The sequence below is a fragment of the Bacillus sp. JCM 19034 genome, from assembly GCF_001310635.1.
GTDB lineage: Bacteria > Bacillota > Bacilli > Bacillales > Bacillaceae_D > Halalkalibacter.
The window spans coordinates 1-45,767 of sequence record NZ_BAXR01000023.1 but is presented as its reverse complement, the minus strand read 5'-3'; the positions used below and the strand labels follow the sequence as shown (position 1 = coordinate 45,767).

At 39.9% G+C, this 45,767-nt stretch carries 46 protein-coding genes and 5 pseudogenes; 7 read left to right on the top strand and 44 right to left on the bottom strand.

Features of this window, described 5'->3' with window-relative positions; translation table 11 throughout:
• Nucleotides 1-208: 208 nt before the first annotated feature.
• From spoIID to JCM19034_RS18250, 35 genes and pseudogenes are all read right to left on the bottom strand, one after another.
• The gene (gene spoIID / locus JCM19034_RS18410; protein WP_062052067.1) at nt 209-1,222 is read right to left on the bottom strand and encodes a stage II sporulation protein D; all 1,014 of its coding nucleotides are present in this window, start codon (nt 1,220-1,222) and stop codon (nt 209-211) included.
• A gap of 140 nt (nt 1,223-1,362) precedes the next feature.
• Nucleotides 1,363-2,688: a UDP-N-acetylglucosamine 1-carboxyvinyltransferase gene (gene murA / locus JCM19034_RS18405; RefSeq protein ID WP_062052065.1), complete on the bottom strand. Its 1,326-nt coding sequence runs from the start codon at nt 2,686-2,688 to the stop codon at nt 1,363-1,365.
• Between the two features lie 44 nt (nt 2,689-2,732).
• On the bottom strand, nt 2,733-3,506 hold the full coding sequence (locus JCM19034_RS18400; protein WP_062052063.1) for a YwmB family TATA-box binding protein: 774 nt from the start codon (nt 3,504-3,506) through the stop codon (nt 2,733-2,735).
• 96 nt (nt 3,507-3,602) lie between these two features.
• Entirely contained in the window at nt 3,603-3,839 is a 237-nt protein-coding gene (locus tag JCM19034_RS18395) for a DUF1146 family protein (RefSeq protein ID WP_062052061.1), read from the bottom strand.
• Between the two features lie 387 nt (nt 3,840-4,226).
• Complete coding sequence (locus tag JCM19034_RS18390) at nt 4,227-4,628, bottom strand: F0F1 ATP synthase subunit epsilon (protein WP_062052059.1); 402 nt, start codon at nt 4,626-4,628, stop codon at nt 4,227-4,229.
• Nucleotides 4,629-4,679: 51 nt separating this feature from the next.
• Nucleotides 4,680-6,092: a F0F1 ATP synthase subunit beta gene (gene atpD / locus JCM19034_RS18385; RefSeq protein ID WP_062052074.1), complete on the bottom strand. Its 1,413-nt coding sequence runs from the start codon at nt 6,090-6,092 to the stop codon at nt 4,680-4,682.
• A gap of 149 nt (nt 6,093-6,241) precedes the next feature.
• Nucleotides 6,242-7,108, bottom strand: a complete 867-nt coding sequence (locus JCM19034_RS18380; RefSeq protein WP_062052057.1) for a F0F1 ATP synthase subunit gamma — start codon at nt 7,106-7,108, stop codon at nt 6,242-6,244.
• A gap of 37 nt (nt 7,109-7,145) precedes the next feature.
• Entirely contained in the window at nt 7,146-8,654 is a 1,509-nt protein-coding gene (gene atpA, locus JCM19034_RS18375) for a F0F1 ATP synthase subunit alpha (RefSeq protein ID WP_062052055.1), read from the bottom strand.
• Between the two features lie 21 nt (nt 8,655-8,675).
• Nucleotides 8,676-9,224 carry a F0F1 ATP synthase subunit delta gene (locus tag JCM19034_RS18370; protein WP_062052053.1) on the bottom strand — a complete coding sequence of 183 codons (549 nt, stop codon included), beginning with the start codon at nt 9,222-9,224 and terminating at the stop codon, nt 8,676-8,678.
• Entirely contained in the window at nt 9,221-9,706 is a 486-nt protein-coding gene (gene atpF / locus JCM19034_RS18365) for a F0F1 ATP synthase subunit B (RefSeq protein WP_062052051.1), read from the bottom strand. Before atpF ends, JCM19034_RS18370 begins: the two co-directional genes overlap by 4 nt.
• 165 nt (nt 9,707-9,871) lie before the next feature.
• Entirely contained in the window at nt 9,872-10,087 is a 216-nt protein-coding gene (atpE, locus tag JCM19034_RS18360) for a F0F1 ATP synthase subunit C (protein WP_062052049.1), read from the bottom strand.
• Between the two features lie 71 nt (nt 10,088-10,158).
• Nucleotides 10,159-10,872 carry a F0F1 ATP synthase subunit A gene (gene atpB / locus JCM19034_RS18355; protein WP_062052047.1) on the bottom strand — a complete coding sequence of 238 codons (714 nt, stop codon included), beginning with the start codon at nt 10,870-10,872 and terminating at the stop codon, nt 10,159-10,161.
• Between the two features lie 60 nt (nt 10,873-10,932).
• Complete coding sequence (locus JCM19034_RS18350) at nt 10,933-11,271, bottom strand: ATP synthase subunit I (RefSeq protein ID WP_062052045.1); 339 nt, start codon at nt 11,269-11,271, stop codon at nt 10,933-10,935.
• Nucleotides 11,268-11,501 carry an AtpZ/AtpI family protein gene (locus JCM19034_RS18345; RefSeq protein WP_062052043.1) on the bottom strand — a complete coding sequence of 78 codons (234 nt, stop codon included), beginning with the start codon at nt 11,499-11,501 and terminating at the stop codon, nt 11,268-11,270. Before JCM19034_RS18345 ends, JCM19034_RS18350 begins: the two co-directional genes overlap by 4 nt.
• Nucleotides 11,502-11,833: 332 nt before the next feature.
• The gene (locus tag JCM19034_RS25350) at nt 11,834-11,971 is read right to left on the bottom strand and encodes a hypothetical protein (protein WP_156324055.1); all 138 of its coding nucleotides are present in this window, start codon (nt 11,969-11,971) and stop codon (nt 11,834-11,836) included.
• Between the two features lie 20 nt (nt 11,972-11,991).
• Nucleotides 11,992-12,246 carry a hypothetical protein gene (locus JCM19034_RS25345; protein WP_156324054.1) on the bottom strand — a complete coding sequence of 85 codons (255 nt, stop codon included), beginning with the start codon at nt 12,244-12,246 and terminating at the stop codon, nt 11,992-11,994.
• A gap of 38 nt (nt 12,247-12,284) precedes the next feature.
• Complete coding sequence (locus tag JCM19034_RS24310; protein ID WP_370622213.1) at nt 12,285-14,078, bottom strand: S8 family serine peptidase; 1,794 nt, start codon at nt 14,076-14,078, stop codon at nt 12,285-12,287.
• A 141-nt stretch (nt 14,079-14,219) separates the two neighbouring features.
• Nucleotides 14,220-14,848 (bottom strand): annotated as a pseudogene (gene upp, locus JCM19034_RS18335) (uracil phosphoribosyltransferase).
• Nucleotides 14,849-15,467: 619 nt separating this feature from the next.
• Nucleotides 15,468-16,720: pseudogene (gene glyA, locus JCM19034_RS18330) on the bottom strand (serine hydroxymethyltransferase).
• A 111-nt stretch (nt 16,721-16,831) separates the two neighbouring features.
• The gene (locus JCM19034_RS18325; protein WP_062052041.1) at nt 16,832-17,392 is read right to left on the bottom strand and encodes a TIGR01440 family protein; all 561 of its coding nucleotides are present in this window, start codon (nt 17,390-17,392) and stop codon (nt 16,832-16,834) included.
• Between the two features lie 34 nt (nt 17,393-17,426).
• A pseudogene (locus JCM19034_RS18320) lies at nt 17,427-18,727 on the bottom strand (methyl-accepting chemotaxis protein).
• 12 nt (nt 18,728-18,739) lie between these two features.
• Nucleotides 18,740-19,189 carry a low molecular weight protein arginine phosphatase gene (locus JCM19034_RS18315; protein ID WP_062052039.1) on the bottom strand — a complete coding sequence of 150 codons (450 nt, stop codon included), beginning with the start codon at nt 19,187-19,189 and terminating at the stop codon, nt 18,740-18,742.
• A gap of 124 nt (nt 19,190-19,313) precedes the next feature.
• Nucleotides 19,314-19,853 carry a manganese efflux pump MntP family protein gene (locus tag JCM19034_RS18310; RefSeq protein WP_062052037.1) on the bottom strand — a complete coding sequence of 180 codons (540 nt, stop codon included), beginning with the start codon at nt 19,851-19,853 and terminating at the stop codon, nt 19,314-19,316.
• Nucleotides 19,854-19,955: 102 nt separating this feature from the next.
• Entirely contained in the window at nt 19,956-20,993 is a 1,038-nt protein-coding gene (locus JCM19034_RS18305; RefSeq protein ID WP_082394217.1) for an L-threonylcarbamoyladenylate synthase, read from the bottom strand.
• A 206-nt stretch (nt 20,994-21,199) separates the two neighbouring features.
• Nucleotides 21,200-21,637, bottom strand: a complete 438-nt coding sequence (locus JCM19034_RS18300) for a hypothetical protein (protein WP_062052035.1) — start codon at nt 21,635-21,637, stop codon at nt 21,200-21,202.
• 64 nt (nt 21,638-21,701) lie between these two features.
• On the bottom strand, nt 21,702-22,322 hold the full coding sequence (gene spoIIR, locus JCM19034_RS18295; protein WP_062052033.1) for a stage II sporulation protein R: 621 nt from the start codon (nt 22,320-22,322) through the stop codon (nt 21,702-21,704).
• Between the two features lie 91 nt (nt 22,323-22,413).
• Complete coding sequence (gene prmC / locus JCM19034_RS18290) at nt 22,414-23,298, bottom strand: peptide chain release factor N(5)-glutamine methyltransferase (RefSeq protein WP_062052031.1); 885 nt, start codon at nt 23,296-23,298, stop codon at nt 22,414-22,416.
• Nucleotides 23,282-24,355: a peptide chain release factor 1 gene (gene prfA, locus JCM19034_RS18285; RefSeq protein WP_062052029.1), complete on the bottom strand. Its 1,074-nt coding sequence runs from the start codon at nt 24,353-24,355 to the stop codon at nt 23,282-23,284. Before prfA ends, prmC begins: the two co-directional genes overlap by 17 nt.
• A 315-nt stretch (nt 24,356-24,670) precedes the next feature.
• The gene (locus tag JCM19034_RS18280; protein ID WP_062052027.1) at nt 24,671-25,105 is read right to left on the bottom strand and encodes a hypothetical protein; all 435 of its coding nucleotides are present in this window, start codon (nt 25,103-25,105) and stop codon (nt 24,671-24,673) included.
• A gap of 135 nt (nt 25,106-25,240) precedes the next feature.
• A complete protein-coding gene (locus JCM19034_RS18275) occupies nt 25,241-25,837 on the bottom strand; it encodes a thymidine kinase (protein WP_062052026.1) in 597 nt (198 codons plus the stop codon).
• Between the two features lie 160 nt (nt 25,838-25,997).
• Nucleotides 25,998-26,243 (bottom strand): type B 50S ribosomal protein L31, encoded by a 246-nt coding sequence (locus tag JCM19034_RS18270; RefSeq protein WP_062052024.1) that lies wholly within the window; start codon nt 26,241-26,243, stop codon nt 25,998-26,000.
• 113 nt (nt 26,244-26,356) lie between these two features.
• Complete coding sequence (gene rho / locus JCM19034_RS18265; RefSeq protein ID WP_062052022.1) at nt 26,357-27,625, bottom strand: transcription termination factor Rho; 1,269 nt, start codon at nt 27,623-27,625, stop codon at nt 26,357-26,359.
• 274 nt (nt 27,626-27,899) lie between these two features.
• Nucleotides 27,900-29,182, bottom strand: a pseudogene (locus JCM19034_RS18260) (UDP-N-acetylglucosamine 1-carboxyvinyltransferase).
• Nucleotides 29,183-29,352: 170 nt separating this feature from the next.
• Nucleotides 29,353-30,216 carry a class II fructose-1,6-bisphosphate aldolase gene (gene fba / locus JCM19034_RS18255; protein ID WP_062052021.1) on the bottom strand — a complete coding sequence of 288 codons (864 nt, stop codon included), beginning with the start codon at nt 30,214-30,216 and terminating at the stop codon, nt 29,353-29,355.
• A gap of 231 nt (nt 30,217-30,447) precedes the next feature.
• Nucleotides 30,448-30,822, bottom strand: a complete 375-nt coding sequence (locus JCM19034_RS18250; RefSeq protein ID WP_062052019.1) for a response regulator — start codon at nt 30,820-30,822, stop codon at nt 30,448-30,450.
• A 409-nt stretch (nt 30,823-31,231) separates the two neighbouring features.
• Between JCM19034_RS18250 and JCM19034_RS18245 the strand changes: the two genes are divergently transcribed.
• Nucleotides 31,232-31,750, top strand: a complete 519-nt coding sequence (locus JCM19034_RS18245; RefSeq protein ID WP_062052017.1) for a DUF2529 family protein — start codon at nt 31,232-31,234, stop codon at nt 31,748-31,750.
• Between the two features lie 232 nt (nt 31,751-31,982).
• Here JCM19034_RS18245 and JCM19034_RS18240 read toward each other — a convergent pair whose 3' ends face one another.
• From JCM19034_RS18240 to JCM19034_RS18230, 3 genes are all read right to left on the bottom strand, one after another.
• On the bottom strand, nt 31,983-33,587 hold the full coding sequence (locus JCM19034_RS18240; protein WP_062052015.1) for a CTP synthase: 1,605 nt from the start codon (nt 33,585-33,587) through the stop codon (nt 31,983-31,985).
• A 397-nt stretch (nt 33,588-33,984) separates the two neighbouring features.
• Nucleotides 33,985-34,296 carry a DNA-directed RNA polymerase subunit delta gene (rpoE, locus tag JCM19034_RS23585; RefSeq protein ID WP_231687033.1) on the bottom strand — a complete coding sequence of 104 codons (312 nt, stop codon included), beginning with the start codon at nt 34,294-34,296 and terminating at the stop codon, nt 33,985-33,987.
• Nucleotides 34,297-34,360: 64 nt separating this feature from the next.
• Nucleotides 34,361-34,996 (bottom strand): TetR/AcrR family transcriptional regulator, encoded by a 636-nt coding sequence (locus tag JCM19034_RS18230; RefSeq protein ID WP_062052070.1) that lies wholly within the window; start codon nt 34,994-34,996, stop codon nt 34,361-34,363.
• Between the two features lie 203 nt (nt 34,997-35,199).
• Between JCM19034_RS18230 and JCM19034_RS23580 the strand changes: the two genes are divergently transcribed.
• The 4 genes from JCM19034_RS23580 (at nt 35,200) to JCM19034_RS18215 (ending at nt 38,636) form a co-directional block, all read left to right on the top strand.
• The gene (locus JCM19034_RS23580) at nt 35,200-35,466 is read left to right on the top strand and encodes a hypothetical protein (protein WP_231687032.1); all 267 of its coding nucleotides are present in this window, start codon (nt 35,200-35,202) and stop codon (nt 35,464-35,466) included.
• A 20-nt stretch (nt 35,467-35,486) separates the two neighbouring features.
• The gene (gene cls, locus JCM19034_RS18225; protein WP_231687031.1) at nt 35,487-36,395 is read left to right on the top strand and encodes a cardiolipin synthase; all 909 of its coding nucleotides are present in this window, start codon (nt 35,487-35,489) and stop codon (nt 36,393-36,395) included.
• A 707-nt stretch (nt 36,396-37,102) separates the two neighbouring features.
• Nucleotides 37,103-37,468 (top strand): MerR family transcriptional regulator, encoded by a 366-nt coding sequence (locus JCM19034_RS18220; protein WP_062052014.1) that lies wholly within the window; start codon nt 37,103-37,105, stop codon nt 37,466-37,468.
• Between the two features lie 49 nt (nt 37,469-37,517).
• A complete protein-coding gene (locus JCM19034_RS18215) occupies nt 37,518-38,636 on the top strand; it encodes an NADH:flavin oxidoreductase (RefSeq protein ID WP_062052012.1) in 1,119 nt (372 codons plus the stop codon).
• 226 nt (nt 38,637-38,862) lie between these two features.
• Here the strand turns inward: JCM19034_RS18215 and JCM19034_RS18210 are convergent, their stop codons facing one another.
• From JCM19034_RS18210 to speE, 6 genes and pseudogenes are all read right to left on the bottom strand, one after another.
• Nucleotides 38,863-39,657: an alpha/beta fold hydrolase gene (locus tag JCM19034_RS18210; RefSeq protein ID WP_062052010.1), complete on the bottom strand. Its 795-nt coding sequence runs from the start codon at nt 39,655-39,657 to the stop codon at nt 38,863-38,865.
• A gap of 11 nt (nt 39,658-39,668) precedes the next feature.
• The gene (locus JCM19034_RS18205; protein ID WP_062052008.1) at nt 39,669-39,839 is read right to left on the bottom strand and encodes a XapX domain-containing protein; all 171 of its coding nucleotides are present in this window, start codon (nt 39,837-39,839) and stop codon (nt 39,669-39,671) included.
• A 124-nt stretch (nt 39,840-39,963) separates the two neighbouring features.
• Nucleotides 39,964-41,632, bottom strand: a pseudogene (gene argS / locus JCM19034_RS18200) (arginine--tRNA ligase).
• Nucleotides 41,629-42,069, bottom strand: coding sequence for a DUF1934 domain-containing protein (locus JCM19034_RS18195; RefSeq protein ID WP_062052006.1), 441 nt, complete (start codon nt 42,067-42,069; stop codon nt 41,629-41,631). Before JCM19034_RS18195 ends, argS begins: the two are co-directional and overlap by 4 nt.
• Before the next feature lie 32 nt (nt 42,070-42,101).
• On the bottom strand, nt 42,102-42,284 hold the full coding sequence (locus JCM19034_RS18190) for a hypothetical protein (RefSeq protein WP_062052004.1): 183 nt from the start codon (nt 42,282-42,284) through the stop codon (nt 42,102-42,104).
• Between the two features lie 71 nt (nt 42,285-42,355).
• Nucleotides 42,356-43,186 (bottom strand): spermidine synthase, encoded by an 831-nt coding sequence (gene speE, locus JCM19034_RS18185; protein ID WP_062052002.1) that lies wholly within the window; start codon nt 43,184-43,186, stop codon nt 42,356-42,358.
• Nucleotides 43,187-43,418: 232 nt separating this feature from the next.
• Between speE and JCM19034_RS18180 the strand changes: the two genes are divergently transcribed.
• Both JCM19034_RS18180 and JCM19034_RS25340 read left to right on the top strand, forming a co-directional pair.
• On the top strand, nt 43,419-45,017 hold the full coding sequence (locus tag JCM19034_RS18180; RefSeq protein ID WP_370622208.1) for a transglycosylase domain-containing protein: 1,599 nt from the start codon (nt 43,419-43,421) through the stop codon (nt 45,015-45,017).
• A gap of 38 nt (nt 45,018-45,055) precedes the next feature.
• Nucleotides 45,056-45,478, top strand: a complete 423-nt coding sequence (locus JCM19034_RS25340; RefSeq protein ID WP_370622206.1) for a hypothetical protein — start codon at nt 45,056-45,058, stop codon at nt 45,476-45,478.
• The last annotated feature ends 289 nt before the right edge of the window (nt 45,479-45,767 follow it).

Genomic DNA, 45,767 nt, shown 5'->3' with positions numbered 1-45,767 from the left:
GTTCCGAACGTTTTCTGCTTATCTCTGCACCTATTTGCCGGTAGGTGCAGAGTTCCGAACGTTTTCTGCTCATCTCTGCACCTATTTGTTTTCATACAGCACATACATGCACAAAACGGATCATTTCAAACAAAAAGACCTAAGTCCGATTAGTATCGAACTCAAGTCCTTGAAGTTGTATTGGCTCAGGATCATGGCGATTAGGCCATCATTCTGCTTTTGCCGTTAATTCCTGAACATAAGGATCTACTTGTTCAATCGATATACCTTGATAATAATGGTTCACGATCTCCTCGTAGTCTCGTCCTTCCTTTGCCATCCCGTCTGCTCCGTATTGGCTCATTCCAACACCATGTCCCCAGCCACGTGTTTGTACTATGATCTCATTTCCTTCTCGTCGCCACTGGAAATCAGAGGAGTCTAGATCAAGCTTTTCTCTAACTTCTTTTCCAGTCTTCTCGGTGCCGTTAATATTCACCTTAGCTACACGACCTCCTGTTGTCCGTTCGGAAATGACTCCAACCGTTTGATCATCAGGTAATGTCACACCAAGCTTCTGTTCAAATTCCTCTAACGAAAATACTGTTTCCGACGTAAAACGTGGTGATTGTTGATCCCAAGGACTTTCGACACTACGTAAGTATGGGATTTCATTTTCCCAGTAGTCTTCAGAGTTTTCAGTATAGCCATTACTTGTTGAGAAAAACATCGCATCAATTGGCTCACCGTCATATGTTAACACTTGCCCTTGTGTCGCAAGTACCGCTTCTTCAATTCGCTTCATATAATATTCATATTCGCTTCCCCATTTTTCTCTTAATTCTTCTTCATCTGTATAAACTTGATGCATGATCGTATCTGTTACCATCGCACCTTCTGGCAAATCTACATCCTGCGGTGCGAGCATATGTCTAACCATATAAGTTCTTGCAGCTAGTGCTTGTGCCTTTAATGCTTCCATTTCAAAGCTAGCGTTCATTTCTGAAGCGACAACACCCATTACATACATTTCAAGTGGTAGCGTATCAATCACTTCTTGTTGACTTCGAAAAACGGAAATGGATACGTCTTGAGTGGGGTCATAATCCCACTGGTTTTCTTCTATTGGGGCTGATTGAACCGCAGCCTTTTCTTGGGATGACGATACAATCACAACGAGCATCGTTGGAATTACGAGGATAACTGTGCAGAGAATAATGGCTACAATGAGAATTCGTTTCATATTTAGTCCCCCAATTTGAAATTGTTCTAGGAGAGTATATGATTTGGGATCTCTATTTAGAACTCAAAATAAAACGAAGCAAAGGATTTCCTTTGCTTCGTTTGATCGTATGTAAGGCTCCACGAAATGGAGCCATTGGTTTACACCATATTCGTATTAAGCTGTAAAGAAGCTGGTACTTCAACAGACTCATCTTCCGTTTCGACAGCTTCTGTTACTCGCTCCACGTCTGCTCCAAGCTCGATTAGCTTACCTGTTAAATTCACATAACCACGGTCAATATGTTTCAACTCTGTTACACGCGTCACACCATCTGCTACAAGTCCTGCTAATATAAGTGCTGCTCCTGCACGTAAATCGGTTGCAGCGACTTCAGCTCCTTGTAGCTCGTTTGGACCACTCATGATAGCTGATCGACCTTCAATTTTGATATTGGCATTCATTCGACGGAATTCTTCGACATGCATAAAGCGATTTTCAAAAACGGTTTCCGTAATAACGCCAGTACCGTTTGCTTGTAGCATTAACGCCATCATCTGTGCTTGCATATCTGTTGGAAACCCTGGGTGAGGCATCGTTTTAATATCAACTGGTTTAAGCGTTTTTGGACCAATGACTCGTAAGCCTTTTTCTTCTTCATTAATCTCAACACCCATTTCCTTCATTTTTGCAATAAGTGGGCGTAAATGCTCAGATACAGCATTTTCAATTAATACATTTCCTTTTGTTATAGCAGCCGCTACCATGAACGTTCCTGCTTCAATTCGATCTGGTATGACCGTGTGCTCACAAGCAACCAATTCATCGACACCTTCAATACGGATTTCATTTGTACCTGCTCCACGAACTTTAGCACCCATCGCATTTAAATAGTTCGATAAGCATACAATTTCAGGTTCTTCGGCTGCATTTTCAATTAATGTAACACCTTCGGCCAATACAGCAGCCATCATAATGTTTTCCGTTGCACCAACACTCGGGAAGTCTAAATAAATGTTAGCCCCTTGTAGTCTTCTATCGATCGAAGCCTCTATAAAGCCATTGCCGATTTCAACAGTTGCTCCCATTGCTTCAAAACCTTTAAGATGTTGATCAATCGGTCTTGATCCAATTGCACAACCACCAGGCAGAGCAATTCTTGCCTTACCAACACGTGCAAGTAACGGTCCCATTACTAGGAAAGACGCTCTCATTTTACGAACATATTCAAAAGGTGCTTCAGTCTTTAATGGTTTTTCAGCATTAACGGAAAAAACACCATTTTTATATTGAACGTCTATATTTAAATTACTTAAAACTTCTTTCATCGTGTATACATCTGCCAGTTCTGGCGCATCATATATGTGGCTTGTGCCGCGGCCTGCTAAGATAGATGCAGCAATGACAGGTAAAACAGCATTTTTTGCTCCCTCTATCTTCACTGTACCGCGTAGCTCGTTGCCACCCCGGACAATAATTTTTTCCAACGTATTCCCCTCCGCGTCTCTAAATTATAGTCTCTTCTCTATCATCAATATTCAGTCGTAATAATAGGCGTGCCAATTGTCACCGTTGTCCTTGTGCCCAATCCTTCTACATCTCGGAGAGCCATCTGGACATTCATTATTTTATCTCCAGTCACTAACCTATAATCCCAATCCGGCTGATACGCAGAGAAAGAGATTAAATGATCTTCAACTAACTCTTCCACTTTATCGGCTTGCAATTGCATTAGCCAATCTTCCGCTTTTGTTTTTATACTGTTATTATTCATATCATTTTGCACTTCGTTAGCACGTACTTGAACATAGGAATCCCCATTGTCTAATCCTAGCTCTTCAATACGTTTTTCCACAGTCTTGTTTAATTCGGCTTCAGTAACCAGATCATTTGCATTCACTTGATACGTTATGATATGATTACTTTCCTTATTAATTGACGATGTTGGTTGTACAAAAAAACGAACAGATTCGACTATTGGTAGCTCTTCATTAACATATGTATATGAAGCACTCCATTGTGTATCTGCAACCTCAAAATCTTCTTCTGACCACCCTTTATTTACCAATTCCAATTCATTGATATGATGTATAAAATCTTCCTCAGATGTAAAAAGTAACAATCGTTGATCCCTAATACGAATTTGCCACTCTTCAACTTCAAGATCAGCATCATGAACAAACTGATAAAACTGTGATAACGGTTGTTGATAAGCAAGTACATCTTTACTTGCACCATATGCATGGATACACCCAATTAATAATAAAAGCAAACCTGCTACGACCACCATTCGCCAATAAGCCATTTTGTTCTCCTCCCCAAGAAAACATGATTTATTATCATTTTTACCAGGTGAGAACAATCAATACATGGAAGTTGTAGTCATCTCTCGACAAAATACTTATTCCCATATATACCTCAGCATTTGAGATGAATACAGGTAATCTAAAAAGAACTGACTAACTAAATGAGCAATGGCAATCGTTACGATTATCATTAAAACTTTTGCCCTCGGTCCATCTGGATCCTTCATAAACAGATCAAATCGAAAAGATTGTAATGCCCACCATGTAACGGCTATAAAAAATACATTGATCACGATCGCTAGCATCGCTTGCTGACCAAATCCTCCAAGCATAGACAATACGACCCCTTTTCTTTGATCTCTCTCTATCCCATTTATTTAAGGATACTTGTCAATATGACACAACCTTCTCCATCTTAACGGAAACTAAAAAAAAAATCCATAGGTATATAAAGCTAAATTATACTTGGCCACATACCTTTTAAACGCTTACAGCATAAAGGATTGAGCTGTTTTCTGCTTCAAATGGCTTTAGAACCCGTTGCAAATAGTGACATTTTTAGCTATTATTCTTATTTTCAATCCTCCATTGTTAATTTATTGTAAATATAATTAGAAAAATGTTTTTTCATCGTTTTCAGCCTATATGATCACAAATGCAGATGTTAGAGACAAAATTTAACATACAAAAAAAGACGCCCACATAGGCGTCTTTTTCTCTTACTTATTTGCAGCGACATCTAAACGATTTGTTGCTCGACGTAGTGCAAGCTCAGCACGTTTGAAGTCAATTTCATCTTTTTTATTCGATTCAATTCGTTGACGGGCACGCTTTTCTGCTTCCTGCGCACGGTCAACATCAATCCCTGAAGGCAACTCAGCTGCCTCTGCCAAAATCGTGACCTGATCGGGACGAACTTCTACAAATCCGCCACTCACAGCTACTTTTTCTACAGTGGTGCCTTTTTTCAAGCGCACTGCCCCAATTGTTAAAGGAGCAACCAACGGAATGTGACGCGGTAAAATACCAAGCTCACCTTCAATCGTGCGAACACTTACCATATCAACATCTCCGTCATACACTTTGCCATCAGGAGTAACAACACTAACATGAATTTGCATGCGGAACCCTCCTTACTAGCATAGAAGAGGAGTGTGCCCCCTCTTTTAGTGTTACGCCATTTCCTTCGCTTTTTCAATTACTTCTTCAATTCGACCGACAAGACGGAATGCATCTTCAGGAAGATCGTCATACTTACCTGCTAAGATTTCCTTAAAGCCTTTAATTGTTTCCTTAACCGGAACGTATGAACCTGGCTGTCCAGTAAACTGCTCCGCTACGTGGAAGTTTTGAGACAGGAAGAACTGAACACGACGTGCACGGTGTACTAGAAGCTTATCTTCTTCAGAAAGCTCATCCATACCGAGAATCGCGATAATATCTTGTAATTCTTTATACTTTTGTAATGTTGATTGTACTTGACGTGCAACTTCATAATGCTCTTCACCAACAATTTCTGGTGATAGGGCACGTGAAGTAGATGCTAATGGATCAACGGCAGGGTAAATACCCATCTCAGAAAGCTTACGCTCAAGGTTTGTTGTCGCATCTAAGTGAGCAAATGTCGTTGCAGGTGCTGGATCTGTATAGTCATCGGCTGGTACATAGATCGCTTGGATCGATGTTACAGAACCAACCTTCGTTGACGTGATACGTTCTTGAAGTTGACCCATTTCCGTCGCTAACGTTGGCTGATAACCAACAGCAGAAGGCATACGACCTAATAGTGCCGATACTTCCGAACCTGCTTGTGTGAAACGGAAAATGTTATCAATGAACAATAGTACGTCTTGTCCGTCTTGATCACGGAAATGCTCAGCCATTGTCAATCCAGAAAGAGCAACACGCATACGTGCACCCGGAGGCTCGTTCATTTGTCCGAAGACCATTGCTGTTTTATTAATTACACCAGAATCCGTCATTTCATGGTAAAGGTCGTTCCCTTCACGAGTACGTTCCCCTACACCGGCAAATACAGAAATACCACCGTGCTCTTGGGCAATGTTATTAATAAGCTCTTGGATTAAAACCGTTTTACCAACACCGGCTCCTCCAAATAACCCAATCTTACCACCTTTAATATAAGGAGCAAGAAGGTCAACAACCTTAATTCCTGTTTCTAGAATTTCTTTGTTTGTTGACAATTGTTCAAAATTAGGTGCTTCACGGTGAATTGGATCACGCTTCACATTAGCTGGAATTGGCTCATTCAAGTCAATGGCTTCCCCTAAGACGTTAAACACACGCCCTAATGTTGCTTCTCCAACTGGTACGGAAATTGGAGCACCTGTATCAACTACCTCTGTACCACGGACAAGTCCATCTGTTGAATCCATTGCTACAGTACGAACAGAATTATCGCCTAGATGAATGGCAACTTCTAATGTTAAGTTTACATCAACCGCATTCGCTTCCGAACCTTTTTGTTCAATGCGCAAAGCATTATAAATTTCAGGTAAATGGCCGTCATCAAACTTTACGTCGACAACCGGACCCATTACTTGTGTAATGCGACCTTTATTCATAGTTTTTTCCATTCCCTCCTAATGGTTGTTACACCATGTTTTTAGGATAAACTGTATCCTGTTTTGGTTGAGGATCTTCTTAAAAAAGACCACCCTCACTTATTTATGGGATGGAGTTAGACGTTTGCACTCCATCCTTAATGGAATTTTTATTCTAACGCGGCAGCCCCACCGACGATCTCGGTGATCTCTTGGGTGATTGCTGCTTGGCGTGCTCGGTTATAGACTAACGTTAAATCATCGATGAGAGCCGTTGCATTGTCTGTTGCAGCATTCATTGCCGTCATACGAGCACCAAATTCACTTGCTTTTGCATCAAGCAAAGCACCGAAAATAAGGCTTTCAGCATATTGTGGCAATAACTGCTCTAAAATGACTTGCTCAGATGGCTCATATTCATAAGCTCCAGCATTACCTGTTTGTGTCTCCTCCGCTAGATCCGTTAAAGGTAACAGTTTTGTTTCCGTTACTTCCTGTGTAATTGGGCTAACAAAGTGGTTGTACCAAATGTATAGCTCATCAAACAAGCCGTCTGCAAACATGTCAACTGTTGTCTTTGCCAAGTTTTTAATTTCATTAAACTCAGGCTGATCGGAGAGACCAATAATTTCTTGTATAATCGGTAAGTTGCGCTTTCTGAATAAATCGCGTCCGATGCGACCCATTACGACAATACCGTACTCATCAGGTGATTTATGACGTTCCTCTATTTTTTGGAGAAGGGCACGTGTCAATGAAGCATTATAGCCTCCAGCTAAACCACGGTCAGACGTGATCACAACGTAGCCTGTCTTCTTCACAGGTCTCTCTTCAAGCATTGGATGTGATATTTCTGTTTCAGAAGACGCAATGCTAGCTACTACTTCACGAATTTTTTCCGTGTAAGGCTGGAACGCCTGGGCATTATGCTGAGCACGGTTAAGCTTAGCAGCTGATACCATTTGCATTGCCTTTGTAATTTGCTTCGTCTTTTTTGTTGACGTTATTCGTGCTTTTATATCTCGCATTGAAGCCATTTCACTCACCACCTTTTTGAAAAATCAAGCTCTTTGATTATTTGCTCACAGAGAATGTCTTTTTGAATTCCTCAATTGCAGCGTTAAACTCACCTGCTTCAGGAAGATTTCCAGTCGTACGAATGTGCTCAAGCAGCTCTTTTTTAGTGTGGTCAAAGTAAGCAAATAGCTCTGACTCAAAGCGTAGAACGTCTTCTACTGGAATATCATCGAGGAACCCATTGATAAGCGAATAAATAATCGTAACTTGCTTCTCAACAGGAAGCGGCTCATGTAAGCCTTGCTTTAATACTTCAACCGTACGTTGACCACGGTTAAGCTTCGCTTGTGTAGCACTATCAAGATCTGAACCGAATTGAGCAAATGCTTCTAGCTCACGGTATGCGGCTAAATCAAGGCGTAGTGAACCAGCAACCTTCTTCATAGCCTTAATCTGAGCAGATCCCCCTACACGAGATACCGATAAACCAGCGTTAACGGCTGGACGAACCCCAGAGTAGAACAAGTCTGATTGTAAGAAGATTTGTCCATCTGTAATTGAAATAACGTTTGTAGGAATGTATGCTGATACGTCTCCAGCTTGAGTTTCAATGAAAGGAAGAGCTGTAATTGAACCGCCACCCTTTGCATCACTTAACTTCGCTGCACGCTCTAATAAACGTGAATGAATATAGAATACATCCCCTGGGAATGCCTCACGACCTGGAGGACGACGTAATAATAGTGAAAGCTCACGATACGCAGATGCTTGTTTTGTTAAATCATCATAGATAACAAGTACGTGCTTACCGTTATACATGAACTCCTCACCCATTGAAACGCCTGCATATGGTGCTAAGTATAATAATGGTGCCGGATCAGACGCACTTGCTGATACGACAATCGTATAATCTAATGCACCTTTTTGACGAAGAGTATCTACAACACCTGCAACCGTTGATTCTTTTTGTCCGATTGCAACATAAATACAAATCATATCTTGATCTTTTTGATTAATGATTGTATCAATAGCAATTGATGTTTTACCTGTTTGACGGTCACCGATAATTAACTCACGTTGACCACGGCCGATTGGTACCATTGAATCAATTGATTTGATACCTGTTTGTAATGGTTCATGAACTGACTTACGATCCATTACCCCTGGTGCTTTGCTTTCGATTGGACGTGTTTTAGATGTAGCAACTGGACCAAGTCCATCAATAGGTTGTCCTAATGGATTTACTACACGACCTAGAAGTTCTTCACCTACAGGTACTTCCATAATACGTCCTGTTCGTTTAACCTCATCACCTTCACGAATTTCTGTGTAAGGCCCAAGGATAATAATCCCGATATTATTCTCCTCAAGGTTCTGAGCCATCCCCATAACCCCGTTTGAGAACTCAAGAAGCTCACCGGCCATAACATTTTCAAGACCATGAGCAAGTGCGATACCGTCACCGACACGGATTACTGTACCGACATCTTGTACTTGTACATCAGACTGAAAGTTTTCAATCTGCTGCTTTATAAGAGAGCTAATTTCCTCTGGTTTGATGCTCATTTCATTCACCCCTATCTTCTTCTATCGTGTTCCGGCAATTAGTTGACGCTGCATGCGGTCAAGCTGCGCCTTTACACTACCGTCATAAATGCGATCGCCAATCCGAATTTTTAATCCACCGATTAGCTCCGGATCTACCACATTTTTCACTTCAAGCTCTTTTTTACCGATCTTTTTTGCGAAAAGTTCAGAAATTTGCTTTGCATCTTCGTTTGTTAACGCTTTTGCTGAATAAACAAGTGCTTCCGCTTTATTCTGTGCTTCTAATGCAAGCTTTTTAAAAGTTTGAATGAGCGGTATAAGTACATCTATACGCTTACGTTCAATAAGAAGGTTCAATAGACTAATGTTAGATTCACTTAACGCTTGTCCAAATGTCTCTTTAATAAACGCCTGCTTCTGTTCTTTATTTACCTTTGGATGATTAACATACTGAATAAATTCAGGAGTTGATTCAATCACTTGTTTTACTACCTGTAGCTCTTGATTTATTTCGTTTATGATGTTCTTTTCGCTTGCCACTTTAAAAATGGCATCAGCATAACGATTCGCTACTGTGAGATTACTCATAGCTTCTCGCCTACTTCTTTAAGATAATCAGTAACCAATTTCTCCTGTTCTTTCGGATCCAATTCTTTTGAAATCACTTTTTGGGCGATTTGAACAGAAAGATTCGCTACTTCTGCACGTAATGAAGCAACAGCCTGCTCCTTCTCACGTTGGATTTCTGCCAATGCTGCTTCTTTGATGCGTTCTGCATTTTCACGTGCTTCGGCAATGATGTCTTGTCCTTGTTGTTCACCAAGCTTTTTCGCATTTTGAATTATTTCTTGTGCGTCTGCTTTCGCTTTTTCTAACTCTTTCGTTTGATTTGCGATTAACTCTTCTGCTTCTTTACGAGTTTTCTCTGCTGAATCAAGATTTTCATTTACAATTTGCTCACGCTTCTCCATTACACCAAGTAGTGGCTTCAACGCAAATTTCTTCAATAGAAATAAAAGCGCTAAAAATGCGAATACTTGGTATAATATCGATCCCCAAGGTATTATCAATTGGATTCACTCCTTTCGTGGATGTGAAGAATACTTTTATCAAATTTATTGGATGCTGACGATAACCGTCATAATTAGTCTTACAAAATGAATGGCGAAGGTTCATAAATGAACACTGTCGCCATTTCCTTTGATTCAAGCGATGCATTGCTGCATGCTAATAGATTAATAAATGAATAGTAATAGGAATGAGATAACGATTGCGATAATCGGAACCGCCTCAGCAAGTGGTACACCGATAAACATAAGAGTTTGTAATGTACCTTTTAATTCTGGTTGACGAGTTGTTCCTTCAATCGTTGCCTTTACGATAATACTAACTGCGAACGCACCACCGATCGCTGCTAAACCTGCTACAATTGCAATTGCTAATGCTGTCATAATTATAAGTCCTCCTTAAGGATAATATATTTTTATTATTTAAACACTCATTATAAATGAATGAGCAGTGTTTAATGATCTTCCACTTTGTGTGACATATAAACCATCGCAAGCATCGCAAAGATAAATGCCTGCAAAGAGCCAATAAACATTCCAAATGCTTGCCAAACCATTGTTGGCAAAAATGCGGCAAACGTCCAGAAGCCCCAGGTTGTTCCGAGACCTACTAATAGCACCATTAATATTTCTTTTGCATAGACGTTACCAAACAGACGCATTCCTAAAGTCAATGTGTTGGCAAATTCCTCAATAATCTTAAATGGTAATAGGAACGGTACAGGTTTAACATAACCTTTAAAGTATTCCTTTGTACCATTAATTTTAATTCCATAATAATGCGTCATAATAATAACTAGTGCAGCAAGTGTTAGCGTTAATGCCGCATCAGATGTTGGTGATTTCCACCAAGTTTCATGGGTCTCCTTATTATAAATTTCAAAAGGGATCCCAAGCATATTTGCTACAAATACATAAAATAGTAGCGTGAAGGCTAATGCTGTAAATTGTCCTCCAACCTTCCAACTCATGTTCGATTTAATAATACCTTGAACAAAGTCTACTACCCATTCGAGAAAGTTTTGCATACCTGAGGGTCTCATTGACAGATTGCGCGTCCCAATAAAACAGATAAGGAAAACGATTACACATGTGACAGTCGTCATTAGAACTGTCGACATATTAAACGTCAATCCAAGAAAATCCCTCATAGGTGTTATATGATCCATTCATTCCTCACCTCTTTCTAGCGAATTCTATCAGCATATCTGCCATAATAATGAAATACATCAGGCAAAGCCTGTAATGACTGAAATTAAATCTAAATGATCTGGATTAGCGATTGCTAACCATACTCCTAATAGTGCTAAAGCGATTCGTATTACAAATCCAAATCCTGCTGCAACGTAGGAAAATGTCGTATGGTTTTTCATACCGGAGGCGGTTTCCCCAATCAATATGGATTTCCGATAGGTTGTCCATAGACTGAGAAGGCTCAATAGGAGCCCAACCATAAAGCCGAGGAACTGCGACTGAAATGGGCTTGTTAAATAACCTACGATACATAATAACACAAAACCAGACACGATTAAGCAATAATTCTTCATTTTTTTTTGAATCGTTGTCACTTTTGACCTTCCCCTAGAAAAGGCTCAACGGCTTTATAAACTCCGTAAAAACCTGTACCAAGTCCCAGCAATAAAAATGTAATGATGAAAAACGGCTTTGCACCAAATTGATTCCCTAACCATAAGCCGATGAACACTCCACCGACCGTTCCACCCACAATATAGGATGAGATCGTCGAAACAAGCCCCATTGTTCGCCATATACGGTTGCCTTTTTGGTCGTCGGTCATCGTTTCACCTCAACAGTTATTTTGCTGAGCATTATTAAATATGTAGAGTTTTTCCTTCATACCCTTTGTAATCGTACAATAGCATAACCCTTGTGTCAATGCGTTTTCACACAGATTTACACACACTTTTTCTAATTCGTTCACATTACTGTCAAAAAAATCTGATGATTGCATTTAAAACAAAGGAAGCGTTTTTCTATGTATTGCTAATCGGTGAAGTTTCTGCATAAATATAGCTCAATGTCCCCCTCTTCGTATAATTAGCATGTTGTTTAATCGTACAAAAAAGCGTCTGCCCTATAAGGATAACCTCATTAGGACAAACACTTTTTTCACCGACGCGGTCTGAGGACATCGCCAATTGTAATCATCTCTTCAATCGTATCCTCTTTCCCGTCCTTCCTTGCATAAACAAGCACTTTGTATGTTCCTTCTTCAACAGCTGGTTTTGTCCATGTACCACTTAACATCCCACGACCAACGTTATGCTTCACATCAATATATTGAATGAACTCAAACGTATCGGATCATACAAAGCTATCCCAACTTCCTCTGCTCCACCTGGCAAATATAATTCATACCGATAATCACCTGGATGGTCTCCAACACCAAAATTAAAAGCCATCACCCGTGGGTAATTTGGTTCCTCAATAAAAAAGACATAAGGAATGGCTATTTGCTCTTTTCCACCTTCTATCACAATATCTCCATAATGAATCCCTTCTTTTAGCACAGCAGGAAACAAATCAAGTTCAATCTCAACTTCTTGCTTTTCTCCTGGCTTTAGTTCAGTGGCAAATGGGACTTTCCATTGTAAGCATCTGGTGCTTCAAAAGGAGGTTTGATGTGGAACGTTCTCGTTACATCATCATGGTTTTCAATCGTAAACGTTGCCTTTCTTTTTTCTCTTGGATCATCCTTAGACCATTTTCCAAATGTTAATGATGCTGGATAAGCTAACGTCTTCGCTTCAAGAGCTTTATCAACCTGAATCCGTCCAGCACCTTGTTCATATGGTAAATAGTTCTCGCCATCTTCATTCACTAATTTCTTCGCCGTATTCATTAATGCGGCTTTTATTTGTTCTGGAGTCCAATCTGGATGAGCTTGCTTTACTAACGCCGCTGCACCAGCAACATGCGGAGCAGACATACTCGTACCATTTAGCCCGAGATACCCGTTAGGAACGGTGCTGTCAATTGACACACCTGGTGCGACAATATCTGGTTTTACTTCCCATGTTTGAGTTACTGGACCCCTTGAACTAAATGGTGCAATAAAATCTTCTTCATGACGATAAACGGTGCGTATATGTGGTGTTTTCTTCACCTTCTTCATATTTTCTACTAACCACTCACCATCTTCTTTTGTAAGACTGACAACAGGTATTCCCTGTGCAGGCTCAACCATTCCAACAAATGCACCTGAAAGGTTATTATAAATAACGAGTGCTTTCGCTCCGGACTTCTGTGCAAGCTCCGCTTTTTCAGAGAACGGAATCATTCCTCGTTTCACGAGAACAACTTTCCCCTTTACATCAGCATGTTCAAAGTCATCCTCTAAACCATATTCTAAATGAACGAGCTCGCGGTCTCTTCTTAAATCCCACGGTAATGCTCCTCCCATCGGAAATACAGTTAATTCTTTATCTTCACCTACCAATGTTAAATAGGGGGTTTTTATCGGAGGAGCAGAAGCCCCAACCGAGATCGCTTTCGTTGATGTCCCTGGAGAGCCAACCGTCCACATTTTTGGACCACTATTTCCATTAGAGGTAACAGCAACTATCCCCGCTTCAACTGCTTTGTCTAGGGCCACGCTCGTAGGCCAGTCTGGCCCATTCACCGTATTTCCTAACGACAAATTTATGACATCAACTTCATCAGCAACTGCTTTTTCAATCGCCTCAATCACTTGCTCCGTCGTTCCTGATCCACCCGGACCTAAAGCACGGTAAGCATAAATTTCAGCTTCAGGTGCTACTCCCTTCACTCGTCCATTAGCTGCTATGATTCCTGCTACATGTGTCCCATGAAGGGTTGGTTGCCCTTGTTGTGATTTTGTTTCCATTGGATCATCATCATAATCAACAACATCATATCCACCACGATAATTTGCTTTTAAATCAGGGTGGGTGTAATCAATCCCTGTATCAATGACGGCTACTTTAATCCCTTTTCCTGTTAGACGTTCCCCGTCTTCATCAAGCATCCCTCGACTAACTTCTCCACCAATAAACGGAACACTATCATCAATATCAACTGAATATTCTACAACGCGATCAATACTCTCAATTGACTCAATATCATATAATAAATCAAGTTGTCCCTCTTTCAATTCGAGTGAGAATCCGTTCAACACCGTATTGAACATTTTGCGAATGTCACTATCCGGGATGTGTGCCATTACTTCTTGAGCAACTTCCTCAACATCCTCTGATGTCGTTATAATCACAACAACATCCTCATCGCTACCCTTTTCAAGCATTGGTACTTCACTTAAGGCTGATGCACTTACGCTATTGATTAAAACAAACGTTATAATAAGTAGCCATAATGCAATTTTTTTTACCAACATCTACACTCCCCCACCGAAATCGAGATAGAAGTAGTATGATGCAGAATAACCACTTTTATGTATGAGGTCACACGAACAAGCTTTCGAAAAAGAAAGAAGCTCGAGTATGATAGGCATCATAATCGGGCTTCTAAATTTAAATTACTTTGTTCCAAATAGGCGATCTCCTGCATCACCTAAGCCAGGAACAATATAGCCTTTTTCGTTTAGTTTTTCATCCATAGCAGCAAGAAAGATATCAACATCAGGATGAGCCATTTGTACAGCCGCAACCCCTTCAGGAGCAGCAACTAAACACATTAATTTAATCGATGTTGCACCGCGTTTTTTTATACTTGTGATCGCATCAATGGCTGAACCACCAGTTGCTAGCATCGGATCAATCACGATTAACTCACGTTCATGAACATCCTTTGGTAACTTCACATAATATTCAACTGGCTTTAACGTTTCTGGGTCACGATACAATCCGACATGACCAACCTTAGCAGCTGGGATCATACGTAAAATACCATCAACCATCCCTAGACCCGCACGGAGGATTGGTACGAGACCAAGCTTTTTACCAGCTATTTTCTTAGACGTTGCCTCACCTACTGGTGTCTCAATAGTTACGTCTTGTGTGGATAAATCACGAGTAATTTCAAACGCCATTAGGCAGATACTTCATCAACGAGCTCACGAAATTCCTTCGTACCTGTCGATTTATCGCGGATATACGTCAATTTATGTTGGATCAATGGATGATCAAATACAAACACTTTACTCATATTATGGCTCCTTTTTATTCGGACTTCATTACACTCTTTGAAATTCTACAAAAAAAGACAAACTCATTCAACCTATATGAACGATTTTCTTTCATGAAGTTTATAGTTCTAATGTTCTGAATTAAATAACTCTTAAGATCAACACTCTTTCAAGTAAAAAAAACCAGGCAAGATTGCCTGCATTCTGTCTACAAAGTCTCGCAAAAGCGAGACTGCCAGGAAATCGTCCTTCGACCACGCTACCGGGACGGGGGGCACGATTCCTCAGGAGGGCGTTGAACTAACAGGCACGCCGGTGGATTTCAACCTGCCCTTTCCTCCTGCAGGAGTCGGCCCTCCCATCCCGTCCGCTTTGTCTAGTGCCAAAAAGGAAATTGGCTTCTCTTAAATAAGTTCCAGAAGACCATCTTGTTCGTAAATTAGATCAGGCGATGAAGTTTGTGTAAAAGAACTTTATTCTTCTGACTAGGACGTCCAAGTATCGATCCAGTTGTCTTAGTGAAAATGGTGTTTATTCAATATACCTAAGTATACAACAAAAATAGACGAATTAACGTAATAACGCCTTTGAGAATCAACTTCTCAAAGGCGTTTTATCTACGGTCTTCCGACTATGAATTTATACTAATTCTCCAAGACCAGGATACATTGGGAATTTCGCAGTAAGAGCTGCTATTCGTTCACGAATTTCAACCTTCTTCTGTTGATTATCGACGTTCTTCAACGTTAATGCGATTAACTCACCTAATTCATCCATCGCCTCTAAATCTAGCCCACGAGACGTAACAGCCGCTGTACCGATTCGAATTCCACTTGTCACGAAAGGACTCTCTGGATCAAATGGAATCGTATTTTTATTCGTTGTAATACCAACATCATCCAACGCTTCTTCAGCTACTTTCCCTGTTAACCCTAGAGTACGTAGGTCAAGGAGAAGTAAATGGTTATCAGAACCACCAGAAACAAGATTAACTCCTTCACTTACTAGCTTTTCACCTAAACGTTTCGCGTTGTCAATAACCGCTTGTGCATATTGCTTAAATTCAGGAGACAATACTTCACCAAACGAAACAGCCTTCGCTGAAATAACGTGCATAAGAGGTCCACCTTGAATTCCAGGGAAAATTGACTTATCGATTTTCTTACCAAATTCCTCACGACACAAAATCATTCCACCACGAGGACCGCGTAGTGTCTTGTGAGTAGTTGTTGTAACAAAATGAGCATGTTCTACAGGGTTTTGATGCAAACCTGCCGCAACAAGTCCGGCAATATGAGCCATATCAACCATCAAGTATGCACCAACTTCATCAGCGATTTCACGGAATTTCGCAAAATCAATTGCACGAGGATACGCACTTGCACCTGCTACAATCAGCTTTGGCTTATTCTCTAATGCTAATTGGCGAACGTTGTCATAATCAATACGGTGTGTTTCTTTATCAACTCCATACTCGACAAAGTTGTATAATACTCCACTGAAGTTAACTGGACTTCCATGTGTTAAATGACCACCATGTGATAAGTTCATCCCTAAAACTGTATCACCCGGTTCTAAAATCGTGAAATAAACAGCCATATTTGCTTGTGCACCAGAATGCGGCTGAACATTAACATATTCTGCACCGAAGATTTCTTTCGCACGATCACGAGCAATATCCTCAACAATATCAACATATTCACAACCACCATAATAACGGCGGCCAGGATAGCCTTCTGCGTACTTATTTGTTAAAACAGAGCCTTGAGCTCCATAACTGCTTCACTTACGAAGTTCTCTGATGCAATGAGTTCGATTTTATCTCTTTGTCGACCTAACTCTTGTTGAATCGCCGCAAATACTTTCGGATCTTGTTTTGGTAATGATTTCATCTCCATACCCTTCCCTTCATCTTTCGGAATTTGAACGAAACCGTCCTATCTCAGAATCCATTCTAACATAAGATGACATCAAATCCGTACATTATTTTAAAAAACTATTTTTTATTCAGATTCAGAATGATAAATCGCTCGAACGCCACCGATTAGCTTTGGTCTCGTATAAGCCATTGTTAGATGAGCATGGCCAATTTGAGTAACCGAGCTACGAAACGGTACAGCAACAGGGCGTAGGTGCATGCCGATCAACGTATCACCAATATCAATCCCAGCTTCTGCTTGAATCGTTTCAACTAACACTGGATCTTCCATATTCGCAAACGCATAGGTCGCCATTGCACCGCCTGCTTTGCGAATAGGAACCGCACTTACAACCTCAAGTCGACGATTTCGTGCCACATGGCGTTCAACGACGAGTGCACGATTTAAATGTTCACAACACTGAAAGGCAAGCTGAATCTTCGTTTGTTTCTGAACTTTTATAAGTTCATGAAAAATCGCTTCAGCTACTAGTTCAGAACCGCTTGTGCCAATTTGCTCCCCTACAACTTCACTCGTACTCGTACCAATAACGAGTATCGCCTCTTCTGAAAAAGGAATAATCTTTTGTAGATCTGTTAGAGCTTGCTTGAGATCTGATGACACTTGCTTAATAAACTGTTCCACCTTGCACGTCCTCCTTAGTATGACATGGAACTTATCATGTCGTAAATCGTTCAATTGTCACTTTCAGTTTATTGGCTTGGTCAGATAAAAGGCGAACTGTTTCGGTCATTTGCTCAATCATATCAGCTTGCTCAGACGTAATAGAGGCAACCTTTTCTGTGCTAGCTGTCGTCGTTTCCGCAATTGTGACAGCCACTTCCTTCGATTGACCGCTTGACCGCTTGATGACATCCATTTGTCGGTGAATAATTTCAGAAATATCGTCAATAATTCCTGCAACCTCTAAGACCGATTTTTCGACATTAGCGATCGCTTCATTTGTTGATGTTACTTTGGCAGATTGTTCTTTAGCAAACGTTACTTGATCACCAATTTGCTTCACGACATTCTGTACTTCAGACTGCATGCTATGAATTAACTCTGTAATATTTTGAACTGCTTGTCCACTTTCATCAGCTAAATTCCGTACCTCATCAGCAACAACAGCGAACCCTTTTCCTTGTTCACCAGCTCGAGCTGCTTCATTGATGCGTTTAATGCTAGCAGATTTGTTTGCCCGGCAATGTCTCCGACTAGTGAAATAATATCTCCAACTTGCTTCGCTTGGTTTTCTAGCTTACTAACTGCTTGTAGTGATTGTTGATTATCAGTCGCTAATTGCTTAATCCCGTCAACTAATGAATCAATAATTTCACTACTGCCCTTTAACGTATGTACCATTTCGTCTGATGAATCTTTCGACGATTGTGCTCGTGACTGAACTTCTTCAGCAATTTCCGTTAGCTCTTCCATTAGGCCAACTGTCCCATTTAAGGCAACTGCTGATTGTTTTGCACCTTCTGTAATCTCTCGAACCGTCATACTAATTTCATCGGCTTTTTTCTGTGCTAGTTGCGAGGAATGCTCCATTTCAGTTACCTTTTCATTCGTTTGTTCAAAATTCCGGTCAATGTCCTTAACCATAACTCGTAAGTTTGCGAGCATTTCGTTGTAAGCTAATCCAAGTGCACGAATTTCGTCATCCGATTTTGTCACGATGACGTCTTGGTTGATATCACCTGCGGCTGCCCTTCTTGCTGATTGTTCTAACTCACGAATTGGTTTCGTAATGTAAGGTGCCACTAAATACCCTAGAATCGAGCTCCAAAGGATCCCTTTTAACAAAACTAGCAACGTTAGAGTTTGCATGCTAATACTTAAAAAATTCAACAAGAAGTCACCAAAAATAAAGATAAAAATAGCACTCGTTCCAAATGTAACAAATGACACAGCACTCACACCGAGCACTAACTTTTTTCGAATACTAGCACGATATTTCTTCTTCACCGCAGCCATATTTGCCACCTCTTAGTCTTTTTTTAATTTACTAATTAGATGCTCTATACACAATTCTATTTCATGGGCTACTTGATGGTATTGCTCAAGTGTCCCTCCATATGGGTCGGCAACATCACGATCATCGACCTCTTTTCCATATGTAAACTCTTTTAACGTAAATACCTTTTCTTTTACCTCTGGATAAAAGACTATGATTGACTGCTTATGTGCTTCTGTCATCGTTAGCATAAGGTCCGCCCAATCAATCAAGTCTTCCGTTAATTCCTGAACGGTATGCTTTGGAAAGATGCCCCGTTCTTCTAGTACCTTTCTCGTCCCCTCTGACAGAATTGACATAGATGATGCTTGTAATCCTGCTGATTTCACTTCTATATCTTCGCCTACCCTCTCGCGAAGCAGTGCTTCAGCCATAGGACTTCTGCACGTATTTCCTGTACAAATAAATAGGATACGCTTCACATTCGAACCTCCTTCAAGCCAGTATATAGTGGATATCCATTAGTATATCCTTCATTTTACCATATCCATCAAAAAAAACCTATCACCTTTGAGGTGAGTCTTTTGTCATAGTATTACTACATCTTTAAATAAATAAGATCTTCCCACCGAAGCCAAGTAAAATAAAGCCACCTAATAATTCGCTATACGATCCGATAAAGCGTTGGAATTTGACTCCAATTAGAAGTCCGACCCAAGCTAATACCATACTCATAAATCCAATCATTGCAACCGTAACGATTGTCTTCGCCCCTAATATACCTAAACTTAAGCCCGCCGAAAAGCTATCTACACTCACACTTAGTGCAAATAGAAAGAGTCCGAAGCCAACTGGTTGGAGTAATGATTCCTCTTCCTTTCTAAAAGCACTAACGACCATTTGAGTACCAATGACTAAAAGTAGCCCACCGCCTACGTAGTGAGCTATCATTCCAACATATTGGGCAAGCCATTTTCCCGTTACGATACCAAGTAATGGCATAATAACATGAAAGGCTCCGATCACTAGGCCGATACGAAAGATTTGCATTAACCGCAAACCTGCCATCCCCATCCCAAGGGAAACCGAAAAAGCATCCATTCCTAATGCACATGCCATAATCATTAACGTGACCCATTCCTCCATTGCTCTCACTCCTCGTCCATGCTAGTCCATTTCTATGCACGAACGAGGAAAAAAAGACGAAGAATTCATCTGAATTTGATGAGTGTTGCACTAGTTAAATGTTTACAAAACCGCTTCTGCCGCCTTCTCTAATCGATTCATAATGGCGATGCCAATTCCCTCTTTCGGAAACGACTCTGCATAAATCACCTCGGCTTTTTGTTGATCAAATTCCCGTAAGCTGTCATATAAGTTTTGGGCAACAGTAGACAACCTCTCACTACTTCCACAGGCGATGACGATGTCTGCTTCATATTGTGCGGCATTTTCTTCTGTCGTTAATACACCTACGCGAAGTCCGTTTTGTTTCGCCGCTTCAATATAGGCACGAATTTGTCCTCTATCCTCTACAACAAATAGCTTCCCTTCAGGAGCATAGTGGGTATATTTCATCCCAGGTGACTTTGGAACAACAGTTTCCTTTTTTAAAGAGGGATCAACTTCAATTGTACCTATAACTGATTCAATTTCTTCTTTCGTTACCCCACCTGGTCGATATAAAATCGGTCTATTTGTTGAACAGTCAATCACTGTTGATTCGACTCCGAGACCTGTTATACCGCCATCAACAACTCCAGCAATACGGCCATCTAAATCATGAAGGACATGACTTGCATTCGTTGGACTAGGCTTACCTGAACGATTAGCACTCGGTGCCGCAATCGGAACATCAGCTTCTTCAATTAATTTCAAGGCTACTGGATGCGAAGGCATTCGAATTCCTACCGTATCTAGACCTGCCGTAACACTGTTGGCAATACCATTCGTACGTTTCATAATGATTGTTAATGCACCTGGCCAAAAAGCACTGATTAACTTTTTTGCAACAGGAGGAATTTCAGTCACTAATTCCTCTAATTGTTCGACCTTCGCAATGTGGACAATTAACGGATTATCACTTGGTCTTCCTTTTGCTTTAAATATTTTCTGAATAGCTGTGTCGTCAAAAGCATTGGCACCAAGGCCATAGACCGTTTCAGTTGGAAAAGCGACAACCTCCCCCTTTTTTATCCACAGAGCCGCCTCCTTTATTTCACTACTATTATGTAAATATACGTTACTTTTATCCACAATCCATCGTTTTGTCTGTTCATAACTCACTTTGACATCGCTCCTAACTTCTCCATTTTGCAAGGGATGTCATACGATGTCAACTTCTCATTTATTTTTCGACGTATACAAAGGATCTCCAAGCAAAATTAAGTCATTACGACATCCTCTATATCACGATTCGACCATGCTTTTTGACAGTATAAAAATAGAGGTTATCCACACTTGTGGATAACCTGTAGATAAGTTTTTAACAATTACCCTAATTTACAACATAATACCTTTGCCGTTTCGTCTTGGTTTTGGAAATGTGCTGACTCTCGAATGACTTCCGGGACATCCTTTCTAGCTACTTCCCTAAACCCAATCTGGTGAAATAACGCACTCGTTGATTTAGCACATAAATAAACGGCATGTAGTTTCCTTTCTTCAGCATACCTCAACGTTAATTGCAAAAAATCAAAACTTAATTTTGCATCCCACTCCGCTGATTGTAATACGAGCGATCGTAATAAACCTACTTCCTTATACACTTCTATTCCCACAGTTCCTATTAGTTGCTTAGATTCATTTTCAACAACTAAAAAGTGTTCAATTATATGTTCAATTCCTTCATCTCGTAATCCCGCTTTCGCTACTAAGCGTTGTACTTGAAGTAAATCCTCTTGCTTTGCCTTACGGACAATCATTGCCATCGTAAGCCACTTCCTTTCTGATAGCTTACTAGTATATATGCAAGGCTTGTCTCATATATGCTTATTAACCAAATAGATTCTCAAATAACCCACTGAACCAATCTACGAAGAAAAAAGAAACTTCAATTTCATCTTCTAATTCGCCTTCTTCATTTTGAATGCTATCATCCGTTGTTTCCTCTACTGCATCACCATTGGCCATATCAAGGAAACATAATGGTGGAAACAGAACACACCACCAGTTTTCCCCCTTTCCTTCACCTAGCGTAATTAACACGGCATCATATGTACCTGCAGGATAAACAAGATGACCATAAAGCTTTGTCGGGAAATCCACTGCATTGAATTCAACATCATAGCTTTGGTCTAAACCATAACGTTCTAACTCTTCTTCGACAATTGCTTCAATGACCGCGAGATTGGCTTGAATAGTCGCTTTTGCTTGTTCCATATCATCTATATCTAATACCCACTCGGTAATCACTTCATTCACTCGGTCACGAATATCACGCTTGAGTGCCTGGTCGGCAATAGAATCACTGTTCGCTAAAATCCGTAGACGTATCGCCTCTTCTTCATTAACCTCTTGATGAAATTCTGCTACAGCAAGATTGTGCTGAGCTTCCCAATTAACAACTATCACAAATAAAGAGAATAATAGATAAATAACAACATGTGGTTTCATTATAAAAACACCGCCCCTTCACGAATCATTCTCGTCAAGAAAGGCGGTGTTTAAACCTATTACTTTTAAAATCGTGCTATTTTTTTATCAATCACATCTTTTCGGTTGTCATGGCCCCATATGCAAGTACTATACGCTCTTTTTTGTTAATATCGGTTTTAACCTTCGTATTCGCTTGAGGAAATGTCGTTGATAGCATGCTACAAACAGCTTGAGCCTGCCCATCACCTACTTCAAATGCGATGATTCCTCGCTTCTTTATCACTTTCGGTAATTCGATGATAAAGCGCCGATATAAATCTAAACCGTCCTCACCACCAAATAGTGCTAAATGCGGTTCATGTTCCTTCACATGAACGGCTAAATCGGCTTTATCTCTAAGCGGAATGTACGGCGGATTTGATACAATGATATCTACTTTCCTCTTTTCAGCTATAAAAGGTGTCAGCAAATCACCGTGAATAAACTCTACATTCGCCCGTAACGAATCGGCATTTGCCTCAGCTACCTTTAGAGCATCACGTGAAATATCAATCGCTGTCACATTCATATTCGGATTTTCAAGTGCTAGCGTTACCGCTATAGCCCCACTTCCAGTACCAACATCAACAACATCAACTTCTTGATTTCCAACTATCTCTTTTGCCCATTCACTTACTGTCATAACAAGCTCTTCCGTTTCCGGACGTGGAATAAGTACATGACGATTAACATGAAACCGCCTTCCATAAAACGATTCATATCCAATCAAATACTGTATCGGAATCCCACTTGCATGGCGTTCTAAATCTTTCTGAAGCTGCTCCCACCATTTAGTTGCTAATGGTTCTTGTAGCATCATCAAAAAATGAGTACGATCTACTTGTAAATAATGACGGAGTAATAATTCACCAATTGGCTCTTCGAGGTTCTTTTCTGCTAAAAAAGAAGAAGCCCACAAATGAGCCTCTTGTACCGTTCTATTGTTGATCTGCATTTTGCATCGCTTCCGCTTGCTCCTCAACGATCAGTGCATCGATGATTTCATCAAGCTTTCCTTGTAATATTTGCTCAAGCTTTTGCAAAGTCAAGCCGATCCGATGATCCGTCACACGACTTTGCGGAAAATTATATGTGCGAATCCGTTCAGAGCGATCCCCAGTCCCAACCGCTAACTTACGGTTCGAATCGTACTCCGCTTGTACTTCGCGTTGAAACTTATCATATACACGAGCACGTAAAACCTTCATCGCTTTTTCCTTGTTTTTAATTTGCGATTTTTCATCTTGACACGAAACAACGGTTCCTGTTGGCAGATGCGTTAAACGAACAGCTGACATCGTCGTATTAACACTTTGCCCACCAGGGCCACTTGAAGCAAACGTATCCACACGAATATCCTTTTCGTGGATTTCAACTTCAACCTCTTCTGCCTCAGGCAATACGGCAACTGTAGCCGTTGACGTATGAATGCGGCCACCTGATTCTGTTGTCGGTACACGTTGTACACGATGTGCACCATTTTCATACTTCAGTTTTGAATAAGCCCCACTACCATTGACATTAAATATGATTTCTTTAAATCCACCAAGCTCCGTTGCTGTTGATTCAATAACATCAACCTTCCAGCCTTGTGATTCTGCATAACGAGTGTACATTTTGTATAAATCACCGGCAAATAATTGAGCTTCATCGCCACCAGCTGCACCACGAATTTCTACGATAACGTTTTTATCATCATTCGGGTCTTTAGGAAGTAATAAAATCTTCAAACGCGCTTCCAACTCTTCGGTCGTGGTTGAAAGCTCATCGATCTCCTCTTTCACCATTGCATACATCTCATTATCGAGCTTTTCCTCAAGCATCGCCTTAGCATCCTTCAGCTGCGAGCTCGCTTCTTTATATTCACGATATACCTGAACAGTCTCTTCTAAATCAGATTGTTCCTTGGAATATTCGCGTAATTTTGTTGAGTCACTAATAACATCTGGGTCACTTAACAACTCATTTAATCGTTCATAACGGTCTTCTAATGATTGTAAACGATCTAACACGGATTTTTCACCTCATCACATTCAATCGTATAACAGAACTATTATAGTACATTGAATAGCAAGGGTCAACTAACAGTAAGGAAAAGGGGAAGATGCTTGTTAATAAGCCCCACTAGATTACTATTTGAACTTACCAGGAACGTATGTTCTATAATAAATAAGGAAAATACATGTCATACTTAGAATAGGGTAATCACATTAGAAATGCTTATATAACCTCAAAAGAACTCAAATAGGATTCGCATTTTCCTGTTTGAGTTCTTTGTTCTTACTCTTTTTCACGGATATGAACATTATATCTCGGGATTTCCCGTTCTAGTTGTTCTCGTAAGTGCTTGAAGTCTCTTTCTTCTCTTTCTCTTCCATATCTTCCGGAGGTTTCACATTAACAAATGCATGATTTCCGGCAATTAATACCCTGCCCGATTCAAGCCCGAAGTCCTTTTGAATAATTTCCGCAATCAATTCCTGGTCATTACCTAAATGACGCCTATCAACATCCATTGAGCGGAAGCTCGTACCAATGTTAGGCAGCTCATTTCTGTCATATCGACCTGATTGTTGTCTGTGAATTTGGTCATAATTAAGAGGCCCAGGACCGAATAAGCCATACAGGACACGATTCGTACCAGGCTCTTTTGAAGCACTTTGTACTCCTTGACTGTCTTCAGTATCGTAATGCGTTCTTTGTTCTTGACAGCCAACTGTAACAAATAATGCGATAACAAGGACAAAAAGTACTTTCTTCATTTTTAGCTCCCCCTCTACACTTAGCCTCACTTATAGTGTGTCCGCTATTTGAAAAAAAGGAGCATAACAATTATAACCATATCTCTAATCATACAGCTGAAAAAAGCTTCGAAAAGGGCACCCTTTCAAAGCTATTTACACCTCTAGAACATTGTTTCCTACACCACTTACTTCATGACAGCTACGACAACGCGGTTCATATGTTTCTGACGCTCCAACTAAAACAATTGGATCATCATAAGAAGCAGGTTTGCCATTAATTAGCCGTTGAGTACGACTTGCTGGTGCACCGCACTTCAGACATATCGCTTGTAGCTTCGTTACCTCTTCAGCAATTGCTAATAAAGGTTGAATCGGGCCAAAAGGTTCCCCACGGAAATCACGATCAAGACCAGCACAGATCACTCGCTTTCCTTTATCAGCTAATTTCTCCACGACTTGAACTATCATCTCATCAAAAAATTGAACCTCATCAATCGCCACAACGTCGGTATTTTCTTCAACTTGATCCAAAATATCAGATGCGCACTCTACTGGTGTAGCACATACTTTTGTTCCGTTATGAGAGACGACCTCTTCCTCGCTATAACGATTATCTATCATCGGCTTAAACACCTGAACAAGTTGCTTTCCATAACTAACCCGTCGGACGCGACGAATAAGCTCTTCCGATTTCCCTGAAAACATACTACCACAAATGATTTCAATTGAGCCTAACTTATCCCCATACATGCCTTACACCTCATCTATATCCTATGTAAGAAAAAATATGCCGTGCAGAAATTGGCATATATTTTAAGACAACGCTTTTCTTAAATAACTAGAGCCTTTAGCCAAGTTAACACTATGAAAAAACAGGCAAAGAAATGCTTTGCCTGTTTTATAATGCGGTTTATTTCAAGTTGTATTTCTTCTTGAAACGGTCTACACGTCCGCCTAAGTCGTTTAGCTTCTGCTTACCAGTATAGAATGGATGTGAATCCGCACTTACTTCCACTTTAAGAAGTGGGTATGTGTTACCGTCTTCCCATTCAATTGTTTCAGAAGAGCCCTTTGTAGAACCACTTAGAAACTTAAAGCCCGTGCTTGTATCCATAAATACAACCTTTTGATAATCAGGATGAATACCTTGTTTCATTACTTTCAACTCCTTTTGCCCTGAATCTCTTCGAAACAGAGTTATCTCAATCACACATGACGAAATTATATCAAGTCAAGGGCGAAAAAGCAACTCCATTTTCATCCATATTGTTACCTTTTCCGTTTAGAGTTCATTTCCTCTTCCATAGAGGCAAAAAAGTCAACATTCGTTTTTGTTTCCTTGACACGTTTTATAAAATGATCAATAAAGTCAGGTGAGTCGCTCATCGTCTTACGAATAGCCCAAAGCTTATCTAACTGGCTTTTTGGCATAAGCATTTCTTCCTTACGAGTACCAGAGCGGCGAATATCAATGGCTGGAAAGATTCGACGTTCCGCCAGCTTACGATCAAGATGAAGCTCCATATTTCCAGTTCCTTTAAATTCCTCATAAATAACGTCATCCATACGTGAACCTGTTTCAACAAGAGCTGTCGCCAAAATCGTTAAGCTCCCACCCTCTTCAATATTTCGAGCTGCACCGAAGAATCGCTTCGGACGGTGGAAGGCAGCAGGGTCAATACCACCGGATAACGTACGTCCACTTGGTGGAATGACTAAGTTATAAGCACGTGCTAATCGCGTAATACTATCCATTAAAATAACAACATCTTTGCGGTGCTCGACTAAACGCATCGCACGCTCAAGAACAAGTTCCGCCACCTTAATATGGTTTTCTGGTACTTCGTCAAACGTCGAGCTTACTACCTCCGCCTTAACAGAACGTTCGATATCGGTTACTTCTTCTGGTCGTTCATCAATTAATAATACAATTAACTCCACATCAGGATGGTTTTCCGCAATACTATTGGCGACTTCCTTCATCAACGACGTCTTACCTGCTTTGGGTGGTGCCACAATGAGACCACGCTGACCAAACCCTACAGGTGAAATCATATCAATTATTCTTGAAGATACACGACCAGGTGCCGTTTCTAATTCAATCTTTTGTTCCGGATATAAAGGCGTAAGTGCTGGAAAGTGAGGTCTTTCTCTTGAAGTTTCTGGGGCGTCGCCATTCACCGCTTCAACATGTAGTAAGCCATGATAACGCTCATTCTCTTTTGGCGGCCTTACTTTACCTGATACCTTATCTCCGTTTCGTAAATCAAAACGGCGAATTTGTGATGCTGAAATATAAATATCCTCAGAGCTCGGCATATAATTTATCGGACGTAAAAAGCCAAACCCTTCAGACTGGATTATTTCCAGCACTCCTTCCATAAACATTAGACCATCTTGTTCTGCTTGTCCTTTTAAAATGGCAAATACAAGCTCTTTTTTTGTTAACTTGCTATAATAGGATACTTTATATTCTCTAGCAAGTTCATAAAGCTCTTTAAGCTTCATATTTTCTAATTCTGAAATATGCACACCCATTCTAACACACCACGTTTCTCATAATTAATAGCTCCATTGGAAAAATAGTCCAATGGTTCGATACACATTTATCCATCCCTTCATTTAATGACAACATATCCACTTATACTAAGGAAATCTCTTTTTATTTTTGTAATAAGGTAATAATTGGAGTTATTGCGGAGAAAATAAAGAAGGCTTCACTGGTATCTACTTATAAAAACATTTTAACCATAATTACTATAAATATTCAAGAAGGGCTTTTCAATATTAGCCCTTCTTTGAATAATCTTTTTTAGTTTTTCACCTGTTCTAATTCTTCTTCTGTCATCGTTTCTCGCCAAACTTTGGCACCTAAACCAATTAATTTCTCTTCTAAAAATGCATAGCCTCGATCAATGTGTTCAACACCCGAAATTTCCGTTATGCCTTCTGCTAATAAACCAGCGACGACAAGAGCGGCTCCTGCTCGCAAATCTGATGCCCTTACCTTTGCTCCTTGAAGCTTTGTAGCTCCATTAATAATCGCTGAACGTCCTTCTACCTTTACACTCGCTCCCATACGCCTTAGCTCATCAATATGCTTAAAACGAGCATTATATATAGTATCGGTCACGATGCTAGTTCCTTCAGCTTGTGTCAGCAATGTTGAAAAAGGTTGCTGGAGATCGGTCGGAAAACCTGGATATACTAGAGTTTTAACGTCTACACCCTTTTTCGGTTTATGGTTATGTATCAATAACTGGTCGTCATTCACATCAATCGATACACCCATCTCACGTAATTTTGCAATGAGTGATTCGACATGATATGGAATAATGTTATCAATGATCACTCGTTGACCCATTGCCGCAGCCAATATCATATACGTTCCAGCTTCAATTCTATCAGGAATAATCGAATGTCGACAGCCTTTTAATGAATCGACACCATCTATTCGAATGACATTCGTACCTGCACCCTTAATCTTAGCCCCATGCTTGTAAGCAGAGTCGCAACGTCGATAATTTCCGGCTCCTTTGCCGCGTTTTCGATAATCGTCTGTCCTTTCGCTCGAACAGCGGCTAACATAATATTAATGGTTGCTCCAACGCTAACGACATCTAAATAAATCGTTGCTCCGCGAAGCTCATCTGCACGTAAATAAATCGCACCTTGCTCATTCGTCACCGAGGCCCCTAATGCTTCAAAGCCTTTTATATGTTGATCAATTGGCCTTGGACCTAAGTTACATCCACCTGGCAAGCCAATAACAGCTTTTTTAAATTTCCCGAGCATAGCCCCCATTAAGTAATAAGATGCTCTTAATTTTTTCACGCGCCCATTAGGAAGAGGCATAGCAATCATATTTTCAGGATTAATTTTAATTTCATCAGACGTTAATTCAACTTCTCCACCAATTTCTCGAAGGAGCTCTGCGAGAAGTTGTACGTCTGATATTTCAGGTAGATTATCAATCGTTACTTCTGTATCAGCTAAAATAGCAGCTGGAATTAACGCAACAGCACTATTTTTTGCCCCACTTATTTGCACTGTCCCCTCTAATGGATACCCGCCTTCAATCAATAATTTATCCATAACCGCATCCCTTCCATTGGTGCTTGTATTTCTATCTTCCATTATAACCATTTCAACAAAAAAGTAACGAGTCATTTTTGTCGAAGTTTAAACAAGTTTATTCATAACTTCTATGAATGGACAAAAAGCAGTTCGATTGAACTGCTTTTTGTCTATACATAGCTTGAGTGTTACGCTTTATTTGAAGAACCAAATTCACGCATTTTTCCTTTAACTGTATCCTTGATCGCATCACGAGCAGGCCCTAAATACTTACGTGGATCGTACATATCAGGGTTTGCATCAAGCGTTTCACGAACAGCTTTAGCAGACGAAATTTGGTTTTCTGTATTTACATTAATTTTCGCATGTCCAAATTTAATCGCTTTTTGAACATCTCCAACAGGAATACCTGTACCACCGTGAAGAACAAGTGGAATACCTACTAAGTCATCAATTTCCTTCATGCGGTCAAAACCTAGGTTAGGCTCCCCTTTATATGGACCGTGAACTGACCCAAGAGCTGGTGCGAAACAATCTACTCCTGTTTCTTCAACAAGTTGTTTACACTCTGAAGGAATCGCATAAGCTGCCTCTGCATCATCAACGACTAAGTCATCCTCTTGTCCACCGATACGTCCAAGCTCAGCCTCAACAGACACACCTAACGTATGTGCAACAGCTACTACTTGTTTCGTAATCGCAATGTTTTCTTCTAGTGGATGATGTGAACCATCAATCATAACAGAAGTGAATCCAGCATGAATCGCTTCAACACATTTTTCAAAGCTTGAACCATGATCAAGATGGATCGCAACAGGTACAGTTGTACCGTACTCTTCCATTAGAGATTCAACTAACTTCACAATTGTTTTGAATCCACCCATGTAACGAGCTGCACCTTCAGATACACCTAAAATAACTGGTGATTTCTCTTCTTCAGCTGCTTGTAAAATAGCTTGTGTGAACTCAAGGTTATTGATATTAAATTGACCCACTGCATAGCTTTCCGCCTTTGCTTTGTTAAGCATTTCCTTCATTGAAACTAAAGGCATGTTTCTTTTCCTCCTTAAATTGAGCCAAAAATGAAAGATCGTAACCACTGAATAAAACGGGACCTTTTTATTTTTAATATAGAAAGGACGTCGTTCAATTATACACATCTCTATATGTAAGAGTTGCGACCTTCAAAATGCTCTCTATAGTTGAACGTGTCCATTATAGCATACTCTCTAAAGAAAACACGTATTTTAGCAGGAGATTCGTCAAATTTTTTAAAAATTAATTTATCTAACTAACTCTTCTTTCTTTAATGTTTTGCGTATCACGTCTCGAATATCATCAATATCAAACGGCTTTGCAAAGTGAGTAACAGCACCTAAACTCATCGCTTCATTAATCAAATTTAATTCTCCATAAGCTGTCATCATAATAACCTGAATCGTTTCATCGTGCTCTTTAATTCTCCTTAAAATTTCAAGCCCGTCCATTCCTGGGATTTTCATATCAAGTAGAACTAGATCAGGTCGATCCTTTTTAACGAGATTTAACGCTTGAGGTCCATTAGCTGCATCAAACATTTCATATCCATCTTTTTGTAATATTTCACTAAGGAGCACCCGTATTCCGTACTGGTCGTCAACAACAAGTATTTTGTTCATATTTCCTTCCTCCTTCATTTTTTCCACCGGCAAATGTCTTTATTTTTAACCCCTCCACATATTCGCCAAGGAATAGCTAACTCCTTCCAAAAGGGTAGCATTTTTAACAAATTCATTCCGACATTTTTTTGCAACTTTTGCTTTTCAAATAAAATAATTTATCGAATAATCAGAAATGTTCATGACTTACGTCGCATATTTTCTCTAGATAGTAACAGCCATTGCATCTATATCCTAATAGGCTATATTCTAATTAAAACGTATGCTAGGATAATATAAGTACATTTTCAAGTTCAGGATATAAGGGGTACACTTAGTATAGAAATATAACAACGTCCTTTAAAGGATACTCGGTTCACAACAATCTTGCAACTTAAGTCATATTTGATTAACGGAAGGAGTTTTTAGCATGATGACAATTTTTACGACACAATTACTAGGGCGTTTAAAGACAATCGCTCAAGAAGATGAACTACTTGAAGATGCTGCTCGTCTGCTTTGCCAGTCTTTAATTGGTGAAGGAAATCTTTTCATAGATGCTTACGGTGAAATGGGGGTCTTAGCAGAAGCACTCTATGGTCAAGATCGTCTAGAACGGGTGAATCCTCTAAGCTTAGATGGTTCGTTTGCAGAAATCGACCATGTTGACCGTGCCCTTCTCGTTGCAAGAACATCACATCATCCGAAACTAATGGAAGCAGCGACATTTTTGCATACACGGCATGTTCCATTTGTTGTCATCGTCGCAAAGCACGAAGCAAATGACCTCGACACCCTTGCAGACTTTATTATTGATTTGAATTGCCTTGAAGGATTAGTACCTGACGAAACCGGTAAGCGTGTGGGTCATCCAACATCGATTGCTGCTCTTTACTGCTTTATTTCGTTACAACTAATGATAAAGGAAATGCTTGAAGATTATCAGTAATTATAAATTAATACCATTTATTGCTTTATTGTCAGTAGGCTAGGCTAGACAATTTGCACATTTGTTAAAATAGTACCATAATACTTTGAATAAAATATGTAACGAAAGTAATGGTACCGCAAAATGATGAAACGAGGTTGGTCTTTTACAGCAGTATAGCTAAACCATTAAAACGGGAAAAAAAATTGCCCTCAAGGCACGAAAACCTTGAGGACATTCTTTTATTCATCTATTATTGATCAGTTTTTAATGATGCACCAACAAATTCTCTAAATAAAGGCTGCGGTCTAGTTGGTCTTGATTTGAATTCAGGATGAAACTGTGACGCAATAAAGAATGGATGATCTTGTAACTCAATAATTTCTACTAAACGGCCATCAGGACTTGTCCCAGAAAAGATAAATCCTGCTTCCTCCATTTGCTCACGATATTCGTTATTAAATTCATAACGATGACGGTGGCGTTCGTAAACAACCGGCTCCTTGTAAGTCAGATCAGCAAGTGAGCCTTTGACTAGTTTACATGGGTATAAGCCAAGACGTAATGTCCCCCCCATATCCTCTACATCCTTTTGCTCAGGAAGCAAATCAATAATTGGATATGGCGTTTCTGGGTTTAGCTCAGCAGAATGAGCACCTTCTAGATTTAGGACGTTTCGTGCATATTCAATCGATGCAAGCTGCATCCCTAAACAAATTCCTAAGAAAGGAATCTTTTGTTCACGTGCATATTGAATTGCAACAATCTTTCCTTCTACTCCACGATCACCAAATCCACCTGGAACTAATATCCCATCAGCATCTGCTAACTGTTCTGCCACATTTTCCGCCGTTACTTCTTCAGCATGAACCCATTTAATTTCCATATCAGCGTCAAAATGATAACCAGCATGACGCAATGCTTCAGCTACAGAAAGGTAAGCATCTTGTAAGGCAACATACTTTCCGACAAGAGCAATTTTAACTTTTTTCGATAAGTTTTGAACTTTATTAACTAGTTCTTTCCACTCTGTCATATCAGCTGGACCACAAGACAAATTAAAATGACGACAGACAATATCATCTAAATGCTGTGCTTGAAGCTCTAACGGGACTTTATAAAGTGAATCTTCATCTCGTGCTTCAATAACAGAATCTTTGTGAATATCACAAAATAAGGCGATTTTTTCCTTCATTTCTTGTGGAACAGGATTTTCCGTACGAACAACGATAATATTCGGCTGAATACCTAAGCTGCGAAGCTCTTTCACACTATGTTGCGTCGGCTTCGATTTCATTTCTCCTGCGGCTGCCAGATAAGGTATTAACGTACAATGAATATACATGACATTTTCAAAGCCAACATCGCTTTTTATTTGTCGAATCGCTTCTAGAAACGGCAAGCTTTCAATATCTCCAACCGTCCCGCCAATTTCCGTAATGACAACATCAGCATGTGTTTCACGCCCAGCACGGAAAACACGCTCTTTAATTTCATTTGTCACATGCGGAATAACTTGAACGGTACCACCAAGATAGTCACCTCGGCGCTCTTTCTTAATAACCGTTGAATAGATTTTCCCAGTTGTGACGTTGCTGTTTTTGCTTAAGTTAATATCGATAAAACGTTCATAGTGACCTAAATCTAGGTCTGTTTCTGCTCCATCGTCAGTTACGAATACTTCACCATGCTGATAAGGACTCATCGTTCCAGGATCAACATTAATGTAAGGATCGAATTTTTGAATAGTTACTTTAAGACCACGATTTTTTAACAAACGTCCTAACGAAGCTGCTGTAATACCCTTCCCTAATGACGACACCACACCGCCTGTGACAAAAATGTATTTAGTTGCCATGTTTTCGTCTCCCTTACCTTTTTACTTTCTTTTTCTTGACCTTTGGAGGCTTGTCTATCACTAATACTCCACTGATTAAACTTATAAAAAAACAAAAGTGAGCGATCCCTCTTTACGTAGGGGGCACACTTTTGTCTTATTTTCACATTTCGGTTCCTTAAGCCCAAAAATGATTCTACCGAGAATACATCAAGAAGTCAAGCAGAGATTCCTTAGCCCAAATCTTCCTCCTCATCAAAATTATCTGGACTTTCAACCTCTTCATCAATCTCTTCTACCTCATCGGAAAATTCATCCGCCTCTTCATCGCCATCCGCATCATCTTCTAAGGCAATTTCGTCTAATTCATCTTCAAGATCTTCATATTCATCTTCTTCATAATCATCGAAATCGTCATCTAATCTGCTGCTTTTGCTTTCTTTTTCTTAACAGGTGTTGTAATTTCTTCTTCAGCTTGTTCTAATGCATACCAGCTTTTAAGACCCCATGTATTATCACCTAATGAATGAAAGCGTCCATCGATGTTTAAATCGGTATATAAGTTAGAAATACGCTCTTCTACTTGTTCTTTCGTCATTTTTTTAGCGGCAGCTACTTCATCCATTAAATCATAGAAATTATAAGGCTTGCGATCCTTTTTCATGATTTCAAAGGCAACCTCTACCATCGAAAGCTCATTCATTTCCTCATTTGACATCTCTAAACCCATCCTGACACGTCCTTTCCAATCAATCTATCGCACATCTTTCTCATTATAAACATAATTATACGCTTTATTCCATAGCTTTTGCATTTTTGAAGCTTGAAAGTAGGTTTTCTAATTGAAGTTGAGTATATTGTTCAATATTATATAGCTTTTGAATCGACCAACGTCGAAACGTCCACATCTGGCCTGAAACAACAATATTATGAGCAAAGAGCTTAATTTGCTTCTCACTTATTGATGCCAGCTTGTCTTTCACACAATGGTGAATGACTTCTTCAATCATTGCTACCATTTGTACTTCCTTCTCTAATACGTATTTCAGAGCATCTTTTGATAATGATTTTGTTTCTTGGTACATAACAAGTACTTCATCTTGCATTTCATGAATGACCTGAAAGTAGGAAGAAATGGCATTTTTCAATCGTTCGAGGCCGCTTCCTTCATTCTTCATTAACACTTGCAATCTCCCATGTACTTCATCATAGATAGAATCACATACTAAGAAGAGAACATCTTCTTTTGTTCGAATATATTCATACAGAGTTCCAATACTAAACCCAGATTCTCTAGCAATTTCACGAGTGGTTGTGCGATGAAACCCTTTTTCCGTAAACAAATGAACGGCCGCCTTGACCATTTGCTCCCTACGCTTACGAATCAATTCAGGATCCTTTACAAGCGATTTCACTGCCTTTTTCAAAATCAACCTACCTCCCTTATTTGCTTATATCATACTAAATTTCATTTCGTAGAGCTATATTTGTGTCTTATTATTTTGCAGTAGCCATTTTAGCTTCTATTATTTCATACCTTGCAATTTTCGCCAACATGATTTTTAACAAATTGGGTATCCTAATGAGAAGATTGACTCTCAAACCATAGCAATTGGAAAGTAGGTGGGCTTCAATGAATGGTTGGTTAATCGCATTAGTCATAATCATTGCAGTACTCATTTGGATGAGGATTGATTTTCTCTTAGGGTTACAACAACAGCGAAAGGAAGCAGCACGTCACACACAAAAAACGCGCTATGGTGATGTTATGCTGCTTACAGATGGTGAAGAATGCTTTAACAAAATGCTTCAAGATATAAATAGTGCAAATGACCATATACACATGCTTTTCTATATATTTCGCGATGATTATATCGGGAAGAAAGTACTATCTGCCTAGAATTAAAAGCAAAGCAAGGTGTGACTGTTCGATTACTCGTTGATCGGTTCGGTTGTAATCTCTCGAGGCGTGTAAAAAAGAAATACAAAAAAGCAGGGATTTCCTTTGCTTATTCACATCCGCCTTCCTTTCCGTACTTATTTTTCACGATTAATCGGCGAAATCACCGGAAACTCACAATTATTGATGGAAAAGTAGGGTATATCGGCGGGTTTAATGTAGGCGATGAATATTTAGGAAGAGATCCTGATTTTGGCTATTGGCGTGATTTCCACTTACGCATTGACGGTGATGGTGTACAAGATTTACAAGAACAATTTCTAGAGGATTGGCAAACCGCAAAACAAAGATATGTCCAAAAGCCGTCCCATTACCCGCCATTACCTAAAGGAGAAACGGCCTTACGAATTTTACCGACAGATGGCTGTTACTTGGAAGATACGTTTATCGATCTCATCAAGCAAGCAACTTCGTCGATTATTATTGGTACCCCGTATTATATTCCTGGAAAGAAGCTTCAACAGGAATTATTACATGCGGCTAAACGCGGTATTGATATTCGCCTTCTTCTCCCAAAAAAGAGCGATCATCCGCTTGTTCGTGAAGCTGCCTATCCTTACTTTGAGCCTTTGCTAAAAGAAGGAGTTAGCATTTATCAATATTATCGAGGCTTTTTTCATGCGAAATGTATCATCATTGATGAGCAAATGTGTGACATCGGTACTGCTAATTTTGACAAACGTAGCTTTTATATTAATCATGAAATAAATTGTCTCATCTATGATGAAGCGTTTGTAAAAAAAGCAGCTCAAACACTCGAATCGGATATAAGCCGTTCTGAAAAGTTAACATACGAGGTATATAAGAAACGCCCACTCATGCAAAGAAGCAAAGAAAAAATCGCTACGCTCGTATCAGGACTTCTTTAAAGAGCTTTTTGCACTGTGTGAGGCCGTTACTAGCGGGCCGAGCCAGTGCTATAAAGCTTCCAATCATTTAGAATGTTCTATTTCTACTCATGGACTTTAATATCATCGCTATTTACTTTTGCAACGTTTCTGCTCAAATATGTGTCTATTTGTTTTTTAGTGCAGATTCCCCATGTCCTCCTTCAATTATGCAGCTATCTGATCTTCTTTCTATAAAATCGCTTGACTCCATTACAAAAATAGGCTGGGTCAAACCCTCCTCAGAAATGAAAAAGCCGGTGAAATTTAGTTACCACACCAAATCGAATCAGAAAACAGTTGATGAATTGCATCGTACGAGAAGCTTCCAGAAGAGAAAACGAGTGCCATCTATCGAAAACGTACGATCGGTGTGGAAACAGTTTTTGGATTCTTGAAGGCTAATTTTCGTTTCACTCGCGATTTTCTGTACGAGGAAAATCTAAAGTAAAAATAGGCCTCGCGTTAATGGAGACGTCTAAAAATCTATTCTGGAGACCATGTTAATTTACGTTTTCTTTTATTTAATAATCTTAACGATCATCAGACCATTTCTCTTTGTTTTACAGTTATTATGGCATTGTAACAGAGTAAAGTGGTGATCAAACGTACGACGGATCTTTTTATTGACCCTCACACAGTGTCATACTTTAACATTTTATTAGACCCATGTAGAAAGAGGTGATGATGTGCGTATTAGTGAACTTTCCGTAAAGACCGGGGTAAGTATCCGCTCCCTTCGTTATTATGAAGAAAAAGGGTTGATCACTCCACAACGTCTTACAAATGGATATCGACAATACAATGGGTCAGATGTAGAACGAGTGAATAACATACAGCTATTTCTAGATCTTGGCCTCAGTACAGATGAAATTCATCCTATTTTGGACTGTACTACAGAAATATCAACTTCTTCTAAATGTGCTTCTGAAGCTATCTCATTATATGAAGGGAAACTGAGGGACACACGAACACAGATTAAACAGTTAAGAGAGGTTGAAATTAAGTTGGAAAAAATCATTGCTTTTTGGAGGGAAAAAACGGTAGGGAAATAGTTTGAAGTTCATTGAATAATAAATATTAGTTTAATAAGGAGTGTATAACTTGAAAAATGACAAGGTACTTTCACATAATCATTCTATAGAAGCTTTGTTTCAACCATTCTCGATTGGGAACCTCTTTCTTCCTAATCGTACTGTCATGGCTCCGATGACACGGGGATTTTCCCCTGGCGGCGTCCCGAATGACAACGTCGCTGCATATTATCGACGACGAGCAGAAAACGGTGTTGGCCTGATTATTACGGAAGGAACCGGTATTAATCATCCTTCGAGTGTTGATGATCCAGAAGTTCCAATTTTATACGGGAAGAAGGCACTGGCAGGTTGGGGGAAAGTTGTTAATGAAGTGCACAAAGCCGGAGGCAAAATTATTCCTCAACTGTGGCATGTTGGAATGATCCGAGAAGTTGGTGCACAACCCAATAAGGATTCGCTGCCAGTAGGACCTTCTGGCCTTAGTGTAACTGGAGAAAAAGTGACAGAACCCCTCACGGAAGAGGAAATTCACCTACTCATTCAAGCATACGCTGATGCCGCATATAATGCGAAGAGAATTGGTTTTGACGGTATCGAAATTCATGGTGCACATGAGTACCTAATTGACCAATTTTTCTGGAAGCGTACCAATAAACGAACCGACCGATACGGAGGCACTTTAAAAGAACGTACTCGTTTTGCAGCGGAAGTTGTAAAAGAATGTCGGAAAGTGGTAGGAGAGGATTTCCCTATATTTTTTCGTTTTTCACAATGGAAAATGAGTGATTATCAAGCTAAGTTAGCAGAAAATCCAAATGAACTTGCTGAATTTTTAGAGCCTTTGCAAGAAGCCGGTGTTGATGTATTCCATTGCTCTACTCGCCGTTTTTGGGAAGCAGAATTTGCAGGCTCCGATTTGAATTTAGCTGGCTGGACAAAATATTTAACTGGCAAGCCTTCAATTACTGTTGGATCAGTTGGCTTAGATAGTGTTTTTACTAGTTTTGACAGCTCAAATCCAACTAGCATCCAACGGTTGCTTGATCGACTAGAGAAAGATGAATTTGATTTAGTAGCGATAGGACGCCCGCTGATTTCAGATCCAGCATGGGTGGCTAAAATTTATAAAGGAGATTATGAAGAAATTATTCCGTTTAGCAAAGAATCATTAAGCACTTTATATTAGAAAAACCTTCGTGATCAGCTAAGCACACACAAACTAGGTTTGCTCAAACTTCATTTTACAAGTTAAAAGAAGGCTGTCCAATATCATTAAATATTTACTTTTGAGGGACAGCTTTTTCTTTGTTATTTCTTATAAAAAGGTAGTATTACTCCCCCTCTGAATTTCAACACAAAATAGAGAAATGTTATGTTGAGTACGCTAAATTAACCTTTTTCACTATTTGAAGTTAGTTATGTCTCAGCCTCTTACCAATATGTCGTTTTATCCACTGATGAATGATTGTATTGCATTCATTAGGTGTCCTTGTTGGTACTTGATGGGCTACTTTACTGACTAACACGACTTCAATTTCTTTAATCTCTTGTAGAAAATGAATCATATAAGGTGCTGAAAACAAATCGCGTTTTCCGTAAATGACAAGAATCGGCATCGTTAATTGCTTTAAACGTTCGGTTGCAGCATAACGTTTTCCCGCCTCATACATTTCTTTAAGTGAATGAGGATCAGCTCGTTTAATCCAACGGGCCATTTCATCTTGTTCTCTTTTTGAACGAAAATGGTTTTTCGTTAATACATAAGCAAAAAGCGACATCCATTCTTTTTTTGCGGCCCAAATCCCAACTTGAAATTCCCTATCTAAAAAGAATGTTGAAACCTCAGGGAAGCCACTCAATAAAATGAGACCGTCTGTTTTATGAGAATAAGTTAAAGCAAATTCGATCGCAACAGAGCAGCCATTTGAATATCCACATATAATAGCAGACTGAATTGTTAATTTTGTTAATACCGCTTCAATCGTTTCCGCTAAATATGCAACCTCGACCTCATTTTCAGAAACATGATGGCTGCTTTTCCCACTATTAAATAAATCAATATATATTAATTGATAATGCTCTGATAAAGGTTGTTGCGATCGAAACGTTAAGTGACCCATAACAGGCGGATGGACAAACACTAAAGGCTGCCCGCTTCCGTGCACTTCGTAGTAAATTCTTGAGTTGTTATGTTTAACAAAAGGCATGATTTATCTCCTTATTGAAACCAATTTGTTGCTACAAATTGAAATAACTGATATCCTGCGTAAATGCCAATGATACCAAGCACACCAGCTAATGCTGGAGGTGCGGGAATTGGAAGCTTAATCCATGCAAATAAAAATCCTACGCCTAATCCAGCTATAAACGCTAAAATAATTTCGTTCATTCTCAACCCTTCTTTCTTATTAGTACTTTGTGTAGGAAAGCTATTTTTCATGTAAGAAAAACACTGGAAGCAAAAAAGACCATTTACCGTTTTAACGTAAATGATCTTTCTTATTTATAACATCTTACATTTGCTCAGGTGCTGAGACGCGATAAGAGCTAATGCATTTTTTATCGTGATTTGTGTTGCCTTCATGAGAGCTAGTCGAGCTTCACTCGCTTCTTTTTGTTCCGGATCTATTACACGCTCGGCATTATAGAAGCTATGAAGTGTTGAGGCAAGCTCATGCACATAGTTTGTAATACGATGCGGACTTTGCTTTCCAGCTGCCTCAGCTATTGCAACTGGAAAATCTCCAATGGCTTTTAATAATTCATACGCCTTCTCGGATGACAAGCTTGAAAGATCCGTCGTTTCATCGAATGTGAAACCTTGTTCTTCACCTTGGCGAAGCATGCTGCATACACGAGCATGAGCATATTGGACGTAATACACAGGATTTTCATTCGATGTTGAAACAGCAAGATCCATATCAAAGTCTAAATGCGTATCAGCACTACGCATCGCAAAGAAATAACGCGTTGCATCGATTCCGACCTCTTCCATTAAATCGCGTAACGTAACAGCCTTCCCTGTTCGTTTACTCATCTTCACCTTTTCGCCGCCTTGATAAAGACTAACCATCTGGATAATTTCAACATCCATTTGTGCAGCATCATACCCCAACGCTTGAATAGCTGCCTTCATTCGTGGAATATAACCATGATGATCAGCTCCCCAAATGTTAATCAATTTATCAAAGCCACGACGCATCTTATCTTGGTGGTAGGCGATATCAGGTGTTAAATACGTATATGTTCCATCCTTTTTAATTAAAACACGATCTTTGTCGTCGCCATATGCTGTTGAACGGAACCACGTTGCTCCATCCTCTTCATATGTCTCCCCTTTTGACTTGAGGTACTCCAACGTTTCTTCTACTTTACCTGATTCATATAAAGATACTTCAGAAAACCATTGGTCGAATTCAACGCGATATTCCTTCAAGTCACTTTTAATTTTGTCTAATTCTTTCTTCAAGCCGTATTCGCGGAAGAACGCTCTTCTTTCCTCCTCTGCTTGATGGACAAAACGATCACCATATTCCTCTGCTAACGCCTTCCCAAATTCAATGATATCTTTGCCGTGGTATCCGTCTTCTGGCATTTCCTTTTCTAGACCGATCGCTTGGAAATAACGTGCCTCAAGGGAAAGTGCTAAATTTTGAATTTGATTTCCCGCATCATTGATATAATATTCCCGTTCAACTTCAAACCCCGCTTTATCAAGAATATGACAAAGTGCATCACCCACTGCTGCTCCACGAGCATGTCCAAGGTGAAGTGTCCCTGTTGGATTTGCTGATACAAACTCAACTTGAACTTTCTTATTTGAACCAATGTTTGTTTGACCATATGCCTCGTTCATTTTTAAAACAGTCGGAACAATGGCACGTAAATAGGCATTATCCATATAGAAATTAATAAAACCCGGGCCGGCAATATCAATTTTTTTAATTGAGGCCTTTTCTTTATCCAGATGCTCTACTATTTGCTCTGCAATAACTCGCGGTGCTTTTTTCGCCACTCTCGCAAGCTGCATTGCCATATTTGTCGCATAATCACCATGTGATTTATCTTTAGGCGACTCCAAAATACATTCTGGAATCGTCTGTTCATCTGCTAGCTGAGCAGCTATCACCGCTTTTTTATCTCATCTTTTAATTGCTGCTTCACTTGCTCTACACTGTTCATCTCTCATCCTCCTCAAGCGTTAAACGAACGTAATGTCTTCCCGTTTCTTGACCTTGTAATAAAAAACGATACAAAATTTCAATGCGTCCACGATTCTTTCCTTGTGGCCATTGAACAAATACCTTTTCCGTTATCGCTTCTGTTTGCCAAGATGCTTCTTGTGTGACATACCGCCCTATTGTTTTCTCTCCGGCAATAAAAGCTTGTCTCATTAATACGACACCTTGTCTAATTAACATGAGCTCATGTCCATCCCACTTCATTGTCGTCTGAACCTTTTCAAGACCTGGTATCGCCTCTTCAAAACGTAAATAATCTTGATTTCCTTTATGAAAGAGCTCTCCCCTTGTCGTAAAATCATTCGTATCCGTATGATCATCCTGCTCTACCTTCGTTTGAAAATGCATTTTAACAAATCGTTTAAGCGCCCTTTTCATGTGTCTCGCCACACCTTTCTATCCTTCATAGTTTAGCGAGTTTCACGCTCAGTTGCAAGACGTGCAACGATCTTAACCATTAAATATTGTTTAAGCTGACGTCGTCTCATTTTTGAGAGAATGATGCGTATCACACAAAAGCTAATGGAAGATCCTAACAAACAACCCATATACAAACGGCAAATACTCCCCATACGAAATAGTGCTAAATCCATTTTCCTTGTCTCCCTTTAAAAAAAGGTGCCTCCATGAGGTCTAAAGTTCTGACCTCATAGGGCACCTTCTACTATCGTCCAATTAATTGCCCGACAAAACGCGGTAGTGCAAAGGCTGCAGAATGGAGCTCCTTTGTGTAATACTTCGTCTCAATTTCGTGGAAACGATTTGCTTCAACCTTTAATGGATCATACTTTTTCGATCCGATTGTAAAGGTCCAAAGGCCGCTCGGGTACGTCGGGATATTGGCTGTGTACAAATTTGTAATTGGGAAAATTTCTGAAACATCACGATATACCTTTGTTATCAAGTCACCATGAAACCACGGGTTGTCCGTTTGTGCAACAAAGATACCATCTTCCTTTAATGCTTTTGCGATCCCCTCATAAAATCCTTTTTCAAACAGTTTAACAGCTGGACCAACTGGTTCTGTTGAATCAACCATAATAACATCATACTCATTTTCTGCTTTAGCGATGTGCATAAAGCCATCATCAATTTGTACGTCTACGCGCGGGTCATCTAAACCCCCTGCAATTGTCGGTAAATACCTTTTTGAATACTCAACAACCTTACCATCAATTTCTACTAGGACCGCCTTTTCGACAGAAGGGTGCTTTAATACTTCACGAATCACTCCTCCATCTCCACCACCAACAACTAGTACACGCTTTGGATTTGGATGAGTAAATAACGGTACGTGAGCAACCATTTCGTGATAAACAAATTCATCTTTCTCTGTCGTCATCACCATACCATCAAGCACGAGCATAGTACCGAATTCCTCTGTTTCAATCATGTCTAACTGTTGAAATTCCGTCTTCTCCGTATGAAGCGTTTGTTTCACCTTTGCTGTAATGCCAAATCGTTCTGTTTGCTTTTCTGTATACCATAATTCCATTAACTTTCACCTCTTTATTGACGATCTCTTCTATTTTGCGATTCGATTCATCATTCTTATTCTAATAGCAACAAAAGAAAGTATATAGCAACAAAAGGAAATCGGCAATGTTGTTTTTACGGTCTATCCCATCTGCTATACGGAAAATTTCATGTTTAAGCTTTCATGTTTTTACCAATGCTAGATAACGTACTAAAAATTATATTTCCTTTCCATAAATGGGGTGACCAAAATGGAAGTCATCGTAAAGCGACAAAGGCGTAGGCAAAGACGTCTCATCCGGCTTTTTTTCCGATTACTATTAATTGGTTTAGTGATGCTTACTGCTGCTGCAGTTGGCTTACTTTCCTATACGAAAATGCAAGGACCTCCTCCATTAACCGTTGCACAAACGACGGTTTATTTCGGGACTGATCAATCAATTATAGGTGAACGTCATCAAGGTGAAAATCGTCTTTGGCTTGAACTATCTTCCATTGACGAGGATGTGATTAACGCTACGATAGCTGTCGAGGACCGAAAGTTTTATCAGCATTTTGGCTTTGATCCGATTCGGATTGGCGGGGCACTTCTCGCTAATTTACGTTCTGGGTCAGCCGCACAAGGTGCAAGTACGATTACACAGCAGTACGCACGAAACCTTTATTTAAATCATGATAAAACATGGAAGCGAAAGTGGCATGAATTAATGTACTCACTAAGGCTCGAAATGAATTACGATAAAGATCAAATTATTGAGGGATATTTAAACACCGTCTATTACGGTCATGGTGCATATGGTATTGAAGCAGCAGCCTATCACTACTTTGGGAAATCCGCTCAAGACCTTTCATTAGCTGAAGCAAGTATGCTTGCAGGTATACCAAAAGGGCCAAGCTACTATTCTCCGTTGTTTGATTTTGATCGTGCGAAAAAACGGCAAAGTGTCGTTCTCCAATCGATGGTTACAACAGGGATGCTAACACAAGTAGAAGCTGATGAAGCTTATGCAGAGGAGCTAACATTTGCTCACGATGAACTTGAAGCAACGACAACGATCGGACCTTATTTTCAAGATGCTATTGAACGTGAGTTAATTGAGGAAATTGGGCTCGAGCCAACTTTATTTGAAATCGGTGGCCTTCGCATTTATACAACGCTCGACCCAGACTTACAAAAGGAAGCTGAGCGATTGATTCAGGAGGAAATGCCAGCAGGTGACCTGCAAGTTGCTCTAGTTGCGATTGATCCTCATCTTGGCGATGTGAAAGCTCTAGTAGGAGGCAAAAATTATTACGACAGTCCATTCAACCGTGCGACTGATTTAGAAAGACATGGTGGTTCTACCTTAAAGCCGTTTTTATACTATGCAGCTTTGGAGAATGGATACACCCCTGCCTCAACATTACTAAGCGAAGAAACAACATTTACTTTAGATGAAGGAAGAGAAGTATGGAAACCTAGTAATTTTAACGATAATTACGCTAATGATTTCATTACTTTGTTACAGGCAATGGCTTACTCCGATAATATATATGCGATTAAAACCCATCTTCTCCTTGGAATGGATAAGCTCATCGACGTAGCTAATCGAACGGGTATCGAGAGCCCTTTATCCGAACGCGCCTCACTCGCACTTGGAGCAGCTGAAGTGAATCCAATGGAGCTTGCTGCAGCATACAGTGCTTTTGCCAATGGAGGGCAACGCGTCTCGCCACGTCTTGTACGTAAAGTGGTCGATTCAGAAGGTCAAGTATTATATGAGTCAGAGCCTGAACTTGAACAAACACTTGACCCACGCTTAGCTTATATTACTACTGATTTAATGAAAGGCATGTTTGACCTTATTTAAATGGCTATACATCCGTTACGGGTGGGTCCATTGCACATTTGTTGTCGCGAGAGGTTGCCGGAAAATCCGGATCAACTCCTACTGATAGTTGGATGATCGGCTTTACTCCACAGCTATCAACAAGCGTATGGGTCGGCTATGACCGCGACCATTTACTGAGCACAGCCGATGGACAAATTGCTAAACGAATTTGGGCACAGTTTACAGAAAACGCATTATCTGATCAAGAACCAGCCTCCTTTACTGTACCAGACGGTGTCGTCTCTGTTGAAATGGACCCATTTACCGGTATGCTTGCAACCGAGGACTGTCCAACACACCGAGTAACGTATTTTCTAGAAGGAACTGAGCCAACCGAACCTTGTCCTTCACCGTTGGAGGAAGAGACCTCTTCACACGAAGAACAAGATCATGAGCGAGAAAACTTAATTGATCGCTTTTTCCGCTGGTTCGGAAATTAAAATTCTGAGACTTTATAACGAAAACCCCCGAGCAAATTCAGCTTTTCACATTTGAAGCTGAATTTGCTCGGTTTTTCCGTTTGATTTTAACTCTATGATCATCAGATTATAATCTTCTTAGAATAGATGGTTTGCTCAAGCTTATGGTAGATGGGAGATTTCTGGACAAGCGTGTAAAGCCAAATGAGGGGAGCTATACGTTTTTGGTGCAGCTTTGACCTCGATCTCTTCTCAAAGCTGCAGCTATTCCCCTTTTGATGCAGCTTTTACCCCGATTTCTTCCCAAACC

Bases quoted from the DNA above. Each gene is read 5' to 3' on its own strand.
- spoIID (WP_062052067.1), bottom strand. From the start codon at position 1,222: ATGAAACGAATTCTCATTGTAGCCATTATTCTCTGCACAGTTATCCTC.
- JCM19034_RS18400 (WP_062052063.1), bottom strand. From the start codon at position 3,506: ATGGCTTATTGGCGAATGGTGGTCGTAGCAGGTTTGCTTTTATTATTA.
- JCM19034_RS18395 (WP_062052061.1), bottom strand. From the start codon at position 3,839: ATGCTTGGAGGATTTGGTCAGCAAGCGATGCTAGCGATCGTGATCAAT.
- JCM19034_RS18390 (WP_062052059.1), bottom strand. From the start codon at position 4,628: ATGCAAATTCATGTTAGTGTTGTTACTCCTGATGGCAAAGTGTATGAC.
- atpD (WP_062052074.1), bottom strand. From the start codon at position 6,092: ATGAATAAAGGTCGCATTACACAAGTAATGGGTCCGGTTGTCGACGTA.
- JCM19034_RS18380 (WP_062052057.1), bottom strand. From the start codon at position 7,108: ATGGCTTCAATGCGAGATATAAAAGCACGAATAACGTCAACAAAAAAG.
- atpA (WP_062052055.1), bottom strand. From the start codon at position 8,654: ATGAGCATCAAACCAGAGGAAATTAGCTCTCTTATAAAGCAGCAGATT.
- JCM19034_RS18370 (WP_062052053.1), bottom strand. From the start codon at position 9,224: ATGAGTAATCTCACAGTAGCGAATCGTTATGCTGATGCCATTTTTAAA.
- atpE (WP_062052049.1), bottom strand. From the start codon at position 10,087: ATGACAGCATTAGCAATTGCAATTGTAGCAGGTTTAGCAGCGATCGGT.
- atpB (WP_062052047.1), bottom strand. From the start codon at position 10,872: ATGGATCATATAACACCTATGAGGGATTTTCTTGGATTGACGTTTAAT.
- JCM19034_RS18345 (WP_062052043.1), bottom strand. From the start codon at position 11,501: ATGACCGACGACCAAAAAGGCAACCGTATATGGCGAACAATGGGGCTT.
- JCM19034_RS25350 (WP_156324055.1), bottom strand. From the start codon at position 11,971: ATGTTAAGTGGTACATGGACAAAACCAGCTGTTGAAGAAGGAACATAC.
- JCM19034_RS24310 (WP_370622213.1), bottom strand. From the start codon at position 14,078: ATGTTGGTAAAAAAAATTGCATTATGGCTACTTATTATAACGTTTGTT.
- JCM19034_RS18310 (WP_062052037.1), bottom strand. From the start codon at position 19,853: ATGGAGGAATGGGTCACGTTAATGATTATGGCATGTGCATTAGGAATG.
- JCM19034_RS18300 (WP_062052035.1), bottom strand. From the start codon at position 21,637: ATGGCAATGATTGTCCGTAAGGCAAAGCAAGAGGATTTACTTCAAGTA.
- spoIIR (WP_062052033.1), bottom strand. From the start codon at position 22,322: ATGAAACCACATGTTGTTATTTATCTATTATTCTCTTTATTTGTGATA.
- prmC (WP_062052031.1), bottom strand. From the start codon at position 23,298: ATGCAGATCAACAATAGAACGGTACAAGAGGCTCATTTGTGGGCTTCT.
- JCM19034_RS18280 (WP_062052027.1), bottom strand. From the start codon at position 25,105: ATGAAGAAAGTACTTTTTGTCCTTGTTATCGCATTATTTGTTACAGTT.
- JCM19034_RS18275 (WP_062052026.1), bottom strand. From the start codon at position 25,837: ATGTATGGGGATAAGTTAGGCTCAATTGAAATCATTTGTGGTAGTATG.
- JCM19034_RS18270 (WP_062052024.1), bottom strand. From the start codon at position 26,243: ATGAAACAAGGTATTCATCCTGATTATCAAAAGGTTGTATTTATGGAT.
- rho (WP_062052022.1), bottom strand. From the start codon at position 27,625: ATGGGTGTGCATATTTCAGAATTAGAAAATATGAAGCTTAAAGAGCTT.
- fba (WP_062052021.1), bottom strand. From the start codon at position 30,216: ATGCCTTTAGTTTCAATGAAGGAAATGCTTAACAAAGCAAAGGCGGAA.
- JCM19034_RS18250 (WP_062052019.1), bottom strand. From the start codon at position 30,822: ATGAACAAAATACTTGTTGTTGACGACCAGTACGGAATACGGGTGCTC.
- JCM19034_RS18245 (WP_062052017.1), top strand. From the start codon at position 31,232: ATGATGACAATTTTTACGACACAATTACTAGGGCGTTTAAAGACAATC.
- JCM19034_RS18240 (WP_062052015.1), bottom strand. From the start codon at position 33,587: ATGGCAACTAAATACATTTTTGTCACAGGCGGTGTGGTGTCGTCATTA.
- rpoE (WP_231687033.1), bottom strand. From the start codon at position 34,296: ATGGGTTTAGAGATGTCAAATGAGGAAATGAATGAGCTTTCGATGGTA.
- JCM19034_RS23580 (WP_231687032.1), top strand. From the start codon at position 35,200: ATGAATGGTTGGTTAATCGCATTAGTCATAATCATTGCAGTACTCATT.
- JCM19034_RS18210 (WP_062052010.1), bottom strand. From the start codon at position 39,657: ATGCCTTTTGTTAAACATAACAACTCAAGAATTTACTACGAAGTGCAC.
- JCM19034_RS18205 (WP_062052008.1), bottom strand. From the start codon at position 39,839: ATGAACGAAATTATTTTAGCGTTTATAGCTGGATTAGGCGTAGGATTT.
- JCM19034_RS18195 (WP_062052006.1), bottom strand. From the start codon at position 42,069: ATGAAAAGGGCGCTTAAACGATTTGTTAAAATGCATTTTCAAACGAAG.
- JCM19034_RS18190 (WP_062052004.1), bottom strand. From the start codon at position 42,284: ATGGATTTAGCACTATTTCGTATGGGGAGTATTTGCCGTTTGTATATG.
- speE (WP_062052002.1), bottom strand. From the start codon at position 43,186: ATGGAATTATGGTATACAGAAAAGCAAACAGAACGATTTGGCATTACA.
- JCM19034_RS18180 (WP_370622208.1), top strand. From the start codon at position 43,419: ATGGAAGTCATCGTAAAGCGACAAAGGCGTAGGCAAAGACGTCTCATC.